Annotated in this window: 59 protein-coding genes and 1 riboswitch (1 of these 60 cut by a window edge); of the genes, 27 read left to right on the forward strand and 32 right to left on the reverse strand. The window is 46.1% G+C overall.

Going from position 1 to position 57,671, the window contains the following annotated elements; translation table 11 throughout:
- Positions 1–376: 376 nt before the first annotated feature.
- From H595_RS0101630 to H595_RS0101640, 3 genes are read right to left on the reverse strand one after another with little or no spacing between them, the layout of a single operon-like run.
- Complete coding sequence (locus H595_RS0101630) at positions 377–805, reverse strand: CBS domain-containing protein (protein WP_027669613.1); 429 nt, start codon at positions 803–805, stop codon at positions 377–379.
- Between the two features lie 27 nt (positions 806–832).
- Positions 833–1,957 (reverse strand): PilT/PilU family type 4a pilus ATPase, encoded by a 1,125-nt coding sequence (locus tag H595_RS0101635; protein ID WP_027669614.1) that lies wholly within the window; start codon positions 1,955–1,957, stop codon positions 833–835.
- A gap of 6 nt (positions 1,958–1,963) precedes the next feature.
- Positions 1,964–3,016, reverse strand: a complete 1,053-nt coding sequence (locus H595_RS0101640) for a type IV pilus twitching motility protein PilT (protein WP_027669615.1) — start codon at positions 3,014–3,016, stop codon at positions 1,964–1,966.
- A 30-nt stretch (positions 3,017–3,046) separates the two neighbouring features.
- Here H595_RS0101640 and H595_RS0101645 point away from each other — a divergent pair, with 30 nt between their 5' ends.
- The 8 genes from H595_RS0101645 to H595_RS0101680 all read left to right on the forward strand — a co-directional run bounded on the left by H595_RS0101645 (position 3,047) and on the right by H595_RS0101680 (position 9,588).
- Positions 3,047–3,745 (forward strand): YggS family pyridoxal phosphate-dependent enzyme, encoded by a 699-nt coding sequence (locus H595_RS0101645; protein WP_027669616.1) that lies wholly within the window; start codon positions 3,047–3,049, stop codon positions 3,743–3,745.
- Positions 3,746–3,753: 8 nt separating this feature from the next.
- On the forward strand, positions 3,754–4,569 hold the full coding sequence (proC, locus tag H595_RS0101650; protein WP_027669617.1) for a pyrroline-5-carboxylate reductase: 816 nt from the start codon (positions 3,754–3,756) through the stop codon (positions 4,567–4,569).
- A gap of 27 nt (positions 4,570–4,596) precedes the next feature.
- Positions 4,597–5,136: a YggT family protein gene (locus H595_RS0101655; protein ID WP_027669618.1), complete on the forward strand. Its 540-nt coding sequence runs from the start codon at positions 4,597–4,599 to the stop codon at positions 5,134–5,136.
- Positions 5,137–5,141: 5 nt separating this feature from the next.
- Entirely contained in the window at positions 5,142–5,426 is a 285-nt protein-coding gene (yggU, locus tag H595_RS0101660; RefSeq protein WP_205623151.1) for a DUF167 family protein YggU, read from the forward strand.
- 46 nt (positions 5,427–5,472) lie between these two features.
- Positions 5,473–5,895, forward strand: coding sequence for a DUF4426 domain-containing protein (locus H595_RS0101665; protein ID WP_027669620.1), 423 nt, complete (start codon positions 5,473–5,475; stop codon positions 5,893–5,895).
- A gap of 9 nt (positions 5,896–5,904) precedes the next feature.
- Entirely contained in the window at positions 5,905–6,504 is a 600-nt protein-coding gene (rdgB, locus tag H595_RS0101670) for an RdgB/HAM1 family non-canonical purine NTP pyrophosphatase (RefSeq protein WP_027669621.1), read from the forward strand.
- Between the two features lie 4 nt (positions 6,505–6,508).
- Positions 6,509–7,651: a radical SAM family heme chaperone HemW gene (gene hemW, locus H595_RS0101675; protein ID WP_027669622.1), complete on the forward strand. Its 1,143-nt coding sequence runs from the start codon at positions 6,509–6,511 to the stop codon at positions 7,649–7,651.
- Between the two features lie 95 nt (positions 7,652–7,746).
- Entirely contained in the window at positions 7,747–9,588 is a 1,842-nt protein-coding gene (locus H595_RS0101680) for a DUF885 domain-containing protein (RefSeq protein WP_027669623.1), read from the forward strand.
- 49 nt (positions 9,589–9,637) lie between these two features.
- On the opposite strand, the gene H595_RS0101685 is transcribed toward H595_RS0101680, so the two are convergent.
- Positions 9,638–10,174, reverse strand: coding sequence for a DUF924 family protein (locus H595_RS0101685; protein ID WP_027669624.1), 537 nt, complete (start codon positions 10,172–10,174; stop codon positions 9,638–9,640).
- A 156-nt stretch (positions 10,175–10,330) separates the two neighbouring features.
- Between H595_RS0101685 and H595_RS0101690 the strand changes: the two genes are divergently transcribed.
- From H595_RS0101690 to H595_RS0101705, 4 genes are all read left to right on the forward strand, one after another.
- Positions 10,331–11,293: a magnesium transporter CorA family protein gene (locus tag H595_RS0101690; RefSeq protein ID WP_027669625.1), complete on the forward strand. Its 963-nt coding sequence runs from the start codon at positions 10,331–10,333 to the stop codon at positions 11,291–11,293.
- Between the two features lie 25 nt (positions 11,294–11,318).
- On the forward strand, positions 11,319–12,668 hold the full coding sequence (mgtE, locus tag H595_RS0101695) for a magnesium transporter (protein ID WP_027669626.1): 1,350 nt from the start codon (positions 11,319–11,321) through the stop codon (positions 12,666–12,668).
- A 102-nt stretch (positions 12,669–12,770) separates the two neighbouring features.
- Complete coding sequence (rimK, locus tag H595_RS0101700; protein ID WP_027669627.1) at positions 12,771–13,688, forward strand: 30S ribosomal protein S6--L-glutamate ligase; 918 nt, start codon at positions 12,771–12,773, stop codon at positions 13,686–13,688.
- A complete protein-coding gene (locus H595_RS0101705) occupies positions 13,688–14,743 on the forward strand; it encodes a succinylglutamate desuccinylase/aspartoacylase family protein (RefSeq protein ID WP_027669628.1) in 1,056 nt (351 codons plus the stop codon). The genes rimK and H595_RS0101705 overlap by 1 nt, the downstream gene beginning before the upstream one ends.
- Before the next feature lie 28 nt (positions 14,744–14,771).
- Here H595_RS0101705 and H595_RS0101710 read toward each other — a convergent pair whose 3' ends face one another.
- The 4 genes from H595_RS0101710 to H595_RS0101725 form a co-directional block, all read right to left on the reverse strand.
- A complete protein-coding gene (locus H595_RS0101710) occupies positions 14,772–15,536 on the reverse strand; it encodes a DUF2884 family protein (RefSeq protein WP_027669629.1) in 765 nt (254 codons plus the stop codon).
- A gap of 102 nt (positions 15,537–15,638) precedes the next feature.
- On the reverse strand, positions 15,639–17,297 hold the full coding sequence (locus H595_RS0101715; RefSeq protein ID WP_027669630.1) for a DUF342 domain-containing protein: 1,659 nt from the start codon (positions 17,295–17,297) through the stop codon (positions 15,639–15,641).
- A gap of 106 nt (positions 17,298–17,403) precedes the next feature.
- Positions 17,404–17,739 (reverse strand): hypothetical protein, encoded by a 336-nt coding sequence (locus H595_RS0101720; RefSeq protein WP_027669631.1) that lies wholly within the window; start codon positions 17,737–17,739, stop codon positions 17,404–17,406.
- A 59-nt stretch (positions 17,740–17,798) separates the two neighbouring features.
- Positions 17,799–18,482: a DUF2982 domain-containing protein gene (locus tag H595_RS0101725; protein ID WP_051219699.1), complete on the reverse strand. Its 684-nt coding sequence runs from the start codon at positions 18,480–18,482 to the stop codon at positions 17,799–17,801.
- A gap of 193 nt (positions 18,483–18,675) precedes the next feature.
- Between H595_RS0101725 and H595_RS0101730 the strand changes: the two genes are divergently transcribed.
- Complete coding sequence (locus tag H595_RS0101730; protein ID WP_027669633.1) at positions 18,676–19,728, forward strand: efflux RND transporter periplasmic adaptor subunit; 1,053 nt, start codon at positions 18,676–18,678, stop codon at positions 19,726–19,728.
- 2 nt (positions 19,729–19,730) lie between these two features.
- Positions 19,731–22,856, forward strand: a complete 3,126-nt coding sequence (locus H595_RS0101735) for an efflux RND transporter permease subunit (protein WP_027669634.1) — start codon at positions 19,731–19,733, stop codon at positions 22,854–22,856.
- 187 nt (positions 22,857–23,043) lie between these two features.
- On the opposite strand, the gene H595_RS0101740 is transcribed toward H595_RS0101735, so the two are convergent.
- Positions 23,044–23,751: an SDR family NAD(P)-dependent oxidoreductase gene (locus H595_RS0101740; protein WP_027669635.1), complete on the reverse strand. Its 708-nt coding sequence runs from the start codon at positions 23,749–23,751 to the stop codon at positions 23,044–23,046.
- On the reverse strand, positions 23,744–24,727 hold the full coding sequence (locus H595_RS0101745) for an NAD(P)/FAD-dependent oxidoreductase (protein ID WP_037053437.1): 984 nt from the start codon (positions 24,725–24,727) through the stop codon (positions 23,744–23,746). Before H595_RS0101745 ends, H595_RS0101740 begins: the two co-directional genes overlap by 8 nt.
- A 140-nt stretch (positions 24,728–24,867) precedes the next feature.
- On the opposite strand from H595_RS0101745, the gene msrA reads away from it, so the two are divergent.
- Positions 24,868–25,404: a peptide-methionine (S)-S-oxide reductase MsrA gene (gene msrA / locus H595_RS0101750; protein WP_027669637.1), complete on the forward strand. Its 537-nt coding sequence runs from the start codon at positions 24,868–24,870 to the stop codon at positions 25,402–25,404.
- A complete protein-coding gene (locus H595_RS21480) occupies positions 25,401–26,195 on the forward strand; it encodes an ABC transporter substrate-binding protein (protein ID WP_051219700.1) in 795 nt (264 codons plus the stop codon). The genes msrA and H595_RS21480 overlap by 4 nt, the downstream gene beginning before the upstream one ends.
- Positions 26,196–26,228: 33 nt before the next feature.
- Here the strand turns inward: H595_RS21480 and H595_RS0101760 are convergent, their stop codons facing one another.
- A complete protein-coding gene (locus H595_RS0101760; RefSeq protein ID WP_027669638.1) occupies positions 26,229–27,989 on the reverse strand; it encodes a TonB-dependent receptor domain-containing protein in 1,761 nt (586 codons plus the stop codon).
- Positions 27,990–28,026: 37 nt separating this feature from the next.
- Positions 28,027–28,212, reverse strand: a riboswitch (cobalamin riboswitch).
- A gap of 71 nt (positions 28,213–28,283) precedes the next feature.
- The gene (locus tag H595_RS0101765; RefSeq protein WP_027669639.1) at positions 28,284–28,766 is read right to left on the reverse strand and encodes a YajQ family cyclic di-GMP-binding protein; all 483 of its coding nucleotides are present in this window, start codon (positions 28,764–28,766) and stop codon (positions 28,284–28,286) included.
- Positions 28,767–28,859: 93 nt separating this feature from the next.
- Between H595_RS0101765 and H595_RS0101770 the strand changes: the two genes are divergently transcribed.
- Together H595_RS0101770 and H595_RS0101775 are read left to right on the forward strand one after the other, a co-directional pair.
- Positions 28,860–29,216 (forward strand): VanZ family protein, encoded by a 357-nt coding sequence (locus H595_RS0101770; RefSeq protein ID WP_027669640.1) that lies wholly within the window; start codon positions 28,860–28,862, stop codon positions 29,214–29,216.
- Entirely contained in the window at positions 29,183–30,085 is a 903-nt protein-coding gene (locus H595_RS0101775) for a ketopantoate reductase family protein (RefSeq protein ID WP_027669641.1), read from the forward strand. Before H595_RS0101770 ends, H595_RS0101775 begins: the two co-directional genes overlap by 34 nt.
- On the opposite strand, the gene thiI is transcribed toward H595_RS0101775, so the two are convergent.
- The 3 genes from thiI to pomA form a co-directional block, all read right to left on the reverse strand.
- Positions 30,073–31,530: a tRNA uracil 4-sulfurtransferase ThiI gene (gene thiI, locus H595_RS0101780; protein WP_027669642.1), complete on the reverse strand. Its 1,458-nt coding sequence runs from the start codon at positions 31,528–31,530 to the stop codon at positions 30,073–30,075. The two genes, H595_RS0101775 and thiI, sit on opposite strands and share 13 nt — an antisense overlap.
- A gap of 97 nt (positions 31,531–31,627) precedes the next feature.
- Positions 31,628–32,581, reverse strand: a complete 954-nt coding sequence (locus H595_RS0101785) for a flagellar motor protein MotB (RefSeq protein ID WP_027669643.1) — start codon at positions 32,579–32,581, stop codon at positions 31,628–31,630.
- Positions 32,582–32,584: 3 nt separating this feature from the next.
- Positions 32,585–33,352, reverse strand: coding sequence for a flagellar motor protein PomA (gene pomA / locus H595_RS0101790; protein ID WP_027669644.1), 768 nt, complete (start codon positions 33,350–33,352; stop codon positions 32,585–32,587).
- Positions 33,353–33,551: 199 nt separating this feature from the next.
- Here pomA and xseB point away from each other — a divergent pair, with 199 nt between their 5' ends.
- From xseB to dxs, 3 genes are read left to right on the forward strand one after another with little or no spacing between them, the layout of a single operon-like run.
- A complete protein-coding gene (gene xseB / locus H595_RS0101795) occupies positions 33,552–33,797 on the forward strand; it encodes an exodeoxyribonuclease VII small subunit (RefSeq protein ID WP_027669645.1) in 246 nt (81 codons plus the stop codon).
- A gap of 1 nt (position 33,798) precedes the next feature.
- Entirely contained in the window at positions 33,799–34,686 is an 888-nt protein-coding gene (ispA, locus tag H595_RS0101800) for a (2E,6E)-farnesyl diphosphate synthase (protein ID WP_027669646.1), read from the forward strand.
- Between the two features lie 14 nt (positions 34,687–34,700).
- Positions 34,701–36,563, forward strand: coding sequence for a 1-deoxy-D-xylulose-5-phosphate synthase (gene dxs / locus H595_RS0101805; RefSeq protein WP_027669647.1), 1,863 nt, complete (start codon positions 34,701–34,703; stop codon positions 36,561–36,563).
- 54 nt (positions 36,564–36,617) lie between these two features.
- Here dxs and H595_RS0101810 read toward each other — a convergent pair whose 3' ends face one another.
- From H595_RS0101810 to glyA, 10 genes are all read right to left on the reverse strand, one after another.
- A complete protein-coding gene (locus H595_RS0101810) occupies positions 36,618–39,650 on the reverse strand; it encodes a ligand-binding sensor domain-containing protein (RefSeq protein ID WP_027669648.1) in 3,033 nt (1,010 codons plus the stop codon).
- A gap of 25 nt (positions 39,651–39,675) precedes the next feature.
- Complete coding sequence (locus H595_RS0101815; RefSeq protein ID WP_027669649.1) at positions 39,676–40,155, reverse strand: phosphatidylglycerophosphatase A family protein; 480 nt, start codon at positions 40,153–40,155, stop codon at positions 39,676–39,678.
- Entirely contained in the window at positions 40,152–41,114 is a 963-nt protein-coding gene (gene thiL, locus H595_RS0101820; RefSeq protein WP_027669650.1) for a thiamine-phosphate kinase, read from the reverse strand. The genes H595_RS0101815 and thiL overlap by 4 nt, the downstream gene beginning before the upstream one ends.
- Before the next feature lie 33 nt (positions 41,115–41,147).
- Positions 41,148–41,561 carry a transcription antitermination factor NusB gene (gene nusB, locus H595_RS0101825; RefSeq protein WP_027669651.1) on the reverse strand — a complete coding sequence of 138 codons (414 nt, stop codon included), beginning with the start codon at positions 41,559–41,561 and terminating at the stop codon, positions 41,148–41,150.
- Positions 41,562–41,578: 17 nt separating this feature from the next.
- Complete coding sequence (gene ribH, locus H595_RS0101830) at positions 41,579–42,043, reverse strand: 6,7-dimethyl-8-ribityllumazine synthase (protein WP_027669652.1); 465 nt, start codon at positions 42,041–42,043, stop codon at positions 41,579–41,581.
- Positions 42,044–42,159: 116 nt separating this feature from the next.
- Positions 42,160–43,269, reverse strand: a complete 1,110-nt coding sequence (gene ribBA, locus H595_RS0101835) for a bifunctional 3,4-dihydroxy-2-butanone-4-phosphate synthase/GTP cyclohydrolase II (protein ID WP_027669653.1) — start codon at positions 43,267–43,269, stop codon at positions 42,160–42,162.
- A gap of 12 nt (positions 43,270–43,281) precedes the next feature.
- On the reverse strand, positions 43,282–43,932 hold the full coding sequence (locus tag H595_RS0101840; protein ID WP_027669654.1) for a riboflavin synthase: 651 nt from the start codon (positions 43,930–43,932) through the stop codon (positions 43,282–43,284).
- A gap of 24 nt (positions 43,933–43,956) precedes the next feature.
- The gene (gene ribD, locus H595_RS0101845) at positions 43,957–45,075 is read right to left on the reverse strand and encodes a bifunctional diaminohydroxyphosphoribosylaminopyrimidine deaminase/5-amino-6-(5-phosphoribosylamino)uracil reductase RibD (protein ID WP_027669655.1); all 1,119 of its coding nucleotides are present in this window, start codon (positions 45,073–45,075) and stop codon (positions 43,957–43,959) included.
- Positions 45,075–45,530 carry a transcriptional regulator NrdR gene (nrdR, locus tag H595_RS0101850; RefSeq protein ID WP_027669656.1) on the reverse strand — a complete coding sequence of 152 codons (456 nt, stop codon included), beginning with the start codon at positions 45,528–45,530 and terminating at the stop codon, positions 45,075–45,077. Before nrdR ends, ribD begins: the two co-directional genes overlap by 1 nt.
- A gap of 96 nt (positions 45,531–45,626) precedes the next feature.
- Positions 45,627–46,880 carry a serine hydroxymethyltransferase gene (gene glyA, locus H595_RS0101855; RefSeq protein WP_027669657.1) on the reverse strand — a complete coding sequence of 418 codons (1,254 nt, stop codon included), beginning with the start codon at positions 46,878–46,880 and terminating at the stop codon, positions 45,627–45,629.
- A 250-nt stretch (positions 46,881–47,130) separates the two neighbouring features.
- On the opposite strand from glyA, the gene dinB reads away from it, so the two are divergent.
- Positions 47,131–48,195, forward strand: coding sequence for a DNA polymerase IV (gene dinB / locus H595_RS0101860; protein ID WP_027669658.1), 1,065 nt, complete (start codon positions 47,131–47,133; stop codon positions 48,193–48,195).
- A 77-nt stretch (positions 48,196–48,272) separates the two neighbouring features.
- Here the strand turns inward: dinB and H595_RS0101865 are convergent, their stop codons facing one another.
- Together H595_RS0101865 and H595_RS0101875 are read right to left on the reverse strand one after the other, a co-directional pair.
- Positions 48,273–48,485, reverse strand: a complete 213-nt coding sequence (locus H595_RS0101865; RefSeq protein WP_027669659.1) for a cold-shock protein — start codon at positions 48,483–48,485, stop codon at positions 48,273–48,275.
- 268 nt (positions 48,486–48,753) lie between these two features.
- Positions 48,754–50,067, reverse strand: coding sequence for a DEAD/DEAH box helicase (locus tag H595_RS0101875; RefSeq protein ID WP_027669660.1), 1,314 nt, complete (start codon positions 50,065–50,067; stop codon positions 48,754–48,756).
- Positions 50,068–50,214: 147 nt separating this feature from the next.
- On the opposite strand from H595_RS0101875, the gene H595_RS0101880 reads away from it, so the two are divergent.
- Together H595_RS0101880 and H595_RS23370 are read left to right on the forward strand one after the other, a co-directional pair.
- Positions 50,215–50,748 carry a DUF2058 domain-containing protein gene (locus H595_RS0101880; protein ID WP_027669661.1) on the forward strand — a complete coding sequence of 178 codons (534 nt, stop codon included), beginning with the start codon at positions 50,215–50,217 and terminating at the stop codon, positions 50,746–50,748.
- Positions 50,742–51,266: a GNAT family N-acetyltransferase gene (locus H595_RS23370; RefSeq protein ID WP_156885902.1), complete on the forward strand. Its 525-nt coding sequence runs from the start codon at positions 50,742–50,744 to the stop codon at positions 51,264–51,266. The genes H595_RS0101880 and H595_RS23370 overlap by 7 nt, the downstream gene beginning before the upstream one ends.
- Here H595_RS23370 and H595_RS0101890 read toward each other — a convergent pair.
- Entirely contained in the window at positions 51,263–52,003 is a 741-nt protein-coding gene (locus H595_RS0101890; protein ID WP_027669662.1) for a methyltransferase domain-containing protein, read from the reverse strand. The genes H595_RS23370 and H595_RS0101890 overlap by 4 nt on opposite strands.
- Before the next feature lie 30 nt (positions 52,004–52,033).
- On the opposite strand from H595_RS0101890, the gene gloB reads away from it, so the two are divergent.
- The 3 genes from gloB to H595_RS0101905 are packed head-to-tail and all read left to right on the forward strand — an operon-like array spanning position 52,034 to position 54,976.
- Positions 52,034–52,810, forward strand: a complete 777-nt coding sequence (gloB, locus tag H595_RS0101895; protein ID WP_240474809.1) for a hydroxyacylglutathione hydrolase — start codon at positions 52,034–52,036, stop codon at positions 52,808–52,810.
- 56 nt (positions 52,811–52,866) lie between these two features.
- Entirely contained in the window at positions 52,867–54,468 is a 1,602-nt protein-coding gene (locus tag H595_RS0101900; RefSeq protein WP_027669664.1) for a LysM peptidoglycan-binding domain-containing protein, read from the forward strand.
- Positions 54,469–54,496: 28 nt separating this feature from the next.
- Positions 54,497–54,976, forward strand: coding sequence for a hypothetical protein (locus tag H595_RS0101905; RefSeq protein WP_027669665.1), 480 nt, complete (start codon positions 54,497–54,499; stop codon positions 54,974–54,976).
- Between the two features lies 1 nt (position 54,977).
- On the opposite strand, the gene H595_RS0101910 is transcribed toward H595_RS0101905, so the two are convergent.
- The 4 genes from H595_RS0101910 to H595_RS0101925 form a co-directional block, all read right to left on the reverse strand.
- Entirely contained in the window at positions 54,978–55,187 is a 210-nt protein-coding gene (locus tag H595_RS0101910) for a hypothetical protein (RefSeq protein ID WP_037053457.1), read from the reverse strand.
- A 66-nt stretch (positions 55,188–55,253) separates the two neighbouring features.
- Positions 55,254–56,180, reverse strand: coding sequence for a chemotaxis protein (locus H595_RS0101915; RefSeq protein ID WP_027669667.1), 927 nt, complete (start codon positions 56,178–56,180; stop codon positions 55,254–55,256).
- A 206-nt stretch (positions 56,181–56,386) separates the two neighbouring features.
- Positions 56,387–57,025: a maleylacetoacetate isomerase gene (gene maiA / locus H595_RS0101920; protein ID WP_027669668.1), complete on the reverse strand. Its 639-nt coding sequence runs from the start codon at positions 57,023–57,025 to the stop codon at positions 56,387–56,389.
- A gap of 151 nt (positions 57,026–57,176) precedes the next feature.
- Positions 57,177–57,671, reverse strand: the 3' end of a protein-coding gene (locus tag H595_RS0101925) for a fumarylacetoacetate hydrolase family protein (RefSeq protein WP_027669669.1). Its footprint extends 522 nt past the window's final position; only the last 495 of its 1,017 coding nucleotides appear in the window; the start codon falls outside the window, past its right edge — the gene reads right to left on this strand; it ends in the stop codon at positions 57,177–57,179.

Below are 57,671 nucleotides of genomic sequence, written 5' to 3' on the forward strand. Positions count from 1 at the left end.
AAATCTTATAATACAGGCAGTTAAGTTAATTAGTGGCAATCTCCTTAATAACCCGTAAAGATATTTGACACTTATATTCATATAGCCCTTAAACAATAAAGAAAAGAAAAAACAATTAGTTTATTAAATAGTAAATTATATTGCTTATTATCGTTAATTAAATAGCATTCCCAGTAACCCCTTCATGAGCCTTCGACATAAAAGTCAGCATAGCGTCACAGAGTCCGCTATAAGCTTATGTATTTGCTGAAAACCCGCCAAGCGGCTTGCTTAACGGCAGCCAAAACGAATCTGCGAGGTTTTGCGCCTTGGAAGCGCATGGCGTAAGAAAGAATTAATTGTTGCAGGTTTAAGGTATGTGCTGCTACTTGGCCAACTATGTTCCTGAGCCTGATTTGCCTAGCGCAGCACGCATAATGTCCTTCCAGGACACGAGCCCCAGTAAGTGTTTTTGTTCATCAATGACAGGTAGACAACCGATATTGTGTTTGAGTAGCAGTGCCGCGGCCTGCTTTACCGACGTGGTTTCAGTACCGGTAATAACCGGCGACACCATAACCTGATGTACTTTGCGACTGCGGATAAATATACCAATAGCAGGGTCGGTTGCCGAGTCCATCACGGGGCTTAATACCCGAAAATAGTCTTTAACCGACACAATACCGATGAGGCGATTACTACTGTCAATGACTGGTACATGTTGAAAACGGGATTTTGCAAAAACATCATGCAGCGTGGCCAGACTTGCATCGGCAAGAGTGGTAACTAACCTGTTACGGCGGGTCATTATATTGGCAATACTCATACCGGCCTCGCGCTATGTGATAGATGCTTAATCGTCTTCTTTTTCAAGCCCTTCGATGGTTACACCCGACAAGAAACCTGCGCCTTTGGTGTCACCACTGCGCAGTTTAATCATCAGACGTAAATCATTAGGTGAATCGGCATGGTGCAATGCATCAGCGTAGCTTATACGTCCAAGCTGGTATAAGTCATACAACGCCTGGTCGAAGGTTTGCATACCCAACTCACGCGATTTGCTCATTACCGCTTTAATTTCACCCATTTCACCGCGGGCGATTAAGTCGGCAATCAATGGTGAGTTAAGCAGCACCTCTATAGCCGCAACGCGACCAAAACCATCTGCAGTTGGCACCAATTGCTGCGCCACAATACCGCGCAAGTTTAATGATAAATCGAACAACAGCTTCTGGTGCATTTCCTTGGGGACCAAATGCATAATACGGTCAATCGCTTGGTTGGCATTGTTGGCGTGCAAGGTTGCAATACATAAATGGCCAGTTTCGGCGAATGACAACGCGTATTCCATGGTGTCCTGGCTACGAATTTCACCAATCAAAATAACATCGGGCGCCTGACGCAACGAGCTTTTCAGCGCGGCTTCAAACGACTCAGTGTCGATACCCACTTCACGTTGAGTAATTAAACTCTTATGGTGGTCGTGCACAAATTCAATGGGGTCTTCAATGGTGAGAATATGGCCTTTAGCATTTCTGTTGCGATACCCTAATAAAGCCGCTAACGAAGTTGATTTACCTGTGCCTGTACCACCAACAAACAGCACCAGGCCCCGCTTGGACATGATCACTTCTTTCATGATGGGCGGCAGGCCCAGTTCATCAACATGCGGTATGTCGGTAACAATGCGCCGCACCACCATCCCAGCACAGTCTCGCTGCCAAAATGCGGACACACGGAAACGGCCTGAATCGTTTGAAATAGCAAAGTTACATTCTTTGCTATTCATAAACTCTTGCTGCTGTTTATCATTCATCGCTGACAAAACCAATTTAAGTGAACCCGCGTCCGTTAGCGGGTTTTCATCAATTGGCAATAATTCGCCGTTTATCTTTGCAGCCACCGGCATACCAGCGGTTACAAACAAATCCGACGCCTTCTCAACGATCATTTTGTCTAGAAAATCATTTAGATGCATAAAGGTTTACATCCTGCCCATGGCGCCAAACGTGTTCTTATCCTGCGCTTTGGTAGCCGCATTTTTTTGCGACACTAAACCGCGATTAACCAGATTGAGTAAACATTGATCCATGGTTTGCATACCATGAGCTGCTCCGGTTTGAATAACGGAATACATCTGTGCAATTTTGTCTTCACGAATAAGGTTACGAATGGCGGGTAATCCCACCATAATTTCGTGCGCGGCAATACGGCCACCACCCACTTTCTTCAACAGGGTTTGTGAAATAACGGCACGCAGTGATTCAGATAACATAGAACGCACCATGTCTTTTTCTTCACCCGGAAACACGTCAATAATACGGTCAATGGTCTTCGGCGCTGAGGTGGTGTGCAGTGTACCAAACACCAGGTGGCCCGTTTCGGCCGCGGTCATTGCCAAACGAATGGTTTCTAAATCCCGTAATTCACCTACCAGAATAACATCGGGATCTTCACGCAGTGCAGAGCGCAAGGCGTTACTAAAACTGTGTGTATCGCGGTGCACTTCGCGCTGATTTATCAGGCAAAGCTTATTGTTGTGCACAAATTCGATAGGATCTTCAATGGTTAAAATGTGATCGTGGCGCATGGTATTAATGTAATCAATCATTGCCGCCAGCGTGGTAGATTTACCCGAACCAGTAGGCCCGGTAACTAACACTAAACCGCGTGGGTTTTCAGAGATCGTTTTAAAAATATCCGGCGCACCCAAATCATCCAATGACAATACTTCACTGGGGATGGTACGAAATACTGCCGCTGCACCGCGATTTGTTACAAAGGCATTTACCCGGAAGCGGGCTAAATCAGGCACTTCGAACGAAAAATCCGATTCCAGGTTTTCTTCGTATTCTTTGCGCTGTTTGTCCGTCATAATCTCGTACACTAATGCATGTACATCTTTATGCGACAAGGGCGGAATGTTTAACTTACGCACATCGCCGTCTACCCGGATAAGGGGCGGCACACCTGCAGAAAGGTGTAAATCTGATGCTTTATGTTGCACACTAAAGGCTAATAATTCGGTAATATCCATGACAATTTCTACTCCACGTTGCCAGTTAATATGAATAACATAGCAGAACAACTCAGCCTCGCCTATCACAAGATTGACGAAAATTGTCAGTTGCTGTCACGTCAAACAGACACTGTACAATTGATCGCCGTTAGTAAAACAAAACCACTAGCTGATATTCGGTGTGCTTTTGCCGCAGGACATCGGCATTTTGCGGAAAATTATCCACAAGAACTGGCCGAAAAAGCGCGCGATGCCACAGACCTCGCTGGCCTTATTTGGCATTTTATCGGGCCTTTGCAATCGAATAAAACCAAATTGGTTGCTGAACATGCGCATTGGGTTCACAGCATTGACCGAATTAAAATTGCTCAGCGACTGTCAGAACAGCGCCCTGAGCAAATGCCCGCGTTAAATGTGCTAATACAAATTAATATTAGTGATGAAGGCAGTAAATCAGGTATTGCGCCAGCGACAATGCTGCAACTGGCTGAACAAATCGCCGCGCTACCCCAGTTGTGTTTAAAAGGCTTAATGGCCATTCCGGCGCCAGGTAAGCCAGAAATAGAGCAACAACAAGCATTTGCAGCTATGCAGGCGTTGTCCGCCAGCTTACAACAGCACTATCCTTCGGCGACTGAATTATCGATGGGTATGTCTGACGATTGGCCTTTGGCTCTGAGATATGGTGCAACTATGATACGATTAGGTACGGCTATTTTTGGCGCAAGGGATTGTAAGAAGGAATGAACCAACAAATGAATGACAATACCGTCGCCTTTATTGGTGCTGGCAATATGGCCAGATGTGTTATCGCATCGATGATTAGCGCAGGCTACCCGGCAAGCAATATTATTGCAGCCAACAGAAGCCAGCCTAAACTTAGCGCTTTACATGCCGACTATGCGATTGAAACCACATTAGATAATGTTGAAGCGGCCAAAAAAGCCGATGTTATTGTATTGGCCGTTAAACCTCAGATGATGCAAGACGTATGTGAGGCCTTAATTTTAGCGGCACCGGAAATTAGCGAAAAACTCTTCGTTACCTTGGCGGCAGGTATTCCTGTTGTTCGCTACCAGCAATGGCTTGGTAAAGTTCGTTTTGTTAGAGCCATGCCAAATACCCCCTCATTAGTGTCTTTAGGGGTAACAGGGCTATTTCCAAGTGGCTGTTCCAACTACGAAAAAGCCTTTGTTGATCATGTTTTTGCAGGTACTGGCATGACAGTATGGCTAGAGCAAGAAAGCCAAATTGACCATATTATTGCCGTTACCGGCAGCTCACCCGCCTACTTTTTCTTTTTTATGCAGGCGATGCAGCAAGTGGCAGAAGAATTAGGCTTTGCGCCAGAGCAGGCGAAAAAGATGGTCGCACAAACAGCTCTGGGTGCTGCGACCATGGCGCTGCAAAGCGATCATAGTTTTGCCGAGCTACGCGCGCAGGTAACATCAAAAGGCGGCACAACCCATGAAGCGCTAACTACTTTTGCTGAGCAAGGGCTTGAAAAAATGGTTTCTGACGCCATGTATGCCGCTATTAAGCGCGCACAAGAAATGGCAAAAAGTCTGTAGCATGTCGCGTTTTAACAGGAGAGCCCGATGCAAGCGTTGATATTTTTAATCAATACCGCTTTTAGTTTATATCTTATGGTTGTGCTATTGCGCATTTGGCTTCAATGGGCACGGGCTGATTTTTACAACCCACTTAGCCAATTTGTGGTTAAAGCCACCAATCCATTAATAATCCCGCTGCGTCGTATTTTACCAAGCATCGGTAAAATAGACACTGCATCGGTATTTTTAGCGCTGGTTTTGGTTATTGCGCAATCAATTTGCTTACGATACCTCGCTTTTGGCCAGGTATTCATCGTTAATTTAATGATTATGGCCATACCATTACTGATTCGTGAAGCGCTGACACTGTTTTTCTGGATCTTGATTATTCGCGCCATTATGAGCTGGTTTAGTCAGGGAAATAACCCCATAGAATATTTAATGCATCAGTTGACTGAGCCAGTATTACGCCCGGTACGACGCATTATTCCGCCGATAGCGGGATTAGATTTATCCGTTTTAATCGTCATTATTGCATTGAATGTATTAAACAAACTGACACAAGGCTGGATCCCGCCATTTTAAGCTGTGTGTTAACATCGGATGGCAACCTAAGGCTTAGGCTATATGTTCAGCCCAAAGCCAGTCGAGATAACTGGGTAGGCTTACATGGCGATGAAATCAAAGTCGCCATTACCGCCCCGCCGGTTGACGGTAAAGCTAATAGCCACTTACAAAAGTATTTAGCCATGTGTTTTAACGTGACTAAAAGTGATGTTGAAATTGAAAAAGGCCAGTTGGGTAGACATAAGACGGTATTGATCCGCACTCCGCAGCAGTTACCTGAATTAATAAAAAACCTGCTGGCGAACTAAAACACTATACTTAGTAGTCAACATCCACCACAGCACGGAGCTCATTATGAAAATATTTATCACAGTCTGTTTACTCGTACTTAGCCTGAGTTTTAACGCCGACGCTGAGCAGAAAAAACAACTGGGCAACTGGGATGTACACTATATTGCTTTTCCTGCACCGCTTCTTACGCCAGAAATTGCCCAGCAATACAAACTGCAACGCAGTAAATATAACGGCGTCATCAATATTTCAGTGTTGGATACCGAATCTAAACAGGCACAACAGGTTACTATTTCTGGTATTGCCAAAGATTTACAAGGCCGTCAGCGCACTTTGGAGTTTACTGAAGTTACCGAAGGCTCTGCAGTCTATTATCTGGCCCAGCTGCCATTTCGCCATGAGCAACGTTTCACTTTCACTATTTCTATTAGCAATAGCAGCGAAACGCAGCAACTGATGTTTGATCAAACCTTTTACGTAGATTAATAACGCTTTATGACACAAAAAATTGTACTTGCTACCGGTAATAAAGGTAAGGTCGCTGAACTGTCTCAGTTATTAGCACCTTTGCAGTTAACGATAGTGCCGCAAACAGAACTGGGCGTAACCGATGCCGATGAAACTGGCTTAACCTTTATTGAAAATGCCATTATCAAAGCGCGCCATGCCGCATTGACGACCGGCCTGCCCGCTATTGCCGACGACTCCGGCCTGGCAGTAGATGCACTCGCAGGCGCACCTGGGATTTATTCGGCGCGTTATGCCGGCGAAGCGGCCAGTGATAACGATAATATTGTTAAACTGCTTAGTGCGCTTGAAAAAGTACCCGATGCACAGCGCGGTGCACAATTTCACTGCGTACTCGTCTATATGCGCCATGCTGAAGACCCCACGCCATTGGTATGTCATGGGGTATGGCGTGGCTATATTACCCGTGCACCGGCTGGAAGCGCGGGTTTTGGCTACGACCCGGTGTTTTTTTTACCAGATGAAGGTTGCACCAGTGCACAACTGCCTGCTGAACGTAAACAACAACTAAGCCACCGCGCCATAGCGTTAAGCCAATTGTTACCCTTGCTCAAACTAAAAGGATAACGCAGTGGCCTTGCAGTTACCGCCACTGGCGCTCTACATTCATATTCCGTGGTGTATTCAGAAATGTCCTTACTGCGACTTTAACTCGCATGCGGTAAAACAAGGCATTCCAGAGCAGGAATATATTGCCCATTTGTTGGCAGACTTAGATCAAGATCTTGCCCTTGTCGCCGGGCGTAGCCTTAGCAGTATTTTTATTGGTGGTGGCACACCAAGTGTATTTAGTGCCAACGGTATTAGCCAAATACTTGAGGGTGTAAAGCAACGCTTAACCTGCGATGCCAATATGGAAGTTACGATGGAAGCCAACCCCGGCACGGTTGAGGCGGAGCGCTTTGCCGGTTACGTCAGCGCGGGGGTAACGCGGTTTTCTATTGGTGTACAGAGCTTTCAAACGGCTCAACTTAAAGCCTTAGGCCGGATCCATGATAGCAAAGAGGCCATTTTTGCGGCTCAATTGGCAAAAAAATTACCATTACAAAGCTTTAATCTGGATTTAATGCACGGTTTGCCACAACAAGATATCAGTGGTGCCCTAGCTGACTTACAACAGGCAATCGATCTGGCTCCACCGCACTTGTCCTGGTATCAACTGACCATTGAGCCTAACACCGCGTTTGCTTCCCGCCCGCCCGTGTTACCACCAGATGATACACTGTGGGATATTCAGCAGCAGGGCCTTGCACTGTTACAACAGCATGGTTATCAGCAATACGAAATTTCAGCTTATGCCAAAGCCGGACAGCAATGTCAGCACAACCTAAACTACTGGCGCTACGGTGATTATTTAGGTATTGGCTGTGGTGCACACGGTAAAATTACCCTGCCCTCACGTAATGCTATCTTACGCACGGTAAAAATTAAGCATCCCAAAGGCTATATGGATATCAGTCGCGGTTATTTAGATAGCCGGGAACCAGTAGACTGTGATGACAGACCCTTTGAGTTCTTTATGAACCGCTTTCGGTTGCTGGAACCCTGCCCAAAAGCAGACTTTATCGCTTACACCGGCTTGCCACTTAGCGCCATAGAACAAGCGATAACAGAAGCAGAACATAAAGGCCTGCTTAGCGTAAGTGACAGCCACTGGCAAATTACTGACAAAGGTGCACGTTACTTAAATGACTTACTGACCCTGTTTATCTAGGTTGATTAACCATTCGCTGCGACAGCTGACCTTTTCATATTGAAGCAGTGACGTAGAATAAAATCATTACAATAAAGATAAAAAAGGGAATATCCATGAAGTCACTCACCGTGCGTCAGTTAGCTTTACCGCTAGCCATTAGTGCTGCCCTGCTTGCTGGTTGCGGCCCACAACAAACCGCCACCCCAACCCAAACAGCGGTTGCAGTTCAGCAACAAAGCGAGTCAGACAAAGCCAATGCGCTGTTCGAACAAATTTTTATGGCTGGCGTTAAACGTAATCCGGTGCAACAAACCCGGCTGGGCATAAAAGATGATTACGACAAGTGGCAGGATTTATCTGACGCTCACTTTGAAGCCGGGCTTGAGCTAACACGCCAACATTTGGTTATGTTAGAAGCAATAGACGTTACCAAGCTGGATGACAATACCCGCGTCAGTTACTTACTGATGCAGGGCAACCTGCAGCAAGACCTTGACGAGGCGAAATGGCGCTTGTACAGCTACCCGGTTAACCAAATGTTTGGTACGCACTCACAGGTGCCTTCATTGCTTATTAACCAGCATACAATCAGCAACGAGAGTGATGCCAAAGCCTATATTGCCCGTTTAAACGCGGTACCTACTTTGTTTAGCCAGTTACAGCATCAATTACAGCAACGCGCAGAAGCCGGCATTATTGCGCCGAAATTTGTATATCCACATGTTATTTCTGCCAGCGAAAATGTGATTAAAGGCGCGCCCTTTGAAGAGGGTGAAGACAGCACCTTGCTAGCTGATTTCACAAAAAAAGTTGCCGCGCTGTCACTTGATGACGCGAGTCAAAAATTACTGATCGACGAGGCTAAAGTGGCTCTGCTGACCAGTATTAAGCCGGCCTACAGCGCGCTGATTAAATATTTACAAGGCCTTGAGCAACAAGCCAGTAGCATAGATGGCGTATGGCGATTTAAAGACGGCGCGGCGTTTTATAATACCAAATTAAAAGACACCACTACCACCGAATTAACCGCAGAGCAAATTCATCAAATTGGCTTAGACGATGTTGCCCGCATACATGATGAAATGCGCGCTATTATGCAAAAAACCGGCTTCGACGGTGACTTGCATGCCTTTTTTACCTTTATGCAAACCGACCCGCAGTTTTATTACCCTGAAACAGAGGAAGGCAAAGCTGAATATCTGACGCAGGCCACCGCGGTTATCGACCATATGCGCACCCAGTTAGACACGTTATTTTTGGTAAAACCCAAAGCCCCGATGATTGTTAAAGCCGTGGAGCCGTTTAGAGAAAAAACTGCCGGCAAGGCATTTTATCAGTCACCTTCAATGGATGGCTCACGCCCAGGCATATACTACGCTAACCTGTATCGTATGAGTGACATGCCAAAGTATGAACTGGAAGCCTTGGCTTATCATGAGGGGATCCCTGGCCATCATATGCAATTGGCTATCGCTCAAGAGCTGGAAGATATGCCCAAATTCCGCCGCTTTGGTGGCTATACCGCCTATATTGAAGGCTGGGGGTTATATACCGAGCTGTTACCAAAAGAAATTGGCCTGTATCAAGACCCGTACTCTGACTTCGGCCGTTTGGCAATGGAACTTTGGCGGGCCTGTCGCTTAGTGGTAGACACCGGCATTCATGCTAAAAAGTGGAGTCGTGAAGACGCTATTCAATATTTACTGGATAACACCCCCAATACCGCAACCGCTATTGAAAAAGCCATCGAGCGTTATATTGTTATGCCATCACAGGCTACCGCCTACAAAATTGGCATGATTAAACTGATTGAGCTGCGCGAAAAAGCCAAAACTACGTTAGGTGATAAATTTGATATCCGCGCCTTTCACGATGTGGTTTTGAAAAACGGCGCTGTGCCATTGGATGTGCTGGAGCAGTTAGTAGACGAGTATATTGCTGCAACACAAGCATAATTGCTTTGCAGGGTAATAAGAAGCCGGTGTTATAACCGGCTTCTTTGCATTAAAAACCTGAACCCGGTTGCTGTAAAAACGCTAACTCTTCAGCGGTTGAACTGCGCCCTAAAATACTATTGCGGTGCGGGTAACGGCCAAAGCGGTCGATAATAGCTTTATGCTTAAGTTCAAATTGGTAGTTATTCTCTGGCGCATAGTTTTTAAATAATACCTCAGCTTGCTGATGAATAGCGCGCGATTCACTATGCATATAAGGCATCAACAAAAAATTGCGCTCATCCGTATTTAGCCCAAGCAGTGCATGAGCCGCCACTGCCTCTTGCGCCAATACCAATGCCATTGCATCCTGAGCAAACGCAGCGGGCGAATCGCGATGAATGTTACGTGAGAACTGGTCTAACACAATTATCTCTGCTAACCGTCCCTGAGGACTACTACGCCATAGGTATAACTCACCGGCTGCAGCCTGTTCTAACACCGAGGAAAAACGCTGGGTAATTAACGTATCAAAAGCGGCATCCTTCACCCACCACTGTTTGGGTTCAATATCGCTAAACCAGAAAGTTAATATGTCTTTAAACATGTCAGTCCTTTTATAGGTTTATAGCATTACATCACACTCTAGCTTATAAGCTGTTGCGTTACCTTGCAATTTTAGTGCGATGTAGCACCTGATATTTGCCCCTTGCGCGCATTTATAGGTATGCTGTGGACTATAGGCCTTTGCCAGAGAAACAATATGATTTCATTAAACTATTATGAGCCAGAAACCCAGCAATGGCAGCCAATAACATTTAATCAGTTGCCCACCCAGTTACCGGCTGACGCGCGTTTATGGATAAACCTGAATGACGCCAGCAGTGATGAGCAACAGACGATACTGCAGCATTTTGCTATTGCACCTACTTTAGCAGAAGACTTTGGCCGCCAACGCCACCCACCAAAACTGGAAGCAGAAACTCATTTTACGCTGCTTATTTTGCGGGGATATGCCGACGTCGATTTTAGCGAGTATAGCGGCAGTGCGCAGGTAAATTTATTGTACTCTAAGCAGGTATTAATCAGCCGGATTTACTGTCATAACGCCAGTTTACTTAGCCAACTTAAACCGCAAATTAAGACAACACAAAGCGCTGATATTGCCGAGTGGATTAAACATCTAATTTTAACAGTGTCTGCAAGTTATCTGGAAAAACTGATTAACTTTGAAGAAGAACAAAGTGAACTTGAAGATGGTATGCTACAACGAGGCACAGATGAACAGATGGCGCGAATTATGCGCTACCGCTCAGTACTAAGAAAAATTAACCGTAATCTGGCCTATCAAAAAGATATTTTTGCTGACGCTTTTTATGAAGAGCAGAATCCGCTGTTGCGGCATTTTAGCGCCACAGATGTACGCGACTTCTATGAAAAATTTGAACGCCTGCACAGCATGACAGATTTATACTACGATCAACTCAGTGACTTGGTAGAGGGTTATATTTCTACTACTTCACATCAAATTAATGAACGTATGAAAGTATTGACCATTGTCAGCACCATTTTTATACCGCTGACCTTTATAGCCGGCATTTACGGCATGAACTTTGTGTACATGCCTGAACTACAAATAGCCAATGCCTATTTTATTGTGTTAATTTTGATGGCGTTAGGCGGCATTGCCGGTTTGATTTGGTTTAAAATACGCGGCTGGTGGTAATACCACCCGGGCTAGGGAGTAGTAGATGGCTGATAACCAACCGCTGGATATTGAAGAAATTGTTCGCGACAGCTTTGATGAGAACGAAGCGGAACAACTGACGGATAAATTAAGCCAGTTAGAACCGGAGGAAATTGCTATTGCTTTAGAAGCAATGCCGGTTGAACAGCGGGTGAGCACCTGGCTGAGCTTACATCCTGATGACCAGATTGCTGCCTTAACCTATATGCGGGTTGATGCCCGTGATAACATTTTTAAACAATTAGACGAACAACAACTGCGCTCTTTAGTTGAGGGCATGGAAGTTGATGATCTGATTGAATTGCTAGACGAACTTCCACAGAGAATATACGACTACGCCTGCTCACGCCTTGACGAAAGCCAGCGCCGTTGGCTGGACACCGCCTTAGGATATGATGAAGATCAGTGCGGCCGTTACGCTGATCACGATATGCTCATTATCAACAAAAACGCCAAGGTGCGGGACGCCATTCGTTTATTCCGTCAGTTGGCAGAAGACGCTGAATATCACGATGCTTTATTTGTCGTCGATCGCACAGGCCGCTACGTTGGCTTAGTGCATGCGACCCAATTGTTAGGCCTTGGCAGCCACTTACCGGTTGAAACGGTGATAGATAAAGAAGCACCGCTGGTAGAGGGGGAGATGGATTTGGATCAAGGCTCAGATATTGTCTCACGCTCGGGCTACACCGCCTTAGCGGTAATAGACTCAAACGGCAAGCTACTGGGACGTCTGTCGATTGGTGAAGCTTTGGAAAACGTGCGTAGAAGCCTTGAAAGCCAGTTTATGCATACAGCAGGTTTGGACGAAGAAGAAGATTTGTTTGCACCGATTTTTAACAGTGCAAAACGCCGGGCACTTTGGTTGGGGATTAACCTGTTAACCGCATTTCTTGCCGCCTGGACCATTGGCTTATTTGAAGCGACCTTACAACAAGTCGTCGCTCTGGCCGTATTAATGCCAATTGTCGCCAGTATGGGCGGTATAGCAGGCAGCCAAACACTTACGTTAATGATCCGGGGCCTGGCGCTGGAACAAATCACCCCCAAAACGTACATGACATTACTGCGAAAAGAATTGGGTGTTGGGGCCATTAATGGCCTGTTATGGGCGCTGGTTATTGCCGCCATTACCTATTTTTGGTTTGGTGATTTAATTATTGGCGGCGTAATTGGTTTAGCCATCGTAATTAATATTGTCGCCGCAGCTATATCAGGGGTGATGATCCCGATATGGCTGGAGAAAATGGATATTGATCCTGCCCTCTCCGGTTCAGTTATTCTTACCACAGTGACAGACGTCGTTGGCTTTTTTGCCTTTCTCGGTTTAGGCTCTCTATTCTTAATGGCCTGAAAAAGCAACGCAATTATTTCATGCTGGTAGCAGTATTCTTGCTGCTACCAGCGCCAGACAATTTTACAATAGCAAATAGACTTATCGCTTATCGGAGAGCGCATGAAAATTGCGATTTTATCGCGCAATGCAGAGCTGTATTCCACCAAACGCTTGGTTGAAGCAGCAACAAACCGTGGCCATCAGGTTCAGGTGGTCGACCCCCTAACCTGCTACATCAATGTGAATCAAATTAAATCATCAATTCACCATAAAGGTGAAGCGCTGGAAGGCTTTGATGCGGTTATCCCACGTATTGGTGCCTCAATCACCTTTTATGGCACCGCGGTGCTGCGCCAATTTGAAATGATGGGTGTTTATACCCTTAACGAGTCTGTGGCGATTAGCCGTGCACGGGACAAACTGCGCAGCCTGCAGCTGCTAGCGCGCCAGGGTATTGGCTTACCCGTAACGGGTTTTGCAGATAAGCCAGGCGATATTCCCGATCTTATTGAGATGGTGGGCGGTGCGCCGCTGGTGATAAAATTACTGGAAGGCACCCAGGGTATTGGGGTTGTGCTGGCGGAAACCCGTACTGCAGCAGAGAGTGTGATTGAAGCCTTTATGGGTTTAAACGCCAACATACTGGTACAAGAATATATCCGCGAAGCTAACGGCGCCGATATCCGTTGTTTTGTAGTCGGTAATAAAGTGATTGCGGCGATGAAACGGCAGGCTAAAGCAGGTGAATTCCGGTCAAACCTGCACCGGGGAGGTACTGCATCAACTGTGCGCCTGAGTAAAGATGAACGCAGCACGGCCATTCGCGCCGCGAAAACCATGGGGTTAAATGTTGCCGGCGTAGACTTACTGCGCTCAAATCATGGGCCAGTGGTGATGGAAGTTAACAGTTCACCCGGGCTTGAAGGTATTGAAGCGGCAACAGATAAGAATATTGCTGATTTGACCATTGCGTTTTTGGAGCAAAAAGTGGCTGCCCATAAAACCAAACGTAAACTTAATACCAAAGGAACTGGCTAATGCAGACCGGCAACCGAGCCCCGTTTATATTGGGTAACAGCAGCATTCCACCCGGCAGCCGCGCGGTAGTTGATATTCCCTTTGGCAAGTTGTATACCCATACCGAACTGAATATTGGTGCTCATGTTGTGCATGGTCAAAAAGCTGGCCCTATTTTACTGGTTACGGCTGCACTTCATGGCGATGAAATTAACGGCGTGGAGATATGCCGCCGCCTGCTAAAACTTCCCCGCCTGAGCCAGTTAAAAGGCACATTGGTTGTAGTGCCTATTGTGAATACTTACGGCTTTGTACAACAGTCCCGCTATCTGCCAGACCGGCGTGATTTAAACCGATGTTTCCCAGGCAGTGAAAAAGGCTCACTGGGTAGCCGAATGGCTTGTCAGTTTACTGAGCAATTTTTGCGCAAATGCACCCATGCCATAGATTTGCACACCGGTGCGATTCACCGCGCTAATCTGCCCCAGGTGCGTGCCAGCGCTAAGGATAAAATAGCACTGCGCATGGCAGAAATGTTCAATGCCCCCATTATCATTAAAGCGGCCAGCCGGGACGGTACAATGCGCGGCACGGCAAACAACCTCGGTATTCCAATATTACTTTATGAAGCCGGAGAAGCGCTGCGCTTTGACGAGCAGGCTATAAATGTTGGCGTACGCGGAATACTCAATGTAATGACGGATTTAGGCATGTTAAGAGCTGGCCGGAAACGCCCAAACACGAAATCGTTATTCTCGAAAAAAAGTAGCTGGGTAAGAGCCGAACACGATGGCATAGCACGCTATTATGTTAGCCTGGGCCAAACAGTGAAGCCCGGTGACGTTCTGGCACATATCTACTCACCCTACTCCGATTTTGAAGTTGCGGTACATGCCAGCTTTGCAGGTATTGTTATTGGCAGAAACAACTTACCATTGGTAAACGAAGGCGAAGCTTTGTTTCATGTCGCCGAAGTCAGCTCGCTAGATGAAGCCGAAAAAACGCTCGACGCCATTAACGATGAAGTGGACAATGCCATGCCGCCGGTATTGGGCGAGGAATATGGCGTAGTGTAATGCTACGCCTGCTTACACAAAATAGGTATTAGTCTTTTTCTGCAACAACATCGTAAGGCTTTAACGCGGGTAAACGTTGCTGCAGCTGCTGTTCTATTTCATCCAGCTCTTGCATACGCTGACAAAACAAAGCGGATTTCTCTTCAAGCTCTACCGCTTTGGCATCCAGGCCCAAATTTATTTTATCGACTAAGTGACCAACAGATTGCCACTCCTGGTTATCGCTGCGTTCAAAGTTACTATCAGAATGGCGTAACGCATCTCGCAATGCGCCCCAAACTGCCCCTACTGTGCGCCGTGCTAAGTTATCTAGTTGTGGTTTAAGTTCGGCATGCAAAAAATAATCAAGCTCTTTCAAACTTTGAGGCGCCAAATAAAAGTGTTCATTTGTACGCACAAAACGTGACATCCACTGAAATGTCGTTTCTCGCACCAACTCTCGCCATTCAGCCTGCTGCGATTTACTACCAATACCTGTAAACATGGCTTCAATGCTAGACAAACCCAGTTCAACACCATCAACAGCAATACTGACTATCTCTGGCACAAACTTGCGTAAACCATGGCTATACTGCTGCAATAACAGGGACTCTTCGGCAGATAAGTTAATCCATTCGCCTCGGATAAACAGTTGTGTGTCACCACTTATTTGCACATGGGTGCGGTTATTTTGCAGTATACGGATGTGTTCTGGCGCAATAAGCACACCATGGGTAAACGCCATATTGCATTCAGCAGCCCATACCGATGGCGTAGCAAACACCATGGCAAGCAGATAAATATAGGATTTCATACCACAGGCTCCAACACCAATACGTCGCTAGAGCTTACGACACTATCCAAACGAAAGCTTTAGCGTATGCCGCACAAACATTGGCAATTGTCGAAAACAACATCATAAAAACGGTTCTATTGCCGGGCTATTGTCAACAAGCATTATTTTTGATGGGCCATACTCACGGCGACTGCGAATATGATCAGTGCCAAAATGCACAACTACTGCAGAAAATAACTGCTGACGCACCACGATCAACGTCTGGTCTAACTTTTCCCGGCGCTGCGACTCTAACTGCTTGATATCCTCAATCAGGGCCATCGCCACATTTCGGTTATCATCAAACGCTTGCTGTAACTCCTGCTTGCGAAGTTCAATCTGGGCGTTACCTTCAATTTTCTTTAATTTCTCCAGTTGCTCACGAATGTCCTGCATATCTTTTTTTGCTGCACTCACACTGGCACGCAATACCTCTTGCTTTTCTGCAATCGGATCTATCATGCGATTAAGCTCGATCAGAATATTACTACTTGATGGCGCGCCAAGGTTACCGGTATAAATACCGTAATCCAGATAAAAATAACCCCCAATAACTTTGCCGTTGGGATTATCTTCTGGCCCCGCATACACTTTAGCTGCCGCTACGGCACAATGCATAAGTTGCTTGTTAACGTATATGTTGCCGTCGCAACTAAGTCTGGCATACTGGGCGATGTTGCATTGAATATCACCCTTAGCCTTTAATTCAGTGCTATATTCACTGTCTTTTTCAGCACTGGGGATTTGGTGACCGATAATCGAGCCACCAACGTTGATATCACCACCGGCCTCAATCAACGTGCCTTCAACAAAGCCCTTTATAAACACGTTACCACCAGCAATAACCTTCATACCTTCGGTAACATCACCGTTAATGACAACTGAGCCTTTAAAGATAATATGCCCGGTTGACAGATCCACATTTTTTACCGTAAAAACTTCATCAACGGTAGCACCATTATCAACAACACGTGGCAAACCATCACGCGCAGCAATCAGCAATTCATTGTCAGCAGCTGATAGCTCGCTACCTTCAGCCATTTGCCATTCAATAACTTGCCCTGGATTAGCGGGGATAAGACTGCCATCGACCAGCATGCCATCAACCCCCGCTGTTGGCGGGTGGCGACGCATCAAGTTGTCCCCCGCACGTACTGCTGGAATCACACCAAAGTCACGTAAATCAGCTTTGTCTTCAGTTTGCACCAGCGGCTTATTGCGCCGGCTTTGCATTTCGGGAATTAATGGTTCAAAACGTGAGTTTTGTCCATGCACAACGGCACGCCCCCGCGCAACGACTAGTTTAACTTTGCTGCCGGGGTCAGCTTTACTGGCGTGGGTGACAAGTTTAATAATGTGGTCTTTACTGAAACCAAATACTATGCTGGCTTCTTGTGCTGCCTTAACCAAAGCATTGGCAGACATTGGTGCGCCGCCCCAGGCTGCTGTAATGATTGCTGCCGCTGACATTTTATCTTCAGTGATGTCAAAACTAAGCTCGGCATCTCGCTTTTCGGCTACACGATAATAAAGTAATGCGCCTTCGGGCTGAAGTTTTTCTTTGATTTTTTGCTGGATTTGCTGATACTCCACCAACAGATTAGTAATTTGTTCTTGAATAACCAGGCATCGACCATAGCCTGCCGCTTGTAGCTGAGTATTCACGTCCTGTGCACTTAGCGGCGCAAGCGTTGCTGGCACCGTTATTTTTATACTATTATTGTGCTCGGTAAATTGCATATTATTCACACTTTTGGTTACTACGTTGAAGCAACCCTACTGAAACAAATAACCTGGCTAAAGGCAAGCCCTGAAAAGTGTAACAGGGCTATTTATCCGGAAAAATTTAAATATAATTTTCCTGATGGATGCGAATAAATAGATCTGTTCCTGTTTTACTGTAATCCACTTTATATTCTTTATTATTGATAGCTTGGATAAACAACAGCGTCTTAGCTTCACCAAACACGTCTGAGCTGGAGATATCAACTACCTCCATGTAACGTTCTTTTGCTTCTGCACGGTTCGTAGGCACCGCTTCGATAAACAGCTTTACACCATGCCGCGTTACGACGATATTAGGGTCGTTATCGTCATTGACCACTACAAGATCCATTTTTTTATTTTTATGGATCAAAGTATTACGACCACTTACCAAAAATGCTTTTTCGTAATTATTCATCAACTGCCCTGCGTAACATGTAATATTGCCATTATTATGATACAGACCGCACAGAGTGTCTAGGTTGCTGTATTCTGAGTTAATTGTAGTCTGGTTTGATTAATTTGCCGACACAACTGTTGTGCTTCTGTTTCATTAAAACTAACGGGAATAAAAACGTCAAACCCTGTCGCATTAGAAAGACGTTGCATGCGATGAGCAAATGCGGCTTTTATGCCATTATATTGCATATGCTTGGTGCTAAAGTTTGCTACTTCAGCCAGCATTTCACTGGCGCATTGTCCACCCGCACAACCCTGTCGCACAGCCTCAATATATAACGCCCGTTGCTCCGTTATAATACGAACTGCTAATCTCAGTGGCAAATGCTGTAAAAAACCATCATAGTCTGTAACGTTAAATCCAATAAAACCAAGAGATTGTTGATTAAATTGCGGTATACCACTGTATAAAAAACAGTCCCAGGGCAACAGCCAGCTTCCACGCCGGTGTTGGTAGCGCACACCGTCAGAGTCAAACTGCAAAAAGTATTCTGGTTCGGATAATTTAGCCCATCCAGCAAACATACCTAAGCCAGCTCCAACAAACACCAAACCTTGCCACGGCTGCAACTGCTCTACCAAAATCAAACTTAATATAAATAGCAACATAACCACAGAGCTGCCTAACATTAAGCTAGCGCCACCACGACTTGCAGCACCTTGAACCCTGATTGGCGAAAATCCAACCGTGCTATCAGGCATATTATTTCCCCAGTGAAATCTGTATTTAGGCTGGTTATTCACCATTAAGGTTCTATATTGTGCCTAATTGATCTGCAGTTCAAGTGTGCTTACGCGACCAACGCCGGAGTGACTGCGATATTAGGAAATCTAAATCGCTGTTTCTTCCATACAATAACGCAGGGTTTTATATCGTCGTTTATTTGGGGTTACTGTGGCAAAATTGCATTCAAAATTAATTTGGCTAATTCTGATCATCTTGCTGGTGTTTGTTGCCTATTTGTACTGGGTGCCAAGCCAAAAAGTTGATGGACGTCGTGGCGGCGCAGCCGTAGCAGTAAGTACTGCAAAAGTGGAAACCAAAGCCATGATCCGCAGTATCAGCTCGCTAGGTACCGGCATTGCAAACAACTCCATTACCTTAACTTCGCCTACCAGTGACTTTATTACCGAGCTTAATATACGTGAAGGCAAATTAGTTAAACGCGACGAAGTTATTGCCCGCTTGCACGATGTGGAAGAGCGCGCTCGGGTTACTGAGCTACAAGGCATACTGGTAGACCAAAAGCGTCAGTTAGACCGTCTGAAAAACTTAGCAACCACTCAAGCTACCGCGCAGCAAATGCTGGATGAACAACAAACCAAGGTAAATACCACATTAGCCCAACTGGATATTGCCACCGCACAGTTAGCAGAAATGACAATTACAGCGCCCTTTGATGGCTACCTGGGGTTACGACAGGTTAGCCAGGGTGCTTATATTAACACTGGCACGGCCATTACCACCCTTGATGACTTAGCTGTTTTGCGAGTTGCTTTTAGTGTGGCTGAACATTATTTGGCCGAGATTAAAGTGGGTATGCCATTAACAGTAACTAATGCAGCCTATGGTGATGTGCGTTTTGCTGGCACCGTCAGTGCAATAGATACCCGACTAGACCCATTAACTCGCACCGTTACCGTGCACGGCACTTTGCCCAATGATGATTTACGCTTGCGCCCGGGCATGCTACTAAACGTAAATCTGGTGTTGGAACAACATGTAGCGAAACAAATCTCTGAAAAAGCACTGGTCCCTCAGCAGCAAAAACAATTTGTGTATAAAGTAAGTGCTGACAATACCGTCCAGCAAGTTGAAGTAACTATTGGTCAACGCATACCTGGTTGGGTCGAAATAATAGGCGGCTTGGAAGAAGGCGATGAAGTGGTGGTTGAAGGCATTCAGAAACTGCGCTCTGGCGTTACTATTAATCGTGTCGGGGGCTGATTATGTGGCTATCTGACACCTCTGTTAAACGCCCGGTTTTTGCCACTGTTGTAAACTTACTGCTGGTAGTATTTGGCATCGTTTGCTTTACGATGTTGCCCCTAAGGGAATACCCGGACATTGATACCCCTATTGTCAGTATCAGCACGAATTATCCGGGTGCATCAGCTGAAATAGTCGAATCAAAAATTACCCAGCTTCTGGAAGATCGTATAAGTGGTGTAGAGGGTATCAAAAATATCAACTCCACCAGCCGCAATGGCCGTTCTAACATTACCATTGAATTTAATGTTGAACGAGATATTGATTCTGCTGCTAACGACGTACGCGATCGTGTTTCACGTGCGCTGAATAACTTACCCGATCAAGCAGATCCACCAGAAGTGTCAAAAGCAAGTGATGACGAAGACACCATTGCCTGGTTTGTGCTTAACAGTGAAAACATGTCGTCACTGGAGCTTACCGACTATGCAGACCGATATATTGTTGAACGCTTTTCTGTGGTCGATGGTGTAGCCCGCTTACAGCTGGGTGGCGCACGTGATTATGCCATGCGTATTTGGCTAAACCGCGATGCCATGGCATCGCGTGGTGTTACGGTACAGGATATAGAAAGCGTATTGCGGGCAGAAAACGTAGAGTTACCTGCCGGTAATATTAAATCTACCGATCGTGATTTCACCGTTCGCGTGGTGCGAGCCTACAAAACGCAACAAGATTTTCGCCGTCTGGTGATAAAGCGCGGCAATAACAACTATCTGGTGCGCTTAGGTGAAGTTGCTGAGGTGCTACTAACGGCTGAAAATGAAGAAAGTGAATTCCGCGGTGACGGCAAAAACTTACTTGGTATTGGTATTATTAAGCAATCAAAAGCCAATACCCTTGAGGTGGTGCGTGCTGCCCGCGCAGAGATGGAACGCATAAAAGAAACGCTGCCTCAAGGCACAACCATTGAACCCGGTTACGATTCATCACTCTTTATCGCTGAGTCCATCAAAGAGGTATACAACACCCTAGGCATTGCTATGGTGTTGGTTATCATCGTTATTTTCTTATTTTTGGGTAATATTCGCGCCACCTTTATTCCGGCCGTTACGGTGCCGGTTGCTCTGGTTGCCGCCGTTACCGTGTTATTTGCACTGGATTTCTCCGTCAACTTACTCACCTTGCTGGCGATGGTTTTAGCCATTGGTCTGGTCGTAGATGATTCCATTGTTGTGCTGGAAAATATATACCGCCGCATTGAACTGGGCGAGCATCCACTGGTAGCCTCTTATCGTGGTGCTCGTGAAGTCGGCTTTGCTGTAGTGGCCACAACGCTGGTATTAATATCGGTATTTGTGCCATTAGTCTTTATGCAAGGCCAGTTGGGAAAACTCTTCACCGAATTTGCGCTGGCCATTGCCGCCGCCGTCGCATTTTCCAGTGTCACGGCACTGACGTTATCTCCCATGCTGTGCAGCAAATTACTCACCCACCAAAAACGCGAGAGTAAGCTTGGCCTTTGGCTACATGCGGCTTTTCATAAATTGGAAAACGCATACCGTCGTCAATTAGAAGTCGTCTGCGCCACCCGCTGGCCGGTGATGATCGTTGTGGCGTTGTGCTTTGTTGCCAGCTACCTGCTCGTTAAGATGCTACCAAGTGAACTGGCACCAAGCGAAGACCGGGGTACATTTTTTGTGATGATGAGCCCGGCAGAAGGTGCCAGCTATGCAAGCAACAGCCGCAATATGCGCCTGATTGAAGATGTGTTGATGCCTTACTATCAACAAGGTGAGTTTAACCGGCTGTTAGTCCGGGTACCGGGTTGGGGTAACAGTGGTGGTGTTGCGATTGTTGGTACTGAAAACTGGCATAATGGTAAGCGCCGCACCAGTGAATTAATGGGTGAAGTTGGCAAAAAATTAAATGAAATCCCTGATGTACGCGCATTTACGTTTATGCGCAGTGGCTTAGGTGGTGGTGGTGGTGGTGGCCGACCCATTCAGTTTGTGTTGCAGGGCAATACTTATGAAGAACTGGCGCGCTGGCGAGACATTGTGCTGGAGAAAGCCGCTGAAAACCCAAATATTTTAATGCTAGATCACGATTATAAAGAGACAGTGCCACAGGTACTTGTTGAGATTGACACTGAACGTGCAGGTGATTTAGGTATATCCGTTGGTGCCATAGGGCGCTCTCTTGAAGCAATGCTTGGTGGGCGGCGAGTAACCACCTTCCTTGATCGGGGTAAAGAATACGATGTTATCATTGAAGGTAAGGATGACGATTTTACCGCACCGGGTAGCATTACAAACGTGTATATCCGCTCTGAAACGTCGGGCCAGCTGATACCATTAGACAACCTGGTAACATTGCGCGAAGAGGCGACGTCATCAAGCTTAAACCGCTACAACCGCATGCGCAGTATTACGCTTACCGCCAGCATGGCGCCAGGCTACAGCCTCGGCGAAGCGCTGGAATACTTAGAACATATTGTGCATACCGAAATACAAGACACTGTAGGCATTGATTACAAAGGCGAATCATTGCTGTATCAGGAAAGTGGTAGATCAACACTGATGGTATTTGTGCTGGCGTTACTCATCACTTACCTGGTGTTGGCGGCTCAGTTTGAGAGTTTTATCCATCCGCTGGTTATTTTAATTACCGTACCACTTGGCTTGGTCGGTGCCCTATCCGGCTTATATTTTAGCGGTATGACGCTGAATATTTATAGCCAGATAGGCCTGGTGATGCTGATAGGCCTTGTCGCTAAAAACGGTATTCTTATTGTCGAGTTTGCTAACCAGTTACGTGATTCGGGTGTGGCTTTTACCACGGCGATACAGCAAGCGGCTACGCAACGTTTACGGCCTATTGTGATGACCGCGTTTACAACAGCAATGAGCAGTATTCCGCTTATTTTGGCCAGTGGGCCAGGTTCGGAAAGCCGTATGGTAATTGGTATGGTGATATTTTCTGGCGTGGCGCTGGCAACATTAATGACGATATATGTAGTACCAGTAACTTATATGGTTTTCGCGCGCAACACCGGTTCGCCCAAACGCCTGGAGCAAAAATTACATAAATTGGAAAAGGAAGCCCCAGACGAGCACGCTGCCGATGAAATACATCCAAGCTAACGCAATAAAACCATAGGTAATGCTAAACAGTTAAGGTTGAAGATACCATCGGTTTGCCCAAACTAACACGCCGTAACCCCTCCCTGGGGGCTCGTTTCAGCCCATCCAGGGTTTCAACCGTTAGTTTAGGGCAAACCGATTGTGCTTAACTATTCAGCCTTAACATAGCCACATTTTATATCCAACGTTAAAACGGTAAGGCTTTGGCATCCCAATTTAATAGCTTACCGCTTTGTTCAGGCTGCACAGCGGCTACAACCTGCGCCAGGCGCTCTGCGGTATTGGCAGCACTTTGTAATTGCCCCGGCGGTAAATTCGTCTGAAACGGCTCAGACATTGCGGTGTTTGTTGTACCGGGATGCACACTTACCACTACCGCGCTTGGGTTTAACCGGCGCACTTCAATACTGATGTTTTTCACCAACATATTCAACGCAGCCTTACTCATACGATAACTGTACCAGCCGCCAAGCGCATTGTCAGTGATACTGCCTACCTTGGCGCTAAGAACAACAACCTTTACTCCCGCTGTTTTAGTGATATAGCTAAATAACAATTGCAGGTATTGTGCAGGTACCGCGACATTAGCGTGCAATCGTTGCATAAGTATTGCCGTATCTAACTGTCGAATGGTTTTTTCTGGCATCGCCGCGTCGTCATGCAGCACACCATTACATATAAATATAACCTCAGGTTGCTGTTCTAGTGCCAGCTGCACACACTGTGCGCTGTGTGCTGGGCTTTGTAAGGTGTCTTCAAACCAATGCCAGCTGTTTTGAGTTGGCGCTTTTTGCCTGCTGATCACAGTAACTACTGATGCGGTGGCCGCGTAATGCTGTGCCAGCGCAGAACCAATACCGCCACTGCCACCAATAACTAATACCGATTTAGTCATAACTTAATGCCCTTGCCAATTGATAACCACTTAACCATGCGTTTTCAACCCGACCACCATTGAGCCAATCACCACACAACCCCAGAGATAAATCTGTACGATAAATATGACTATGCACCGGATAATCTGGCGCTTGCTGCGCATAGCGCCAGCGGTGACACAAAGTTTGCATAACACTGATGTCCTCGCCCAGCATACGCTGTAACTCAGCGACGGCCACTTTACTAATTTGTGCTGCGTCAGCTTCCAGGTGCAATTGTGAAAAAGCAGGAGAAAAATGCACAAGCCACTGCTCACCTGGGGCCCGTCCGGTTTTGCTATTTTGCCGGGCTAGCCAACTAACGGCATTGTCACCTTTGACAAAAATGCCATCAAAGGGCACCGATGTTGCCGCATCAAGTTCAATATTCACCGACCAGCACGGTAGCAAAGCTTCGGCGTTAAACAGCGCCTGCAGTTGTGGTTGCTGTAGTAGGTGCTCAGCTAGCAACATGGCCGCTTGCTGCTGCGGCAAGGCAATTACCAACTGGCTAAAATGGCCAAGATGCTGCTCATCGCTATAAAGCTGCCAATGTGTACCATCATATTTAATCGTGGCTACGCGGCATGGGCTGTTCAGCTTAACCTGCTGCAACAATTGCTGTACCGGCTTTTGCATAGATGGTAAGCCAATATATCTTGTTGTCTGATCGGGTGAAGCACCTAGTACGCCGTTTTCATAAATAGCTAATCGACTCTGCCAGGGCGTAATAACACCCAGGGTCAGCCAATTTTCGCACTGGCGCTTAAATGCTGCAGCGCGTGCCGTAAAATATTGCGCACCTAAGTCAAGATAGCCGTCAGGCGTTCGTTTACTGCTCATGCGGCCCCCGGCGCTGCGGCCTTTGTCAAATACCACAACATCAAGGCCCTGCTTCACTAGCTCACTAGCACAAGCCGCGCCGGCAATGCCCGCGCCTATCACAGCTATAGTCAAAGTACTTCCCTTGCTTTATCAGTAAACGTTATAGTACGACTCGGTATTTATTCACGATCAGCCACTAAGCCAATTGCCCGTATCATTCGTACTAGATGCCAAATTACTGTACTGTAAAACATCATCATCAGGAGAAACACGTGGCCAGTCAAACTGCAACCTTCGGCGCAGGCTGTTTTTGGTGTTTAGAAGCCGCCATGAACCAGCTTAACGGCGTGACACAGGCGCTAAGTGGCTATATGGGCGGCGCAGAAAAAGATGCCAATTATAACAGAGTATGCGCTGGCGATACCGGGCATGCTGAAGTGGTGCAGGTTGAATTTGATGACGAGGTTATCGACTTTGAACAACTTTGTCTGATTTTTTTTAGCTTGCACGACCCAACGCAGCTTAACCGTCAAGGCAATGATGTCGGTACACAGTACCGTTCGGTAATTTTTTATCACACTGAGCAACAACACAACCTGGCATTACGCTTGATATCTGAGCTTGCAGCGCAGCAGGTATTTAATGGCGACATTGTCACTGAAGTGAGCCCGGTAAGCCGTTTTTTTATCGCTGAAGCTTATCATCAACAGTATTTTATCCAGCACCCGGAACAGGGCTACTGCCAGTTTATTGTGGCGCCAAAAATGGCAAAGTTTCGGCAACGTTATCAGGCGTTTTTAAAACCATGAAAGTGTTTATCGCGATGTTTATTCTGTTGCTAAACATCATCTATCCTGCGATTGCGGAGGATATAGTTGAACTGCAGTTTTGTTATGAAGATAAGCAACTATTACCTTACTACACGGGTGCTGGCTCACAGGTTGCCAGCCCGCCTGGTGTAACGATTGAACATTTACAGAACAGTGTAAAGCAGCTACCTCAGGTAAAGCTGACGCTGCAACGCAAACCCTGGCTTCGCTGCTTACAATTATTGCAACAAAATAAGGTTGATGCGCTTGTGGCAACCTATGACGAATCACGCCGCAACTTTGCGGTTTTTCCGCTCGATGCGCAGAGCCAGCCCAACGCCAATCTAGCGCTAAGTCAACATGCGACGTGTCTGGTGCAACAACCAGGCAAAAACGTATTAGAACGCGCCGCTGAAGGTATCGTTATCGCCCGACCGCTGGGTTATGTGATGCCTCAGTACCCTGAAGGGGTGACGACGGTACAAGTGCAATCTCAGCAACACGCTTTTGATCTGGTAAAGCAAGGCCGGGTGGATGCCACAACCACCTTGTGTGAAGTGAATCAGCTGCCGTTACCTGATAATTATGTGTATGGCTTGCAAGTAAACTATCCACCACTTTACAGCACCACCGGTTATCTGGTGTTTAGCAAAGGCTTTTACCAACAGCATACTGAGCTTGCGGCAAGTTTATGGCAAACCTTACAGCATACCCGTGATGCCAACCGTTATTACCAGTATTTGCTACTAAACGACAACGATATTACCCTACCGACAGAGCGTGAAAACTAATCCACGCTATTGTCAGTAAGGGTTTTGCAGCCATTAACCCGGGCTGTAACGCAGGCTAATGCCAACGTTTGCGCCAGCGGTAGTATAACCAGCACTGGTTTGATAATTTTTATCAAACAGGTTATCCAGTTTCGCCCTCAGTTTTAAGGCGGGCGTTAGCTGATAATCCGCGCCAATACCCCATAGCGTAAAACCACCCAGGTTGGCGACACTCGCATACATGCCCTGATACGTCGAACTCTGGTAATCTGCTGTGATAAAGGCCGACCACTTATCTTCGACAATGCTACCGCGCCAATTCAGTGTGTTTTTTGGCCGTCGTTCCAACTTTAAGCCGCTACTTTGGTTTTCAGTATCAAGCCAGGTGTAGGCCAAATTACTGCTAAACTGCTGCCACTGCTGCTGCACACTAAACTCTACGCCTGAAATTGTTGCCAATAGCACGTTCTCAGCCCGTTCTACCCCTTGGATCAAGTTGGTGACGTCACGATCAAACCAGGCAAGCTGTGCACTAAAGTCTTGTTCAACAAAGCGCAGAGCAACCTCATCTGATACTGACTCTTGCGGTTTCAGTTCAGGATTAGCATAGCCCGGATAATACAGTTCGTTAAACGATGGCGTTTTAAATGCTGTACCCCGGCTGGCTCGCAGCATCCACTGCTCTGTCAGCTGATACCCTGCTGCCAGTTGCCAGGTGTTTTGGCCGCCGTATTGGTTGATCAAATCACGGCGCAGTGCAGCTTCGAGTTTTAGCGCATTGAGCTGATAATGCAGACCGGTAAACAAGGCGCGGTTTATACGGCTGGTTTTTTCGTAAGGCGTGGACGAACGATCGACCTTCTCCTGATACCAGTCCCCCCCCGCCAGCAACGTTAGGCTGGTGCTTAGGCTGGTCTGGGCCTGATAATTGAACTCATCGCGCGCAGTGATAAAAGGGCTGCGCGAGTCGGGGCCATAGCTAGCTTCGCTGTCAAGATTACGGCTAAGTTGTGCCTGGTGCTGCCAACGCCCAAGTTGCTGCTGCCAACCCAGTAAGTAAGTGCGGTTAAATGTATCAGCGGCATCTTCGTTGCCATAGCTGGTATCAAACTCGTAATAACCAGAATTAACATCGGCTTGTGCCGTCCACAGACCAAGTTCAGTCTGGTAATCTGCGGCTACTTTAATAAATTTTTGCTTGTAGCCATCGCTATCGCTATCAAGTTCTTTACGCACATTAAAGCCATCGGCACGGCTTACACCGGCACTGGCTCGCAACGTCAGTTGCTCAACGTGCTGGCTAACGCTGAGATCTGTGCCGGCCTGGCCGTAACTGCCAATATTGACATTAAGCTCGACTGCATTACTTCGTCGGGTCGTTATGGCAATAACACCAGCAAGCGCGTCAGAGCCATACCATGCTGCACGAGGGCCACGTACCACTTCAATACGCTGAATCAACTCCAACGGTAGCATGGCAAGCGATTTATAGCCTAAGGTGGCAGAACCACTGCGCACACCATCAATCAGCACTAACGTATGGCCAACATTGCCACCGCGAATATACACTCCACTGGTTTGGCCGCGACCGCCGTCTCGCGATAGATTAATGCCCGGCAGCTGTGCCAACAAGGCGGGTAAATCGGATGCCTGGCGCGCGACGATATCGTCATGCTCAAGTACGGTTACACTCGCCAACACATCTTGCTGCGCAGTGGCAGTGCGATTGGCATAAATACTAATATGTTCGATATCGTCAGCATAAACTGAACAACAGGATGCGACCAACACGGCCGCCAAAGCAGGTTTAAACATCTAAGCTCCGAAAACGTGCCCACCGCACGTTTAATAAAGTGAAAGGATTTTTCTGGCCGGTCTCCGGGCTAACAACCTGCTTTCGCCTACATTCGCCTTCCCATCAAATGACAGTGGCATTGAATACAGTTCAGTTGTTTACCGTTGCGGGGGCAGCTCTGGATTTAAACCAGATTCCCGTTTACCTGCAGTTAGCTGCAGCACCTGAAAAAGCGGCTCCTTGCTGGAGCCGCGTGCAGTTTAGCGTGAGGAATGGAATTGTCAATAGGTGTCTGGATGGCCGAAGCCATGCAGTTAGTCACGAAAGTTTTTAAACTGGAAAGGTTGGCCTAAATCAGAGGTACGTACCAATTGCATCGCCGCTTGTAAATCGTCACGCTTTTTACCCGTTACCCGCAACTCCTCTCCCTGAATAGCCACCTGTACCTTAATATTGCTGTCTTTAACAAGTTTAATAATTTTCTTCGCTATGTCTTTATCGATGCCTTGCTTAATGCTGACAAAGCGTGTGACGAATTTACCATGACGCTCTTCTTTTTCAATTTTGAAACTATTAACATCCAGCTGCAGCTTGCTGGCTTTAATGGCAAAAATATCGAACAACTGCATCACTTGTTGATCCGCTTCAGCGGTCAGTTCAATCTGTTCTTTTTTTAGCTCAATTTTGGCGTTAACGCCACGAAAATCATAGCGGGTTTCAAGTTCCCGTTTAGCGTTCTCTACCGCGTTATTAGCCTGGTTAATATCAATTTCTGAAACAATATCGAATGAGGGCATTAAAAATCTCCTTAGCATAAGCCATTCTGTCTGCTGGTGATTATAACCAGAAAACTGTTACAATCCGAGCGCCATATAGGTTTGGGGGTGTATGTGTCACAAAGTTTTTATCGCTGGTTGTGCTTACTTTGTTTTTTTCTGGCTACAGCGAGCTTCTTGGCTGAACTCAACGGTCACCGTATTATTGCCGGCTTTGCCCATATTGATAAAGTCGCGCATTTTGGCATTTTTGCTATTTTGTCAGCGTTACTATGGAAAGGCTTTAAAGTGTCACCGGTGACCGCGTTAATCGTTTTAGGTGCCTATGGTGGCAGCATAGAGTTGGCACAACATTATTTTACCCGCCGACATGGCGATTGGTTCGACCTACTGGCAGATATTGGCGGTGTTATTAGCTTCTATCTGGTACGCAGCGTATGGCACCGAATACGTCCCCGCAGCCAGCGCTAAGCTGGACCATCGTTGGCCAAGGTGCTATTGGTTTATTGGCAGCCTGCAGGTTGTCATTGGCCGGAAACGCCGTTTCATTGTGGTTAAAAACTCCAAACATTATCAATATTGATTTCACTGAACAGCAGTTTAGTTACCCCCCAGCGATAGCGCCGTTGAATGCCGTGCTGGTGCCGGTTAAAAGCTATGCCATACTCGATGCCATTAAAGGTTTATTACCACATCTTAGCCCTGATGCTCAGCTGGTGCTAAGCCACAATGGTATGGGAACTATAGCGCAGGTAAAACCGTTGTTACTGCCCTCACAAGGGCTGTGGTTTCTTACCACCACTCACGGTGCACTTAAACAACACCATAATCTGTTTCACACCGGACAAGGGCAAAGTGTCATCGCGCCACTTAATAGTGCCGCCATAGCATGCTCTGAAGCGGTTACTCAGGTGATGGATATCGCCCTGGGACCAATAACATTAACCGATAATATATCGCCCTATTTATGGCAAAAATTGGCGATTAATGCAGTAATAAATCCACTAACGGCAATATATGATTGCCAAAACGGCCAACTAAGTGCTGCTGAGTATCGCAGTCAAATTGCGGAGATTTTAGCTGAGGTGTGCCAGTTGGCAACGCTAATGGGCATATCGCTGGTGTATGAAGACACGCTGGCAAAGGTGCAGCAGGTGATTATCCAAACGGCAAAAAATTACTCGTCTATGCACCAAGATGTAAAGCATCAAAGGCGCACTGAAATCGCTGCAATAAATGGCTTTGTGGTAGAGCAAGCGGCACGCTATCAGTTAGCCGTGCCGCAAAATGCTGTTTTATTACAACGGGTAATACAATTAGAACAGGCTTACGGTCGATAAACCGCCACATTAGCGTAGCCTTGCTCTTGTAAAATTACCGCTTGTAACCGGCTCATAACACCGCGATCGCAATAGCAGTAGTACTGTTTAGTCTGATCTAAATGACTAAATTGTGATGCCAAACGAAAAAAGGGCAACTCTACCACCGCATGATTGGCCACGGTTAACGGCTTAAGTTCTGTCTCTTCCGGGCTACGAATATCCAATACTATGGCATCAGCCGGCAGCTCGGACAGTTCTGTTACAACATGTGCTTGTTGGTCAGCCTGATAATCAACGGTACGAATATCAAGCACCTTCGCCTCTTGAACTGCCTGATCCAGCACGGCGAAATTAAACTTTTGCTCGTTCAGCTCTACATCGGCAAGCACTGCATTAACTGTCGGCTTGTTTGAGATAACACCACAATATTCAGGCATGCTCTTGGCGATATCTTCTGCACCAATCTTGCGCGCTATATCGACAATCTCTTGCTTATCCTGGTAGATAAGTGGCCGTAGCACCAACATGTCGGTTACCCGATCAATGACATTTAAGTTGGCAATAGTTTGGCTGGCAACCTGGCCAATACTTTCGCCGGTAACCAAGGCTTTAATACCCAGATTCTCGGCGACGCTGGCCGCAGCGCGCATCATCATGCGCTTTAATACAACGCCCATTAAACCGCTGTCTATATTCTCCAGTATCTGCTCTACCACTGGGGCGAAGTTAACACTAACAAACTTCACTTTGTGCGACAGGCTGTATTTTTGCCAAATAAGATGAGACATTTCCCGCACACCCGCTTCATGTGCTGCGCCACCCAGGTTGAAAAACAGATAATGGGTTCTAACCCCTTTACGGATCATTAAGTAACTGGCAACTGCGGAGTCATACCCGCCAGAAATAAGCGATAAGGCGTCGGATTGGGAAGGCAACGGAAAACCGCCCATGCCCTGATACTGCCGACGCACCATGATCAACACATCTTTTCTGACTTCCAGCGCTACTACAACATCAGGTTTTTTAAGCTGTACCCGCGCGGTAGAAACAAGCTGATTTAACCCACCACCAATATAGCGTTCCGCTTCAATTGATGAAAAAGTATGCTTGCCTTCACGCCTTACCCGCACACAGAAAGATTTATTTTCTAACTGATCGGCATAAACCAAAGCAACCTGTTCGTAAATGTCATGCAAAGAGGTAAAGCTACTCGATTGCATTTCAGAGAATTGCATAATGCCCGGAATGCAACTTAACCGCTCAACAAGCTGCTGTTTTATTGCCAGCTCGTCTCCGGGATAACGTATAGTGAGGTGGTCGTAACTATTTTTAACGTCAATATTACTGTCTACCCGAAGCACAATCGTTTTGATATTGCGTTCGAGTAATAATGTCTGGCGTTTACGCACCGATTTGCTTTTGATGGCAATTTCCGGGTGCAATTTAATAATAAATTCAATCATCGCTTAGCGGCACAGTATCAGCAGAAAAAAAGTGGCGCAGATTATAGCGGATCTCTGGTTAAAGACCTAATCTGCGCGATTACGTTAGTCACTTCGTTTACTGAGCTGGCGCTTCCAAACTAATAGGATCCGACTCTTTTGCCTTACCCTGCATAATGGATATTTCTACCCGTCTGTTACGCCGCCGGTTGAGTTCCGAATCGTTAGGTACCAGAGGTTTAGTATCGGCATGGCCAACCACGACTAGACGAGTGCGATCGAATCCGTCTGCTTTAATCATCTCAGAGCCAACAGAAACAGCACGTTTTGCAGACAAATCCCAATTGTTACTGTGCAGCTCGTCAGAAACCTGAATATCATCGGTATGACCGGTTACCGTAATCTCACCCGGCACATCGTTCAACAGACTACCAATACGCTGAATAATGGGCTTAAACCGGGGCTGGAGAAACGACGACCCAGAGGGGAAAGCACCATTCTCGCGAATACGGATAATAATTTGCTGCCCTAGTGATTCAAGCTCAATAGCACCATCAACAATTTGCTTCTGCAGTTGTTCGGCCAGCTTTTTAACCATTTCATTGGTTTGTTCTTGTTGCGCTTCAGACTGCGCATCGGCACTGGCTTGTTCGCCGTCCATGATTTCTTCGGCGTTACTAACTGATTGGCCCCCACTTAAATCTTCACGTTGCTCCTGGCGACCGCCAGCAGAGTCTTCTTCACCGGCTTGAAATTCAATCATCTGCTGCGTAATTTCTATTGTTTGCTGCTGCAGGGTTTCAATAGGCGTAGGATCAGGCCGCCCTGGCCGAAACTCCATCGCAATGACGCTGGTGCCTTTGGGAATATCTTCTACTTCAATTTTATTCTGGACACCAAAAGCAAATTTCATGGAGCCGGCAATTTGCTTAAATTTCAGCACATCCATCTCGGAAAACGCGAGCAGCAGTACAAAGAAACACATTAACAGTGCCATTAAATCTGCAAAGGTGCCCATATAGGCTGGCAACCCCGGCGGTGGGCATTTACACTCTTCGGCTTCATCACTCATATCTTACTCCGCCGCAGCCGGTTCACGTTTACCCTGCGCCAAATAATTACGCAATATGCCTTCAATTACTTTAGGATTTTGCCCATCCTGGATGCCTAAAATCGCATCCAGGATTAATTGATTATTCTGTTTTTCCTGCACATTTCGAATAGCTAGTTTATCGGCCAGTGGAATGGCAATAACGTTTGCAACAAAAGCGCCATAAAGGGTTGTAAGCAAAGCAACCGCCATTGCAGGTCCAATGGCTTTAGGGTCATCCATGTTAGACAGCATGGCAACGAGGCCAACCAGAGTACCTATCATGCCCATCGCCGGAGCCACATCGCCCAAGCTTTTAAAAATAGCTATCGCCGTCTCATGCCGCTTTTCGGTCAGGCTAATATCTTTTAACAAGGTAGCCCGCACTACATCGGCGTCGTGCCCATCTACCAGCATGTTGACACCTTTTTGCATAAAAGCATTGGGTATTTCAGCTTCTTCAAGCGCTAAAAAACCACCTTTGCGAGCAGAGTCAGCTAATTGAACCGCTTTCTCAATCAGTTCTTCCGGCGCTTCAATCTTAAACATAAAGGCTTTTGCTGCCGCCTTACCGGAACCGAAAAACTGCGACAAAGTAAATTTGGAAATAACAACAAAAATTGAGCCACCAAAAACAATAAGAACAGATACGGTGTCCATAAACATACCGACATTACCGCTGCTACCTAAAACCATGGCCATCACAACAAAGCCAATTGCGCCTAACATACCAACGAGGGTAGCTATATCCACTCTTATCTCCTTAAAATCTACATCAACCGGGGCATTGTCATTATAGGTTTATTCTAGACAATAACTGTTTATCGACAATACAGCACAATGTTTGAGTATAATTTACGTGAAATTATCTATTTAGCCTTTCACTTGTGCTTTCCGATTGACCATAATAGCCTGCTAAGGTACCTTTGCGCACACTTTTTCCGGGGGTAGTATGAGCAAAAAAAAAGCTGATTTGAGCCAGTTTGAACAAACCTTGTCTGAACTTGAACAGATAGTACAACAACTGGAACAAGGAGAACTTTCTTTAGATCAATCTTTAGCCCAATTTGAGCGTGGTATTACCCTTGCGCGCCAAAGTCAGCAGTTGCTGCAAACGGCTGAGCAAAAAGTACAGATCCTGATGCAACAACAGCAACAGGAATCACTGCTACCGTTTGAACCTGATCAAGGGGATTAAGGTGTTACCAGCCAATTTACCGATGTATCAGCAACGGGTAGAACAGCATCTGCAACAACTGCTAACTGCACGTCAGCAAACCTCACCGCGGCTGCTTGAGGCTATGTCATATAGTTTATTGCTGGGCGGCAAGCGTATCCGGCCTTTTTTGGTATACAGTTGCGGCACCATGTTAGGTGCAAGTCTGCACGACTTAGACGGCCCTGCCGCCGCATTGGAAGCCCTGCACAGTTATTCATTGATACATGATGACTTACCCGCAATGGACAACGATGATTTACGTCGCGGAAAGCCCACTTGCCATAAGGCGTTTGATGAAGCCACTGCAGTGCTGGCGGGTGATGCTTTGCAAACCCTGGCTTTTGAGGTTTTAAGTAGTCACGACTATCAACACTGCACACCTAAAGCGATATTGCATATGGTGCAATGTTTTGCTAAAGCGTCTGGCTACAGTGGCATGTGTGGTGGCCAGGCGATTGATTTAGCCCAGACAAACCAAAGCACAAACTTAGTGCAGCTTGAACAGATGCACAGGCTGAAAACAGGTGCCCTGATAGAGTGCGCGGTGCAGTTGGCATGGTTATGCAGCCCCAATCAACAATCAACAGAATTAGATACATTACTGCGCTTTGCACGTGCGTTAGGGCTGGCATTTCAAGTGCAGGATGATATTCTCGATATTGAAAGTGACACGGCCACGCTGGGCAAACCACAAGGCTCAGACAGCAAGGCAAACAAATCAACGTACCCGGCATTGTTGGGGTTGGAGAATGCCAAAGCCAAAGCTCAGCAATTATATCAAGAAGCACTGAACGCTCTGGCTAGCTTACCGTATAACACTGATGAATTACGCGCTTTTGCGCAGTATATTATCGAACGCAAGTTTTAACACAGGCATGGATTATGGCGTTAGATATTAACGATTACCCGTTATTGGCTCAGGCTAATTTACCCGAGCAATTACGGCAGTTACCACAGGAAAAACTTCCGGCGTTGAGTGCGGAACTTCGCGGCTATTTGTTGCAAAGCGTTAGCCAAAGCAGCGGTCATTTCGCCTCTGGTTTAGGTACTGTTGAACTGACAGTAGCTTTACATTATGTCTATAACACGCCGTTCGATCGCGTGATTTGGGATGTTGGTCATCAGGCGTATCCGCATAAAATTCTTACCGGACGTGCTGAACGTATGCATAGCATTCGGCAAAAAGATGGCTTGCACCCGTTTCCGTATCGCGATGAAAGCGAATATGACGTGTTGTCTGTTGGCCATTCCAGCACGTCAATAAGTGCGGCCTTGGGCATGGCAATTGCCGCGCAACAAGCACGCAATAACCGCAAAGTCGTTGCCGTTATTGGCGATGGCGCCATTACTGCGGGTATGGCATTTGAAGCATTAAATCATGCCGGTGAAGTGCGCCCGGATATGCTGGTTATTTTAAATGATAACGAAATGTCGATATCAGAAAATGTCGGTGCATTAAACCGTTACTTTGCCAGAATTTTATCCGGTAGTTTTTACACCAGTTTACGTGAAGGCGGTAAAAAAATACTTCGTGGCGTGCCACCGCTGCATGAACTGGCTAGCCGGGCCGAAGAACACTTCAAAGGTATGGTTACGCCAGGCACGTTTTTTGAAGAATTAGGCTTTAATTATATTGGCCCAATTGATGGTCACGATGTGCTGGGCTTGGTTGATACCATTCGTAACATGCGTAATCTAAAAGGCCCTCAACTGCTGCATATTGTAACCAAAAAAGGCAAAGGCTATGCTCCGGCAGAAGCGGATCCTATTGGTTATCATGCAGTGTCTAAATTTAACCCGGCCGATGAAAAACAGCCGGCAAAAAAAGCTAGCTTGCCAACATTTTCGAATATTTTTGGTAACTGGATTTGTGACATGGCAGCTCAAGATGAACGCTTGCAAGCCATTACACCTGCCATGCGTGAAGGCTCAGACTTAGTTCGTTACTCTAAAACCTACCCTAAACGCTATTTTGACGTTGCTATCGCCGAACAACACGCGGTAACGCTAGCTGCCGGGCTTGCGATTGAAGGGTTAAAACCAGTAGTGGCCATTTACTCCAGCTTTTTGCAACGAGGCTATGATCAGCTTATTCATGATGTTGCCTTACAGAACCTGGATGTATTATTTGCCATTGATCGAGCTGGCATTGTCGGTGCAGACGGCCCTACTCATCAAGGAGCCTTTGATATCAGCTTTATGCGCTGTATCCCCAATATGGTGATTATGGTGCCATCTGACGAAGATGAGTGCCGGCAGATGTTATATAGCGGTTATCAGTTTAATGGTCCGGCGGCAGTACGATATCCGCGCGGTTCAGGTACAGGCATTGCGCCACAGTCAAACATGCAGTTAATCCCCATAGGCAAAGCTAAAGTCGTTCATCAAGGCAAGCGTGTTGCTATACTGGCTTTTGGGCCTTTACTAGCCGAATGCCAGCACGTTGCTAAACAACTTGACGCCACCTTGGTCGACATGCGTTTTGTTAAACCGCTGGATGCAGCTTTGTTGACGGAGCTTGCCGGACACCATGAGCTGTTTGTTACGGTTGAAGATAATGCCATTATGGGTGGTGCAGGCTCTGCGATAAACGAATTTGTCGCTAACGATACATTGGCCATTAGCTGTTTGAATATTGGCTTGCCAGATCAGTTTATTAAACATGGTAGCCAGCAAGAAATCTATGCCGAATTGGGTTTAGACAGCACAGGTATTCTCGCGAGTATCCAACACCGGCTTAAATAAAAAAGTAACGTTGACAGCACAACAAGCCCGCAGCTAAAGCGGGCTTTTTTTGTGTCAGAAAAGCGAATTTTTTAGTTCAAAGTGTGCCAAACCTGCTGCCAAAAGTCGCTCAACTTGCGCTTCAATATGTGACGAATCTTCAAACTCAAAGGCGTCAACCTGCTGGTCAAACACAATAGTAGCCACCCCATTCTTACCAGCATGTTTGACATGATAAAGTGCCATCTCTGCTAGCTGTAATGATATTTCCCAGTTAATCAGCTGGCCGCCAAGTAATTCTAGTGGATACACTGCATAGCCCACCGAACAGGAGAGCCTGGTACGGTGTCCATCAGGCAAACTAAAGACGGTTTTGCCAATAAGCTCATTTAAACGAAAGCTAAACTGCGGAACCAGCTCTATCTGAATATCCCGCAATACCAATACAAATTCTTCACCGGCAAAGCGCACCACATAATCTGACCCCCGGGTTTCACGAATAAGCAATGCGGCCACTTGCTGAATACAGCTATCACCGGCACTATTTCCATATTGGTCATTGATTTGTTTAAAGTTATCTAAATCGAGATGAATTAAGGCAACGCATTTCCCCTGAGACTGCATAGACTCTCTGTTACGCTGGAAATGCTCAATATCTTTAGGTAGCTGCTCAAACATAAACCGACGATTACGTAGTCCGGTTAAACTGTCTTTGTGCGTTAGCAGCGTTAGCTGTTCATTGACTTCGTTTAGTTTAAGATTGCTGTTTTCCAGCTCCTGCGTGCGCTGCCTTACCAAACGTTCCAGCTGCAATTGCTGATTAACGGTGTTGCGCCGTAGCAGCCACAAAATACCATAAAAGCAAAATAAAATAAGGATCAGCCATAAACCACGGTAAACCAGGGTTTCATCAAAACGTTTTGGAATAATAAGCTGCAGTTGTGCGGATTGATTATCAGTCCACACACCACTATCAAACCGGCTTTGTAAACGAAAGACAAAATGTCCCGGAGTCAGGTTAGTGTAAACGGCTTCACGGCGCTCTGCGACGTCGTGCCATTGTTGATCAAACCCTTCCAACTGATAACGAAACTGTAACGCGGCAGGTTTAATAAATTCCAACGCGGAGTATTTCACCGTAAAATTACGATCATCAAGATCCAACACCAAGCGCGATTGTTGATTTTCAATGACATATTGTCGTTGGCCCTGGACCATTTTAATAACCGGCAACAAATCCCCTGCTCGTTTTCGCTCCAACTTAAGCGGTACTGCAACCACCCCCTTGAGTGTCGGATACCAATATTGATTTTGCCAGCGCACTACTTTTGCATGCCCAGCCCCATTACAACATCGTCCAGGAACGGTACCTAACTGACGGTCATACGGGCCAAGTATCTCGTCGGCTAAGACTATGTCTGTGGCTAAGTTAGGTAGTTCAGCGACATTTACACGAAAAATACCCTTGTTGCTACTTACCCACACCGTCGCTGAGTCGATATCATATATCAGGCTAACAACAGGACTATGCGGTAAACCATTTCCAGAGTGCCATTGCAACCAGCCACCTTGATTTTGCGAGATAAAAATACCGTCATCCAGTGTGGCAGCGATAATAGTGTTGTCCGGCAGTACAAGCAGTGCTGTTATGTAACTATTGTAAAGTGCTGAACCAACGCCAAGACGACTTAAATTACTGTCCTGATACTGGTATAAACCCCGCGTCGTGCCAAATACGACCCTACCTTGATGTTGTTGCAACACCGTAATATTTCGCGATTCTAATACATCATTCTCGACAAAAGGCGAGAGTACATTGTCACGGTAATGGTATAACCCCATTACCGTCCCTATCCAAAGTCCGTCAGTGTCATCGGGTTGTAACAGCCGAACTGCAAAACCGGTCAACTCGTCAAATTGGTTGCTCAATTTTGCACTACCGCGCTGATACCGTTTAACGCCGTGATCATTAGCTAGCCACATTTGCTCCGGATCCGGCCAGTACAGATCATGCACCGTGCTGGCGCCAAGTTGTGCAGCATCTAACAACCGGGTGTATTGTCCTTCTGCGGTAAGCTCGCCTATGTCAGACTGTCCAGCAATAAGCAACGTATTCGCTGGCGAGACAGCAACACTGCGGATCACTGGGTCGGCGTCAGCTGGCACAATACGGCGAATATTACCCACCGAAGCCCGATATATACCGTCACTAAAACTGGCTAACCAAATATTGTTATCTTTATCTTCAAAAATATCGCTAAACCACGGATAGCTGCCAAGCTCGTCGCCGGTGATGTGTTGCCAAGCCTGTTCATTATGTCGATGAAATAATTTTCGATGTGCCGAAATCCACCGGTTGCCCCGGCTGTCACGCAGTAGCTTATATACAGCCGTATTATTTTTATCCGGCAAATTGCATTTTGTAACGTTTCCAGCGCTATCAAGATGATAAAATCCAGCTTCACCAGCTATAAACAAATTGCCATCATCCCAATATAAATCGTAGATTGGTGTTTGCATTAGCTCTGCAGGTAATGGAAAGTTATCGGTATTTCCGTCAATATCAATACGAAATAATTTTTCGGCGCTGGCAACCCATACTTTATTGTCAACTAATTCCAGCTGACTTACCTGAGAGCGGATTTGTTCTACACGGCTTACTTTCCCATCCCGTACCCGGTACAGTAAATCAGCTGCCACCCATACTTCGCCTGGTCGGATCTCAACAATTGCTGTCACTTCAGACAATATTTGATAGCGATCAAATTTTAAGGTTACGGGATCAAAACCAGACAATCCGGATTTTGTTCCTACCCACATGTAGCCGTGACTATCGTTCAATAATCGGGTAACGGCATTACTTGCCAGATGCCGCTGAGATTCTTTATTGAAATGCTCAAACTGCGTTCCGTCAAACCGGTTAAGACCGTATTGTGTTGCAAGCCAGATATAGCCTTGAGAGTCTTGACTAATCGCGCGCACAGAATTGCTGGATAAGCCTTCTGCACTGCCCCAATGTTTGATATCAAAATCGTAGACAGATTGTTGGTTATACGCAGGCACATTTAGAGAACACAACAATAAAAACAACAGTACGGCTTTTTTCATTGCGGCCATCTCTTTCTCTAATAGGTTAACCCAGCGGTAAAAAGGGAATTAAAAGTTGCAACGAAGCCAATGCAGCCAAACCCGCCGCGATGTCATCCAGCATAATGCCAATACCACCATGAACAGATCTGTCCAACACGCTAATCGGCCAGGGTTTTACAATATCAAACAGTCGAAACAACACAAAGCCAACGAGTAGGGTTTGCCAATGAAGTGGCGCCCACAACATCGTGATACCTAAACCAATTATTTCGTCCCATACGATAGCACCATGGTCGTGTTCACCTATATCACGGGCAGTCTGACCACACAAGTAAACCCCGAGCGCGCTACCAAGCACAACAAAGGTTAGCAAATAAATGTTTCCTGCCCACAACAACAACACCACTAACGGAATAGCGGCAATTGTCCCCATAGTGCCCGGTGCTTTAGGCGACAAGCCACTGCCAAAACCCAGAGCTAGGAACTGATACCATTTTGTTAAATCAAATTGCACTTTATTCATCCGAAGTGCGTAAAACCAGTATGTTGATAAGGGAATGCCTGCTCACCATATTTAAGTTCTAATTTACCCGCTACACCGGTTATACGGCCAATACAACTAACCGCAACGCCATAAGGCGATAGCAACACATCCAGCGAGCCTCTCTTGGCCTCTGGTACGGTAAACAATAACTCGTAGTCTTCTCCGCCTGATAATGCCAATTGCATTGCCGTGGCAGTGTCACAGCTATCTTTAATTGCTTGCGACAAAGGAATTCGAGCAACGTCAACACTGGCTCCCACGCCTGAACGGGCTAAAATATGCTGAATATCGCTATATAAACCGTCAGATAAATCCATCGCACTGCTGGCGATATTGCGCAAAGCTTGCCCCAACGCTACGCGGGCAGAAGGATAATGAAAACGTTGTAAAATATGGGTTTGATGTTTCTTACTGACGTCATGCCGCCCCTGACACAACTGCAACCCCAACGCGGCATCTCCCAATGTCCCCGTAACGTAGATGTAATCACCCACTTTAGCACCACTGCGTGTAAGAGCCTTGCCACGAGGTACAATGCCTTTAGCAATCATCGTGAGACTCATAGGGCCGCGGGTTGTATCACCGCCGATTAATTGGCAGTTATAATATTCTGCTGTTTCATGAAGGCCAGCCGCGAAGGCCGAAACCCAGGCTTCATCAACTACGGGCAAGGTTAATGCTAACGATAACCAAGTTGGCTCAGCGCCCATGGCAGCTAAATCGCTGACATTAACGGCAACAAGCTTATGACCAAGGGCCCGCGGATCATCATCAGGAAAAAAATGTGTCCCTACAACCATGGTGTCCGTGGTTACAACCAGGTCGTAATTATCACGAACCTGTAACACGGCACCGTCATCCCCGACGCCAACAGCAGTATCGGAGCGCGCAGTACCACATTTGGAGAAATATTGAGCAATGAGTTCGAATTCACCCATAAAACTAAGAAGCCGACAAATGTCGGCACTCCTTCAACTTGGACGCAGAACGCGCACGGCTTTATCTAGAATACCGTTCACGAACTTATGACTATCGTCTGCAGCAAATGCCTTTGCCAGCTCGATAGCTTCGTTGATGATGACCTTATAAGGGACATCTAATCGGTATTTAAGTTCATAGGCAGATACACGAAGAATCGCTTTCTCTACGAAATCAATTTCATCAAATGGTCTATCTAAATAAGGCTTTAACGCCTCGTCCAGGGTTGCGTAGTTTTTTACCACACCGCGGACAACATCCTGAAAATAACCAACATCAAGATGTTTTACATTAGTTTCCAGCAACAATTGTTGCTCAATATCTGCAATCGGGTTTTGGCTGACATGCCAACTGTAGATACCCTGCACTGCAAGTGACCGTGACTGACGACGGGCATTAGGTTTCATTTCTGTGTCTCTTCCTGTTACAGCTTAGCTAGCAGGTTAACCATTTCCAGCGTAGACATAGCAGCCTCGCCACCTTTGTTGCCAGCTTTTGTGCCGGCACGTTCTATGGCTTGCTCAATACTATCAACGGTTAACACTCCAAAGGCAACCGGGATGTCATGTTGCATCATGACTTGCGAAATACCCTTGGTACACTCACCCGATACGTATTCGAAGTGAGGTGTGCCCCCACGGATCACCGCACCAAGTGCAATAATGCCATCATATTTTTTGCTGGCAGCCACACGCTGCACTGCCAATGGTAACTCAAAGGCACCCGGTACCCGTATAACAGTAATATCCTGCTCAGCCACATTACCAATACGTTGCAATGTGTCTACCGCACCGCTTAATAAACTTTCAACGATAAAGCTATTAAACCGCGCAACAACCAGCGCAAACTTTTTACCGTTGGCAGAAAATCCCGCTTCAATTACCTGCATAAGATGCCCTTAAAATCTGACCGCTCAAAATTAGCCGTGCATAATAGCACAACACTCATAAAACCGGCATAGTCTTTATCACGCCAGTACTGGCTTAATTAATCGCCTGCTAGCCATTACTCGCTAACATAATCGACCACTTCAAGACCAAAACCCGACAATGCATGATACTTTTTCGGCTGACTAAGCAGGCGCATCTTCTTTACACCCAAACTGGCGAGTATTTGAGACCCAACGCCAACTGTACGAGAGGTGCCCGCCCATGGCGTCGCTTTTGGTTTTTCGCCGTTATCCTCTGCCTCAAAACCCTGAACGGTTCGTATCAAGGCGTCGGTACTTTCATGTTTACCTAACAACACTAATACGCCACCATCACGGGCAATCCGCTCCATCGCTGTATGCAGCGGGAAGCTACGATTAGCCGCTCGATTCGCCATTAATAAGTCGCTGAACGTATCATGTAAGTGCACCCTAACCAGCGTGGGTTCATCCGCGCTAATGTCACCTTTTATCAAGGCAAAATGAATTTGGTTATCGATAGTGTCTTTAAAGGTTACCAGCTGAAAATCTCCCACTTCTGTAGGAAGCTGGCAACGGGCGACTTGTTCAATGGTGGTTTCGTTTAAATTCCGGTATTCAATTAAGTCCGCTATGGTGCCAATTTTTATGCCATGCTTTTTGGCAACAACTTCTAAATCTGGCCGACGCGCCATCGTACCATCGTCGTTTAGAATCTCAACAATAACAGCAGCAGGTTCAAGACCCGCTAACCGCGCTAAATCACAACCGGCTTCAGTATGGCCAGCCCGCACTAACACACCGCCATCCTGTGCCATTAATGGGAAAATATGGCCTGGCTGTACAATGTCTGAAGGTCTGGCGTCCCGTGCAACTGCGGCTTTCACCGTGCGGGCACGATCGGCAGCAGAAATTCCTGTTGTTACGCCTTCAGCGGCTTCAATTGACACGGTAAAGTTAGTGGCAAAAGGCGACTTGTTTGCATCTACCATCAGCGGCAATGCTAATTGCGTACAGCGTTTTCTGGTCAGGGTTAAACAAATTAATCCGCGCCCATGTGTGGCCATAAAGTTTATGGCTTCGGGCGTGACATACTCGGCGGCCATCACCAAGTCGCCTTCGTTTTCACGATCCTCATCATCCATCAGAATAACCATTTTCCCCTGACGAATGTCTTCAATTATTTCTGTAGGCGTATTCAGCTGCATAACCAACCCTATTTATAAAAAACCGCGCTGAGACAACAGCGCCATACTAACGCCGCCATTGGCTTTGTCGGTATCCTTGTGAAGTAAACGTTCCAAATAGCGGGCAATAACATCGACTTCCAGATGTACTTTAGTGCCCACTTCAAGGCGTGAAATTGTAGTTTGTGTGGCGGTATGAGGCACTATTGTTAGCCGCAAGGCGTCTTTATTTACTTCGTTGACCGTCAAACTAACACCGTCAATGGTAACCGAGCCTTTAGTTGCAATGTAGTGCGCCAATGCGTTTGGCAACGCCAACCAGATATGCCAGGACCTTCCAGCGCTTTCAATACGAACGACCTCTGTTACCCCATCAACGTGGCCGCTGACAATATGTCCACCCAAGCGTGTTGTAGGCAACATCGCTTTTTCCAGATTAATAACCTGCCCCCGCTGATAATGGCCGAATAAGGTATTGGCTAAGGTTTCTGACGACACGTCAGCACAAAAGCTATTTGCGCTTAGCTGGGTTACGGTTAAACATACTCCATTGCTGGCAATACTGTCGCCGAGCTTTACGTCGGTAAAATCTAAACTATTGCTGTGAATCGTCACCGTAAGATCTGCACCTTGACGCACGATCTCCGTAAGAGTACCCGTGGCTTCAACGATACCTGTAAACATAATTTCTCTCTTGTACCACTGAGATTAGAGTAAGTTGGCAGTAAGGCGAATATCCTGCCCTACCACACGTATATCGCTCCAGCTTAACTCTGGAACCTGCGTCAATGCAGTATATTGTGGCAATACCGCTAGCGGCTGCGCAGCGTTCCCTAGCAACTTGGGTGACAGGTAAACAATAAGTTCATCTACCAATTTTAACTGCAACAAAGTGCCCGCTAACGTGGCACCCGCCTCTACCCATAATGTATTGACTTGCTCACGCAACGCCAGATGTTGTAATAAGGCGGCAATATCAAACTGGGCATCATTATTCAGCGGACAATGGATTTGTCTGGCAATATTGGGTAATTGTCGGTCATTTTCAAGCTTACTGACACACAATAACACTTCGCCACCGTCAGAAAAAATGGCCAAATCATGCTTCAACAAACCATTTCTGTCCAAAATTACCCGCTTAGGTTGGCGCAGTTCACCACTGTCCAGCCTCCCAATATCTTGCTGTAGTTGTTCAGCGCGCAAGTTCAAACGCGCATTGTCAGCCAATACCGTAGTCGCGGTAGACAACACGGCACAACTTTGCGCCCGAAAATGCTGCACATCTGCACGAGCGGCCTCACCCGTTAACCACTTACTGTCACCATTAGCCAAAGCCGTGCGGCCATCGAGGCTAGCGGCTAACTTTAGCCGGACATACGGCCTTTGCCGTTCCATCCGACTTAAAAAACCCAGGTTTAATGCCCGAGCTTGTGTATCCAATAAGCCTATATCTACCTGCATACCGGCATTTCGCAGTATCGCTGCACCTTTACCCGCAACCTGCGGATTAGGGTCTTGCATCGCAATTACCACCCGGGAAATACCGGCCGCCACTAATGCTTCAGCACAGGGTGGCGTGCGACCATGATGACTACAGGGTTCTAATGTCACATAGCAGGTTGCCCCTCGGGCATCACTGCCGGCCTCTTGTAACGCAAACACCTCTGCATGAGGACCGCCGGCTTGTTTGTGATAACCACGTCCGACGATCTGACCGTTTTTCACTATTACAGCACCGACATTCGGATTCGGGCTAGTCGTATAGCGGCCAAGCTCTGCGAGCTGTAAGGCTAGCGCCATAAAGCCAGTATCTGCAGCACTAACCATTAGGATTTTTCTCCCAGGCGCGCAATTTCCTCGCCAAACTCACGAATATCCTTAAATGAGCGGTAAACAGAAGCAAAACGCACATAGGCCACCTTATCAACCTTGACCAGCTCGTCCATAATAAGATTACCCAGTAGCTGGCTGCCAATCTCCCGCTCACCGGTAGCGCGTAGCTGTGATTTAATTTTATTAATCAACTGCTCGATTTGCTCAGTCGCCACCGGTCGTTTTTCCAGTGAACGCAACAGGCCACTGCGCAGTTTATCTTCATTGAAAGGTTCACGAGAGCCATCGCGTTTAATAATGCGAGGCATCACAAGTTCTGCAGCTTCAAAGGTAGTAAAACGTTCATGACAGGCAAGACATTCACGTCGGCGCCTTACCTGATGGCCATCAGCGACCAGACGCGAGTCTATTACTTTGGTATCGTCTGCATTACAAAACGGACAGTACATATTCGAGATCCTGCTAAGCCACCAACAGCTGAATAAAGAGAAAAGCCAGATAAAGAAATGGCCGCAATAGCGGCCATCATAGCACTTAATTAATGCTTACGCATAAACTGGGAAACGCCCACACAGCTCAGATACCTGGGCTCGTACGCTATCAATTACACCCGCATCCCCACGGCTATCCAGCACGTCACAAATCAAGTTTGCTACTGTACGCGCTTCAGCTTCTTTAAAACCGCGACGGGTAATGGCTGGCGTACCAATGCGCAAACCTGACGTGACGAAAGGTGAGCGGGGATCGTTAGGCACAGAGTTTTTATTCACCGTAATGTGCGCTTGGCCCAACCAGGCATCAGCTTCTTTACCTGTGATGTCTTTATCAATTAAATCCATCAAAAACAGGTGATTCTTTGTACCACCAGAAACAATTTTATAACCACGTGCCATCATCGCATCACACATAGCCACAGCGTTTTGCAGCACTTGTTGCTGATACACCTTAAATTCTGGTTGCAACGCTTCTTTAAAAGCAACCGCCTTGGCTGCAATAACATGCATTAACGGGCCACCCTGACTGCCTGGGAATACCGCTGAGTTTAACTTTTTCTCAATTTCTTCGTTCTTACGCGCTAAAATTAACCCACCACGCGGACCGGCTAATGTTTTATGCGTTGTTGTGGTTACTACATCAGCAACCGATACCGGGTTAGGGTATAAACCAGCAGCCACTAAACCAGCAACATGGGCCATATCGACCATCAAATAAGCACCAACTTTGTCAGCGATATCGCGAAAACGCTGCCAATCAACAATGCCTGAGTAGGCAGAAAAACCTGCAATGATCAGTTTTGGTTTATGCTCCAGCGCCAACGCTTCGGCCTGATCGTAGTCAATAACACCTGTTTCAGGGTGCAGGCCATATTGCACGGCTTTATAAAGCTTACCTGATGCACTAACGTGCGAGCCATGCGTTAAGTGACCACCATGAGCCAGGCTCATACCTAAAATAGTATCGCCTGCGTTTAACAACGCCAGAAACACCGCAGAGTTTGCCTGTGAACCCGCATGTGGTTGCACGTTAGCGTAATCTGCGCCAAATAATTCTTTAGCACGAGCAATGGCTAAATCTTCTGCAATATCTACATACTCACAGCCGCCATAATAGCGCTTGTGCGGATACCCTTCAGCATATTTGTTTGTCAGCTGAGAGCCTTGAGCTTGTAATACACGTGGGCTAGCATAGTTTTCAGAGGCGATAAGCTCTATATGCGCTTCCTGACGTTCAGTTTCATCTGTTATGGCCTGCCATAATTCGGGATCAAAATCGGCAATATTCATATCACGCTTTAACATGCTCTCTCCTGGCGCGGTTTTACGCTTAGTCTTAATTAAATTACGGTAAGTCAAAACTGGCTGACAAAAATTGCTGTCTATTCTACCGCTTAATTGCGTTTTGTGCACTTAGAATTTAGCCATCTAAATGGCCGAAGCGGCAATTAGCCTATTACTTTAACCCGCCATAGTGTGATGAACTCTTTACAGCACGATCAATGCCACCTAATATACTGTATATACAAACAGCACACTATCAGGCGGATGAGCAGTGCGTAAAATAATACATATTGATATGGATTGTTTTTTTGCCGCAGTTGAAATGCGAGACAACCCTGCGTTGCGGCATATTCCAATCGCGATTGGGGGGTCCAGACAAAGCCGTGGCGTTATTTCAACCTGTAATTACCCTGCGCGGGCTTTCGGTGTGCGTTCAGCCATGCCAACAGGCCAGGCACTAAAACTGTGCCCTCAGCTAACACTACTCAATGGCAATATGGAAAAGTACAAAGCGGCTAGCAAACAGATCCGCGCTATTTTTAGCCGATACACAGACCATATTGAGCCGTTGTCGCTAGACGAAGCCTATCTTGATGTGTCTGAGTGTACTTTGTTCCAGGGAAGCGCAACGCGCATCGCAAATGACATTCGTCATAGTATTTTCACTGAAACCGGGCTTACCGCATCAGCAGGCATAGCCCCAAACAAGTTTTTGGCTAAAATTGCCAGCGATGAAAATAAACCCGATGGTTTTTTTGTTATTACACCCGCTCAGGTAACCGATTTTGTTAAAACGCTACCTTTGAAAAAACTGCCCGGTGTTGGCGTTAAAACAGCCGCCCGTTTAAATCAACTTGGCTTGCACTATTGTGCCGACATAACCGATGCACCATTGCCTGTATTGCTAAAGCATTTTGGCGGATTAACAGACACCTTATTAAAACGTAGCCAGGGTATTGACGACAGACCGGTGTGTAATAATGAACAACGAAAGTCGCTGGGTGTCGAGCGCACACTAGAGCATGACTTACTGCATTACACGGATTGTGTGGAAACTTTAAGCCAATTATTGCCTCAGCTACAGCGTCGATTAGAGCATTACGCTAATACCGCTGCTGGTAAGACAACCCCAATTCAGAAAGTAGGCATAAAGCTTAAGTTTAGTGACTTTCGACAAACTACAGTTGAAAAACAAGGCCAACCACTGCAATTGGACAAATTACTGCCATTACTTACTGAAGCGTGGCAACGTCGGCAACAACAAGGGGTAAGACTTATCGGGCTACAGATTGGTTTTAAAACAGACGCACTGCAACAACTGGCTTTACCTTTCTAAACTTGTTTCACAGCATTTATCTGATTTTAAATAACAGAAAACCGGCGAAAGCCGGTTTTATGCAAGCCTGGCCGGAATTATCCGATAACAGTTACGTTTTCAGCTTGTGGGCCTTTTTGGCCTTCAGTTACTTCAAAAGTAACTTTCTGACCTTCAACTAAAGTTTTACGGCCGGTACCATTGATAGCGCGGAAATGAACAAAAACGTCCTTACCACCTTCACGCTCCAGGAAACCGTAACCTTTTTCTTCGTTGAACCACTTAACTGAACCGGAAATTAACTGTGACATAACACTCTCTTACTTTAACTAAACTTGCCAGCTCGCTGGCGACTTAAATATTACCGGCCATAGCAGCTGACGAGTATATATTTTCACCCTTATTATCATTTAAGCCATAGTAAGGGGTCAATAACCTTGCCTGCTGCACAGAAAATAATTTCTTTCTAGCCGTATCAGCAACATGTGCCACATTACTGATTACCCTGTTGTTTACCTGCTAATCAACAACTAATTTAGTGTAGCAGCAATACTGATGAAAAAATAATCAGTACTCTATTTATTTTTGCTTACGCTTTATTGGCGCAGAACCATCATCACCACCGAGAAAAAATTTAGGTGCTGACTTTACTGCCTCTTTCGCGTTTGTCTTAGTATGGGTTTTAGCCGGACGTTTTTGCTTTTTTGTCACAGGTTTAGACGTTGCTTTAGCGACGCTGACTTTACCGTCAAATTTCGCCGCTAAGCCTTCCACTTCACTAAAGCTGGTAGGTTGCCTTAAAAACGCTTCAATACGCTGCAATGCAGGAATGTCTTTAGGCCCAACCAGTGAAATAGCCTCGCCTTTTGCACCCGCCCGCCCTGTACGACCAATACGGTGCACATACTCTTCGGCGTGCCGAGGTAAATCAAAATTGATCACGTGCGATACCTGTAATAAATCCAGACCACGTGAGGCTAAATCAGTCGTCACCAATACTTGGTGCTTACCCGTAGCAAAGGCCTGCATCACCGAATTACGACTACTTTGTGACAATTTACCACTAAGCCCAACAGCGCCTTTACCCAATTGCTCACACAATAGTGCCAAACGATCAGCGTCTTCACGTGTTGCAGTAAAAATAATGAGCTGTTTTAACGCATCCTGCTGCAGAAAGTGTTTCAGCAGCGCTTCTTTATGGGTTAAATGATCTGCCAGATAAAAACGTTGACTAATATCTTGATGCTGCAAGTGCGAAGCACCAACCGCGACACGGTGTGGATTTTTTAACAGCGCCAGCGACAATTCGTCTACTTCAGCGTGATCAAGCGTTGCAGAAAATAATAAAGTTTGACGCAAACGATGATCCGCCGACTTATTAATAACGGTCAACTGCGGCATAAAACCCAAATCAAGCATACGGTCGGCTTCGTCCAGAATTAACATTTCTAAACCGTTAATAAATACTGATTTGTGTTCCAGGTGATCGACAAATCTTCCTGGTGTTGCAACGATGATATTGGGTTCGCGTTTTAATATTTTTTCTTGATCATTAAAATTCTCACCGCCAACAATCAACGCCGAGGTCAACGGCGTATTCGCCACAAACAAACGTAATTGCGCATAGACCTGCTTGGCAAGCTCCCTGGTCGGCGCTAATATCAGTGCCCTTGCATCCCGCTTAGATAGCGGACGACTTTTTAATAATCTCTGCATCATGGGCAATAAATACGCCAGCGTTTTACCAGAGCCCGTTTGTGAGGAGACGATTAAATCCCGTCCTATCATCACAGCAGGAATAGCTTCATGCTGAATTTCAGTAGGCTTTTCAAACCCCAGGTGCTGCACGGAACGCATTAAGCGTGGGTCAAGCGATAGATCATTAAATGGCAAAGTGAACCTCTTAAACCTTAAATTACCGCTATATAATAACCGATGCTGACAATTTGAGTTAGTTTGATTTAATAACACTATACGATTGCGCTACTATAGCGCCTCCATTCAACACGGCCTACGCCGACAAACTGGACAAGGTTTTAAATGAGCAACGCATTAAAAGAGCAACTGTTAAAGGCCGGTTTGGCTGATGCTAAAAAACTAAAAGCGGTTAAAAAAGAAAAACATAAACAAAAAGTACAGGCAGGTAAGAAACAGCCAATTGTTAACGAGGCAAGTACATTAGCAGAACAGACACGGCAACAACAAATTGAACGCGATCGATTGTTAAATCAGCAAAAGCAAGCCGCGTTGCAAATTAAAGCCATCGCGGCACAGGTTAAACAACTTATTGATGTTAATACCATTAAGGCGCTTGGCGATGTGGCGTATAATTTTACTGATAGCAAACTGGTAAAGCGACTTTATGTCAGCAAAAAGCAGCACGACGAACTTAGTAGAGGCTTGTTAGCCATTGCCAAGCAAGATGAACAGTATTTTCTTGTTCCTGCAAACGTTGCGGAAAAAATAAGCCAGCGCCAAAGTGACAGTATCGTTGTATTAAATGTAAAACAGCAACAACTGGATGAAGATGATCCCTACGCAGATTACAAAATACCGGACGATTTAATGTGGTAACACCAACGTGCAGCAATGTCACCTGCCAAGCACATATCGCATTAGCCACTGTCGAGGAGATGCATCAGTTGCAGAGCTGGTTTAAATCGGCTGAGCAGCAACATAGCTGGGGTGGTGATAATTTTGATTTTCCTTGCAGTGCCGCGCGGTTTCTGCAACTGCTAAATCGCCCTGGCACGCAAAGCTTTAGCTTAAGAAAAAGTGCTGAAGATCCTTTATTAGGTTTTGGCCAAATTTGTGACCGCTTTAGTTGCCACCATTTAGCCAGGCTTGTTATTTGCCCTGAACATCGAGGCCAGGGGCTAGCAAAGATGTTGATCGTAAATTTAATTAAGCAGGCATTCTCACAACAACAACGCGATATTTCACTTTATGTGCATCGCCACAACGTTATTGCGATACAGTGTTATCAAAGTTTTGGCTTTACAATTCGTAAGCCGCCTGAACCGGAAAACACCAGACTGTATTTTATGATATTGTCAGCAGCCAATGCTGCACTTCTGCTCCAACAGCGTTAAACCTTATCTGTTCGATGCCGCGCGCTAACGCCTTTAACCTGCGGTTCAAAAGTGGGATTCAGTTGCCACTTAGGCCTAATGGGCGTCAGTGGCAGCTCTCTCTTACGGGCAACTAACATATAACTGGCACCAAAATAGTGAAGATGACTCTCAGAAAACTGCTGCAATCGGCTCTGATGATAATCTTTAGCTAACATAGCCGAACAAAAAAAACGCTGTTCAGCCAACACTTCAAAACCGACCAAATGCAACCAATCTTTAATACGTGACACACTAAAAAAACGCCCTTGCCATGGGAAGCGATGTTGCAGTGAAGGCCAGTATTTTAATATGCCGACTAAACTATAAGGGTTAACGCCGGTGATGATTAAATAACTATCAGAGCGCATAACGCGATGCGCTTCACGAACAACATGATGCGGGTCGTGACTAAACTCCAAATGGTGGCTTAACAATATCGCATCGATGCTAGTATCGCTAAAAGGCAGTGCATCCGCTTCTGCCTGCAACATGACATTTTCACTGCACAAACCAACATTGATATGGTGCTGTACCTTGCAACCACCAGTATCTAATTGACAGCTTAAATCGCCTATTTTGAGCAAGTAATAGCCAAATATCCGCTGCCACCAAGGTTGCAGTTCGACACTAATTGCCCGCGCAAGCGCATCGCCTTGATTAAACTGACGCCAGTGGGTGGGAAATGTCTGCTCTTTTTCGCTTAATGCCGGTTTCATGCTAAATTACTATCCGGATCCATTTAAAGTATGACCGCTATGCTAGAGATTACACCTATACAGGCTTTTGAGGATAACTATATTTGGGCACTATGTCAGCCTACCACAGCTAAATGTCTGATAGTTGACCCTGGCTGCGCAAACAGTGTGCTGCAGTATTTATCTGAACGCCAGTTAGTGCTGGATACTATACTCGTTACTCATCATCACGCCGACCATACTGCAGGCATTAACATTTTACGTCAGCATTTCCCAGGCATTCAGGTTATTGGGCCTGCTGCTGAGCAATATCGCATAGCAGGTCTGACGCAGAGCGTAACAGAAGGTGACACAATAGCATTGCCTCAGTTTAATCTTGAATTATCGGTTATAAGTTTACCAGGACACACCTTAGGCCATATTGCTTTCTATTCAGCGCCGGTTTTGTTTTGTGGTGATACCTTATTCAGCGCTGGTTGTGGTCGGTTGTTCGAAGGTAGCCCTGAGCAAATGTGGCAATCGCTACAAAAGCTAATGGCGTTACCCGACGAAACCCAAATTTATTGTACACATGAGTACACCTTAGCGAATTTAAAGTTCGCCTTACACGCTGAACCAAGTAATTCGGATTTGATCGAATATACCCGCCATTGTACGCATTTACGTGAGAAAAACCTGCCAACACTGCCATCTAAGATGCAACTGGAGAAAGCAATAAATCCATTTTTACGCTGTAAAAACAAATCCTTACAGAAAAAATGGCAGCAAGACTCTGCTCAGACGCTATTTACAGCATTAAGGGCAGCGAAAGATCAATTTAAAGGCTAACTTGCAATCGGATGCCGAAAAGGTAACATTCGTATTTTTAACTGTGGAACACCCTAATGTTTATAAGAATTTCTGCACTGGCTGCGGCCGTTTTACTCGCTGGATGCGTAAGCAACGATACATCTGACGAGATAACCAAACAGCCTGAAACTGCGCCTAAAACGCAGCCCGCAGACGTTCATAAAAACGCAGCAAATGCTCAGCAGATTGCTAAGCATCTATGGTCTGAGGCAGCACGCGCTAACGAAGACGTTACGCCGGTAGATGTCACAGAATTAGAAGACTTGTGGCAGCGAATTCAGATGCAGTTAACATTTGAAGTACCACAAACCCGCCCTATTGTAGAACAACGTAACTACTACGCCAGTCATCAAGCCTATCTTGACCGCGTTGCAGGTCGGGCACAGCCATTTTTATATTACATCGTTGAAGAAATCGAAAAACGAAGTATGCCGCTTGAATTGGCTTTATTACCCATTGTCGAGAGTGCTTTCGATCCATTTGCATACTCTCACGCTGCGGCATCCGGCATGTGGCAGTTCATGCCCGCTACCGGTAAACGATTTGGCTTGAAACAAAATTATTGGTACGACGGGCGCAGGGACGTTATCGCGTCAACCCGTGCTGCGTTGGACTATTTACAGTATCTACACGACACACTAGAAGGGGATTGGTTAAATGCCATAGCAGCATATAACTCTGGTGAAGGCCGAATCATGTCGGCAATAAAACGTAATAAGAAAAAGCGCTTACCTACAGACTTCTGGTCATTAGATTTACCGGCAGAAACCACAGCCTATGTGCCTAAATTACTAGCCTTAGTCGATATATTAAAACGACCGGATGAATTTGAGATTGTCTGGAAATTTATTGCCAATGAAGTAAAAATTGACGTAGTCGATATTGAGAGTCAAGTTGATCTCGCTATAGCGGCAAATTTGGCCGGACTTGATGTTACAGAACTTCAAGCACTTAATCCTGGTTTCAATCAGTGGGCAACCGATCCTGATGGCCCACATTATCTGGTACTTCCAGCTACACACACAATGTCGTTTAAGCAAAAGTTAGCGCAAACACCAAGCAATAACAGACTCCGCTGGAAACGTTACATCGTTAGCAAAGGCGACACGTTGGGCAAAATTGCCCAACAACACAATACTAATATCAGTGCCATTCAACGTATAAACAAGTTTAGCGGCAATACCATTAGGTTGGGGCAACCATTACTGATCCCCATAGCTGCATTGGATAATGCTGACTACGAGCTAAGCGCTCCAAATCGTGTTGAAACCGCACAGCAAAATATCGCGGGTACGAAGCTGGACTATACTGTCCAAAAGGGTGATACATTATGGGATATCAGCCGCGAACATAATGTAACTGTTTCCCAATTAGCTAAGTGGAATGGCATAGCACAGCGCTCAGCGTTGAAAACCGGGCAAAAACTAGCGATTTGGCAACAAGACAAAATCGCCGATGCTACTGCGATTTCCAGAACGGTCAGTTACAAAGTACGCAAGGGTGACTCCCTTGCGCGTATCGCTCAGCGTTTTAGTGTCAGCGTGTCGGATATCGTAAAATGGAACAATATAGATACAAGCAGTTATTTGCAGCCTGGACAGAAATTAAAGCTGGTTGTTGACGTCAAACGCGTATAAACGTCAAATCAAGCGAGGAAATAGCCTGATGAAGTATTTGCCGCTGTATTGCTTATTACTGCTAGTAAGTATCAGCAGTAGAGCACAGTTTGACATTACTGGTGAAGGTAAGTTGTATCCGGTTAAAGGTGCAAGCCAAGAGTTTGACTTCGGATTTAGCTATATTCGTCGTGAAGGAAGCTATAGGTTTATCGTGGGCCGGTACAATTTAACTGTACAAACTGTACCGGAAAAATATGCCCTCGCATTAATACTTCAAAACGATAAGCACGTTTGGGTTCCCGACTTTATTAACGAACCACTCGTTGGTTTCGAACTAAAAATCGAAAATTACACCATCAGGCTGTATCAGGATACGGAAACCAACCCAGATAAAGCTAATTTCGTGCTACAGTTAAACGATGAAAACTATTACTTTAGCAGCGGCCCTGGGCAAATCAATTTTTTGTTTTCCGAGGAAGGTATTAAAGATGTAAACGTCAAAGGTATGTTTAAACCACGCCGCTAATTTATTGCTTTTGTTCTTTTTGTAGTTGCAAAGCAGATACAGTGCCTGACGCAATACATAGCAACGGTGCAATAAGCGTGATAACCCAACCTGCTTGTAAACTAATACCATGCCACAAGGCATAACACGCTGCGGTTAATTGAAATACAATACCAAATAACCCTGCATATACTAAGGCTCTGTTAATTGGCCTTTTAGGAAAAGAAAACACTTTTATGCCCCTCGTTGCTAAACTAAACGTAATCTGCAGTGCCCACACTGCAGATTAGCAAATATATTACTCTTCGCTCATCCATTTTTGAACAGCTGAAACTAATTCATCCGGATGAAATTTGGCAATAAACTGATCCGCACCGACTTTTTTAACCATCGCTTCATTGAAAACACCACTTAATGATGAATGCAACACAACATGCATATTGCGTAAATCTGGATCCGATTTTATTTCAGCCGTCAGGGTGTAACCATCCATCTCGGGCATTTCAATATCAGAAATAAGTAACGGTACTTTGCTTGATATGTCACCACCGAGCTCTGCAGCCTTGGCATTTAACCAATCAAGTGCCAGTTTGCCATCATTAACCAGTTCGACCTGAATACCAATAGAGGTTAGCGCGCGTTTAACCTGGTTGCGCGCAACCGCTGAATCATCAGCTACTAATACGATAACATCTTTAAAGTCTCGATTAGACGCTTTAGTTTTAACCGCATCGCTAACGTCTTCATTGACAGGGGTAATCTCGGAGAACACTTTTTCAACATCAATAATTTGTACCAACTTACCGTCAATTTCTGTAACGGCGGTCAGATAATGTCCAGCGCCAGCCCCTTTGGGTGGAGGTAGAATTTGATCCCAATTGGTGTTAACTATTCTGTCGACACTATTAACTAAAAAGCCCTGTGTATGGCGGTTGTACTCGGTAACTAAAACGTAAGACGTAGATAAATCTTCTATTCGCTTTCCACCTGTTGCCTGACTTAAATCGATGACCATTACCGGTACGCCACGTAAGTGGGCAATACCCCGTACATGCGCGCTAGCACCAGGCATTTCGGTCAGCTCAGGGCACTGTAACACCTCCCGCACTTTAAACACATTAATACCAAAAGGTTGAGAACCATGCAGTCGAAACAACAGCAACTCAAGCCGGTTATTACCAACCAGATTTGTCCGCTGATTTACGGAGGCCATCAATTTACTCATATTGCACTACCTCTGAGGGGCTGACTTAGCTAATGAACAATTTATCGCTAATTACATACACTACAACATGTTGCTTCGAGCAACGCAATGATATCTATAGCAGAACAAAGAAATTATTGCTTAAGCATAGGCGACTATCAGCAATCGTCTAGGGGGATATGATAAATGCTGTCATTGATCACTATCAATACAGCATTTTAGCTAACTTATTGTGCGTCAGGCTGCTGTTCAGGCGCAGCCAACGCAAAGGCGGCAACTTGATTGCAATGATGTACAACGTTATTAATATGCTCATAGGATTGCATATCTAAAGAGAAGCGCTGAGCATTATATACCTGCGGCACTAAACATAAGTCGGCCAATGTAATGTCATTGCCAAAGCAAAATTGCCCCGCAGTAAGGCTAAGCCGCTTATCTAATGCCGCAAATCCAGTATGTAACCAATGTATAATCCACTCTTGCTTTTGAGTTTCTGATAATGCCAATGTCCCCGTTAAATACTGTAATACACGCAGGTTATTAAGCGGATGAATGTCACAGGCAATATCTTGCGCCAGCGCCCGTACTTTGGCTTTGGCAGCAGGTTCCTGCGGCAATAGCGCCGGCTGTGGATACATCTCGTCCAGATATTCAATAATAGCTAGTGATTGATTCAGGCTGATATCGCTATCTACCAAAGTTGGCACCAGCTCTGCCGGGTTCAACGCTTTATAACTGTCGCTGTGTTGTTCGCCGCCATTTTTTACCAGATGTACCGGCAGATTTTCAAAGCTCAGCTGTTTTAAATTCAGCGCTATGCGCACCCGGTAGGCTGCTGAAGAGCGCCAATAACCGTAAAATTTCATTGCAGGTCCTTAACGTACGAAACTTCGAATACGCAGCGGCTGCGTACATTTTTCAGCGACACGCCGTAACCCCATCCTTGGGGGCTCGTCTCAGGCCATCCGGCCCTTCAACGGTCGCAGAAAAACTACATCCGCATTCGCTTGCTAATGGTCAGGCTTTATATTCCACCACTTTCTGGTCAATAGCACCAAAGATGCTATTGCCCTGCTCGTCAAGCATTTCCATACGAATGGTATCACCGAACTTCATAAAAGATGTGGATGGCTTACCGTCGCGAATAGTTTCGATCATGCGGATTTCAGCAATGCAGCTATAACCTACTCCACCTTCGCCTACAGAAGTACCGTGCTCAGTTCCCTGCTTGTTAGACACGGTACCAGAGCCAATAACAGCGCCTGCACCTAAGTTTCGGGTTTTAGCGGCATGCGCTACCAACTGACCAAAGTCAAAGGTCATATCAATACCCGCGTTAGGTTTACCAAATAGCTTGCCATTATAGGTAGAAAGTAACGGTAGATGGACACGACCATTATGCCATTTATCGCCCAGCTCATCCGGGGTTATTGCAACAGGGCTAAACGCCGATGCCGGTTTTGAGTGAAAAAATCCAAAGCCTTTGGCAAGTTCATTTGGAATAAGGCCTCG

The sequence above is a fragment of the Rheinheimera baltica DSM 14885 genome (assembly GCF_000425345.1).
Taxonomy (GTDB): Bacteria; Pseudomonadota; Gammaproteobacteria; order Enterobacterales; family Alteromonadaceae; genus Alishewanella; species Alishewanella baltica.

What these genes read in the sequence shown, in the direction of transcription:
- H595_RS0101760 (WP_027669638.1), bottom strand. Translation starts at nt 27,989, where the DNA reads ATGTTTAAACCTGCTTTGGCGGCCGTGTTGGTCGCATCCTGTTGTTCA.
- H595_RS0101735 (WP_027669634.1), top strand. Translation starts at nt 19,731, where the DNA reads ATGTGGCTATCTGACACCTCTGTTAAACGCCCGGTTTTTGCCACTGTT.
- thiL (WP_027669650.1), bottom strand. Translation starts at nt 41,114, where the DNA reads ATGGGTGAATTCGAACTCATTGCTCAATATTTCTCCAAATGTGGTACT.
- dxs (WP_027669647.1), top strand. Translation starts at nt 34,701, where the DNA reads ATGGCGTTAGATATTAACGATTACCCGTTATTGGCTCAGGCTAATTTA.
- ribD (WP_027669655.1), bottom strand. Translation starts at nt 45,075, where the DNA reads ATGGTTAGTGCTGCAGATACTGGCTTTATGGCGCTAGCCTTACAGCTC.
- ribBA (WP_027669653.1), bottom strand. Translation starts at nt 43,269, where the DNA reads ATGCAGCTGAATACGCCTACAGAAATAATTGAAGACATTCGTCAGGGG.
- H595_RS0101645 (WP_027669616.1), top strand. Translation starts at nt 3,047, where the DNA reads ATGAATAACATAGCAGAACAACTCAGCCTCGCCTATCACAAGATTGAC.
- H595_RS0101720 (WP_027669631.1), bottom strand. Translation starts at nt 17,739, where the DNA reads ATGAATAATTACGAAAAAGCATTTTTGGTAAGTGGTCGTAATACTTTG.
- glyA (WP_027669657.1), bottom strand. Translation starts at nt 46,880, where the DNA reads ATGTTAAAGCGTGATATGAATATTGCCGATTTTGATCCCGAATTATGG.
- ribH (WP_027669652.1), bottom strand. Translation starts at nt 42,043, where the DNA reads ATGCAGGTAATTGAAGCGGGATTTTCTGCCAACGGTAAAAAGTTTGCG.
- nrdR (WP_027669656.1), bottom strand. Translation starts at nt 45,530, where the DNA reads ATGTACTGTCCGTTTTGTAATGCAGACGATACCAAAGTAATAGACTCG.
- thiI (WP_027669642.1), bottom strand. Translation starts at nt 31,530, where the DNA reads ATGATTGAATTTATTATTAAATTGCACCCGGAAATTGCCATCAAAAGC.
- H595_RS0101655 (WP_027669618.1), top strand. Translation starts at nt 4,597, where the DNA reads ATGCAAGCGTTGATATTTTTAATCAATACCGCTTTTAGTTTATATCTT.
- H595_RS21480 (WP_051219700.1), top strand. Translation starts at nt 25,401, where the DNA reads ATGAAAGTGTTTATCGCGATGTTTATTCTGTTGCTAAACATCATCTAT.
- H595_RS0101775 (WP_027669641.1), top strand. Translation starts at nt 29,183, where the DNA reads ATGGCACCGAATACGTCCCCGCAGCCAGCGCTAAGCTGGACCATCGTT.
- H595_RS0101765 (WP_027669639.1), bottom strand. Translation starts at nt 28,766, where the DNA reads ATGCCCTCATTCGATATTGTTTCAGAAATTGATATTAACCAGGCTAAT.
- H595_RS0101815 (WP_027669649.1), bottom strand. Translation starts at nt 40,155, where the DNA reads ATGAATAAAGTGCAATTTGATTTAACAAAATGGTATCAGTTCCTAGCT.
- mgtE (WP_027669626.1), top strand. Translation starts at nt 11,319, where the DNA reads ATGGCTGATAACCAACCGCTGGATATTGAAGAAATTGTTCGCGACAGC.
- H595_RS0101905 (WP_027669665.1), top strand. Translation starts at nt 54,497, where the DNA reads ATGAAGTATTTGCCGCTGTATTGCTTATTACTGCTAGTAAGTATCAGC.
- H595_RS0101630 (WP_027669613.1), bottom strand. Translation starts at nt 805, where the DNA reads ATGAGTATTGCCAATATAATGACCCGCCGTAACAGGTTAGTTACCACT.
- H595_RS0101740 (WP_027669635.1), bottom strand. Translation starts at nt 23,751, where the DNA reads ATGACTAAATCGGTATTAGTTATTGGTGGCAGTGGCGGTATTGGTTCT.
- H595_RS0101705 (WP_027669628.1), top strand. Translation starts at nt 13,688, where the DNA reads ATGCAGACCGGCAACCGAGCCCCGTTTATATTGGGTAACAGCAGCATT.
- H595_RS0101635 (WP_027669614.1), bottom strand. Translation starts at nt 1,957, where the DNA reads ATGCATCTAAATGATTTTCTAGACAAAATGATCGTTGAGAAGGCGTCG.
- H595_RS0101725 (WP_051219699.1), bottom strand. Translation starts at nt 18,482, where the DNA reads ATGCCTGATAGCACGGTTGGATTTTCGCCAATCAGGGTTCAAGGTGCT.
- H595_RS0101715 (WP_027669630.1), bottom strand. Translation starts at nt 17,297, where the DNA reads ATGCAATTTACCGAGCACAATAATAGTATAAAAATAACGGTGCCAGCA.
- xseB (WP_027669645.1), top strand. Translation starts at nt 33,552, where the DNA reads ATGAGCAAAAAAAAAGCTGATTTGAGCCAGTTTGAACAAACCTTGTCT.
- H595_RS0101890 (WP_027669662.1), bottom strand. Translation starts at nt 52,003, where the DNA reads ATGAAACCGGCATTAAGCGAAAAAGAGCAGACATTTCCCACCCACTGG.
- maiA (WP_027669668.1), bottom strand. Translation starts at nt 57,025, where the DNA reads ATGAAATTTTACGGTTATTGGCGCTCTTCAGCAGCCTACCGGGTGCGC.
- H595_RS0101880 (WP_027669661.1), top strand. Translation starts at nt 50,215, where the DNA reads ATGAGCAACGCATTAAAAGAGCAACTGTTAAAGGCCGGTTTGGCTGAT.
- H595_RS0101810 (WP_027669648.1), bottom strand. Translation starts at nt 39,650, where the DNA reads ATGAAAAAAGCCGTACTGTTGTTTTTATTGTTGTGTTCTCTAAATGTG.
- H595_RS0101680 (WP_027669623.1), top strand. Translation starts at nt 7,747, where the DNA reads ATGAAGTCACTCACCGTGCGTCAGTTAGCTTTACCGCTAGCCATTAGT.
- H595_RS0101690 (WP_027669625.1), top strand. Translation starts at nt 10,331, where the DNA reads ATGATTTCATTAAACTATTATGAGCCAGAAACCCAGCAATGGCAGCCA.
- H595_RS0101685 (WP_027669624.1), bottom strand. Translation starts at nt 10,174, where the DNA reads ATGTTTAAAGACATATTAACTTTCTGGTTTAGCGATATTGAACCCAAA.
- H595_RS0101900 (WP_027669664.1), top strand. Translation starts at nt 52,867, where the DNA reads ATGTTTATAAGAATTTCTGCACTGGCTGCGGCCGTTTTACTCGCTGGA.
- H595_RS0101640 (WP_027669615.1), bottom strand. Translation starts at nt 3,016, where the DNA reads ATGGATATTACCGAATTATTAGCCTTTAGTGTGCAACATAAAGCATCA.
- H595_RS0101785 (WP_027669643.1), bottom strand. Translation starts at nt 32,581, where the DNA reads ATGAGTGATGAAGCCGAAGAGTGTAAATGCCCACCGCCGGGGTTGCCA.
- nusB (WP_027669651.1), bottom strand. Translation starts at nt 41,561, where the DNA reads ATGAAACCTAATGCCCGTCGTCAGTCACGGTCACTTGCAGTGCAGGGT.
- H595_RS0101865 (WP_027669659.1), bottom strand. Translation starts at nt 48,485, where the DNA reads ATGTCACAGTTAATTTCCGGTTCAGTTAAGTGGTTCAACGAAGAAAAA.
- H595_RS0101710 (WP_027669629.1), bottom strand. Translation starts at nt 15,536, where the DNA reads ATGAAATCCTATATTTATCTGCTTGCCATGGTGTTTGCTACGCCATCG.
- rimK (WP_027669627.1), top strand. Translation starts at nt 12,771, where the DNA reads ATGAAAATTGCGATTTTATCGCGCAATGCAGAGCTGTATTCCACCAAA.
- rdgB (WP_027669621.1), top strand. Translation starts at nt 5,905, where the DNA reads ATGACACAAAAAATTGTACTTGCTACCGGTAATAAAGGTAAGGTCGCT.
- H595_RS0101665 (WP_027669620.1), top strand. Translation starts at nt 5,473, where the DNA reads ATGAAAATATTTATCACAGTCTGTTTACTCGTACTTAGCCTGAGTTTT.
- gloB (WP_240474809.1), top strand. Translation starts at nt 52,034, where the DNA reads ATGACCGCTATGCTAGAGATTACACCTATACAGGCTTTTGAGGATAAC.
- H595_RS0101915 (WP_027669667.1), bottom strand. Translation starts at nt 56,180, where the DNA reads ATGAGTAAATTGATGGCCTCCGTAAATCAGCGGACAAATCTGGTTGGT.
- proC (WP_027669617.1), top strand. Translation starts at nt 3,754, where the DNA reads ATGAATGACAATACCGTCGCCTTTATTGGTGCTGGCAATATGGCCAGA.
- H595_RS0101840 (WP_027669654.1), bottom strand. Translation starts at nt 43,932, where the DNA reads ATGTTTACAGGTATCGTTGAAGCCACGGGTACTCTTACGGAGATCGTG.